50 protein-coding genes, 1 rRNA gene, 2 pseudogenes and 1 other annotated feature (1 of these 54 running past the window's edge) are annotated in these 57671 nt (G+C 40.8%); of the genes and pseudogenes, 4 read left to right on the top strand and 49 right to left on the bottom strand.

From position 1 onward, the window contains the following. The 12 genes and pseudogenes from ACSV5T_RS04760 to ACSV5T_RS04705 form a co-directional block, all read right to left on the bottom strand. A protein-coding gene (locus ACSV5T_RS04760; RefSeq protein WP_295805424.1) for an S-layer homology domain-containing protein crosses the window boundary here: on the bottom strand, positions 1–1000 show its 5' portion. It extends 962 nt beyond the left edge of the window; the window shows 1000 of its 1962 coding nt (coding positions 1–1000); it begins with the start codon at positions 998–1000; its stop codon lies beyond the left edge, outside the window. A gap of 683 nt (positions 1001–1683) precedes the next feature. Next, entirely contained in the window at positions 1684–2871 is a 1188-nt protein-coding gene (locus ACSV5T_RS04755; RefSeq protein ID WP_438320404.1) for an MBL fold metallo-hydrolase, read from the bottom strand. Positions 2872–3191: 320 nt separating this feature from the next. Beyond that, on the bottom strand, positions 3192–3731 hold the full coding sequence (locus ACSV5T_RS04750; RefSeq protein ID WP_105089576.1) for a hypothetical protein: 540 nt from the start codon (positions 3729–3731) through the stop codon (positions 3192–3194). A gap of 23 nt (positions 3732–3754) precedes the next feature. Then, complete coding sequence (locus ACSV5T_RS04745) at positions 3755–4084, bottom strand: DMT family transporter (protein WP_005387443.1); 330 nt, start codon at positions 4082–4084, stop codon at positions 3755–3757. Positions 4085–4141: 57 nt separating this feature from the next. Next, positions 4142–5212, bottom strand: a complete 1071-nt coding sequence (gene leuB / locus ACSV5T_RS04740; RefSeq protein ID WP_105092464.1) for a 3-isopropylmalate dehydrogenase — start codon at positions 5210–5212, stop codon at positions 4142–4144. Positions 5213–5239: 27 nt separating this feature from the next. Then, a pseudogene (locus ACSV5T_RS04735) lies at positions 5240–5728 on the bottom strand (3-isopropylmalate dehydratase small subunit); the annotation flags it as partial. Between the two features lies 1 nt (position 5729). After that, positions 5730–6989 carry a 3-isopropylmalate dehydratase large subunit gene (gene leuC / locus ACSV5T_RS04730; protein WP_438320403.1) on the bottom strand — a complete coding sequence of 420 codons (1260 nt, stop codon included), beginning with the start codon at positions 6987–6989 and terminating at the stop codon, positions 5730–5732. 1 nt (position 6990) lies between these two features. Next, a complete protein-coding gene (locus ACSV5T_RS04725) occupies positions 6991–8529 on the bottom strand; it encodes a 2-isopropylmalate synthase (protein ID WP_105089572.1) in 1539 nt (512 codons plus the stop codon). A gap of 180 nt (positions 8530–8709) precedes the next feature. Further along, positions 8710–8913 (bottom strand) — a binding site (T-box leader). Between the two features lie 225 nt (positions 8914–9138). Then, on the bottom strand, positions 9139–9546 hold the full coding sequence (locus ACSV5T_RS04720; protein ID WP_438320402.1) for a hypothetical protein: 408 nt from the start codon (positions 9544–9546) through the stop codon (positions 9139–9141). Between the two features lie 270 nt (positions 9547–9816). Then, positions 9817–10449, bottom strand: a complete 633-nt coding sequence (locus ACSV5T_RS04715; RefSeq protein ID WP_295825153.1) for a hypothetical protein — start codon at positions 10447–10449, stop codon at positions 9817–9819. A gap of 138 nt (positions 10450–10587) precedes the next feature. Next, complete coding sequence (locus tag ACSV5T_RS04710; RefSeq protein WP_295825152.1) at positions 10588–11016, bottom strand: VOC family protein; 429 nt, start codon at positions 11014–11016, stop codon at positions 10588–10590. A gap of 49 nt (positions 11017–11065) precedes the next feature. Further along, positions 11066–11683, bottom strand: a complete 618-nt coding sequence (locus ACSV5T_RS04705) for a DNA alkylation repair protein (protein WP_295869729.1) — start codon at positions 11681–11683, stop codon at positions 11066–11068. Between the two features lie 320 nt (positions 11684–12003). On the opposite strand from ACSV5T_RS04705, the gene ACSV5T_RS04700 reads away from it, so the two are divergent. After that, on the top strand, positions 12004–12351 hold the full coding sequence (locus tag ACSV5T_RS04700) for a hypothetical protein (protein WP_295825148.1): 348 nt from the start codon (positions 12004–12006) through the stop codon (positions 12349–12351). Between the two features lie 387 nt (positions 12352–12738). Here the strand turns inward: ACSV5T_RS04700 and ACSV5T_RS04695 are convergent, their stop codons facing one another. The 14 genes from ACSV5T_RS04695 to ACSV5T_RS04630 all read right to left on the bottom strand — a co-directional run bounded on the left by ACSV5T_RS04695 (position 12739) and on the right by ACSV5T_RS04630 (position 26134). Next, a complete protein-coding gene (locus tag ACSV5T_RS04695; RefSeq protein ID WP_295825146.1) occupies positions 12739–13386 on the bottom strand; it encodes an RloB family protein in 648 nt (215 codons plus the stop codon). A gap of 2 nt (positions 13387–13388) precedes the next feature. Continuing rightward, positions 13389–14657 (bottom strand): AAA family ATPase, encoded by a 1269-nt coding sequence (locus ACSV5T_RS04690; protein ID WP_295825144.1) that lies wholly within the window; start codon positions 14655–14657, stop codon positions 13389–13391. A 130-nt stretch (positions 14658–14787) separates the two neighbouring features. Next, positions 14788–15528: an ABC transporter ATP-binding protein gene (locus ACSV5T_RS04685; protein ID WP_295869168.1), complete on the bottom strand. Its 741-nt coding sequence runs from the start codon at positions 15526–15528 to the stop codon at positions 14788–14790. Between the two features lies 1 nt (position 15529). Further along, positions 15530–16297, bottom strand: coding sequence for an ABC transporter ATP-binding protein (locus tag ACSV5T_RS04680; RefSeq protein WP_295869170.1), 768 nt, complete (start codon positions 16295–16297; stop codon positions 15530–15532). After that, positions 16290–17813, bottom strand: a complete 1524-nt coding sequence (locus tag ACSV5T_RS04675; RefSeq protein WP_438320401.1) for an ABC transporter substrate-binding protein — start codon at positions 17811–17813, stop codon at positions 16290–16292. Before ACSV5T_RS04675 ends, ACSV5T_RS04680 begins: the two co-directional genes overlap by 8 nt. 65 nt (positions 17814–17878) lie before the next feature. Next, entirely contained in the window at positions 17879–18688 is an 810-nt protein-coding gene (locus ACSV5T_RS04670; protein ID WP_295869173.1) for an ABC transporter permease, read from the bottom strand. Next, positions 18681–19631: an ABC transporter permease gene (locus ACSV5T_RS04665; RefSeq protein ID WP_438320400.1), complete on the bottom strand. Its 951-nt coding sequence runs from the start codon at positions 19629–19631 to the stop codon at positions 18681–18683. The genes ACSV5T_RS04670 and ACSV5T_RS04665 overlap by 8 nt, the downstream gene beginning before the upstream one ends. A 227-nt stretch (positions 19632–19858) precedes the next feature. Further along, complete coding sequence (locus tag ACSV5T_RS04660) at positions 19859–20443, bottom strand: hypothetical protein (protein ID WP_295869176.1); 585 nt, start codon at positions 20441–20443, stop codon at positions 19859–19861. Between the two features lie 46 nt (positions 20444–20489). Next, on the bottom strand, positions 20490–21089 hold the full coding sequence (locus tag ACSV5T_RS04655) for a hypothetical protein (RefSeq protein WP_295869177.1): 600 nt from the start codon (positions 21087–21089) through the stop codon (positions 20490–20492). A gap of 91 nt (positions 21090–21180) precedes the next feature. Continuing rightward, complete coding sequence (locus ACSV5T_RS04650) at positions 21181–21939, bottom strand: SDR family NAD(P)-dependent oxidoreductase (protein ID WP_438320399.1); 759 nt, start codon at positions 21937–21939, stop codon at positions 21181–21183. Between the two features lie 620 nt (positions 21940–22559). Next, positions 22560–23561, bottom strand: coding sequence for an electron transfer flavoprotein subunit alpha/FixB family protein (locus tag ACSV5T_RS04645; RefSeq protein WP_060924160.1), 1002 nt, complete (start codon positions 23559–23561; stop codon positions 22560–22562). Beyond that, positions 23561–24547, bottom strand: a complete 987-nt coding sequence (locus ACSV5T_RS04640) for an electron transfer flavoprotein subunit beta/FixA family protein (protein ID WP_119206636.1) — start codon at positions 24545–24547, stop codon at positions 23561–23563. The genes ACSV5T_RS04645 and ACSV5T_RS04640 overlap by 1 nt, the downstream gene beginning before the upstream one ends. 4 nt (positions 24548–24551) lie before the next feature. Beyond that, a complete protein-coding gene (locus ACSV5T_RS04635; protein WP_295794196.1) occupies positions 24552–24830 on the bottom strand; it encodes a ferredoxin family protein in 279 nt (92 codons plus the stop codon). Beyond that, entirely contained in the window at positions 24827–26134 is a 1308-nt protein-coding gene (locus ACSV5T_RS04630) for an FAD-dependent oxidoreductase (RefSeq protein ID WP_438320398.1), read from the bottom strand. The genes ACSV5T_RS04635 and ACSV5T_RS04630 overlap by 4 nt, the downstream gene beginning before the upstream one ends. A gap of 390 nt (positions 26135–26524) precedes the next feature. Here ACSV5T_RS04630 and ACSV5T_RS04625 point away from each other — a divergent pair, with 390 nt between their 5' ends. Next, on the top strand, positions 26525–26995 hold the full coding sequence (locus tag ACSV5T_RS04625) for an ArsR/SmtB family transcription factor (protein ID WP_438320397.1): 471 nt from the start codon (positions 26525–26527) through the stop codon (positions 26993–26995). Between the two features lie 102 nt (positions 26996–27097). On the opposite strand, the gene ACSV5T_RS04620 is transcribed toward ACSV5T_RS04625, so the two are convergent. From ACSV5T_RS04620 to ACSV5T_RS04515, 22 genes and pseudogenes are all read right to left on the bottom strand, one after another. Further along, positions 27098–27388, bottom strand: a complete 291-nt coding sequence (locus ACSV5T_RS04620) for a type II toxin-antitoxin system RelE/ParE family toxin (protein WP_438320396.1) — start codon at positions 27386–27388, stop codon at positions 27098–27100. After that, positions 27372–27650, bottom strand: coding sequence for a type II toxin-antitoxin system Phd/YefM family antitoxin (locus tag ACSV5T_RS04615; protein ID WP_005387370.1), 279 nt, complete (start codon positions 27648–27650; stop codon positions 27372–27374). The genes ACSV5T_RS04620 and ACSV5T_RS04615 overlap by 17 nt, the downstream gene beginning before the upstream one ends. 123 nt (positions 27651–27773) lie before the next feature. Next, positions 27774–29090: a pyridoxal phosphate-dependent aminotransferase gene (locus ACSV5T_RS04610; protein WP_438320395.1), complete on the bottom strand. Its 1317-nt coding sequence runs from the start codon at positions 29088–29090 to the stop codon at positions 27774–27776. Positions 29091–29414: 324 nt separating this feature from the next. Then, the gene (locus ACSV5T_RS04605; RefSeq protein WP_156719327.1) at positions 29415–31283 is read right to left on the bottom strand and encodes a TonB-dependent receptor plug domain-containing protein; all 1869 of its coding nucleotides are present in this window, start codon (positions 31281–31283) and stop codon (positions 29415–29417) included. A 22-nt stretch (positions 31284–31305) separates the two neighbouring features. Continuing rightward, on the bottom strand, positions 31306–32217 hold the full coding sequence (locus ACSV5T_RS04600) for an ABC transporter substrate-binding protein (protein ID WP_438320394.1): 912 nt from the start codon (positions 32215–32217) through the stop codon (positions 31306–31308). 1 nt (position 32218) lies between these two features. Further along, on the bottom strand, positions 32219–35842 hold the full coding sequence (gene cobN, locus ACSV5T_RS04595) for a cobaltochelatase subunit CobN (protein ID WP_438320393.1): 3624 nt from the start codon (positions 35840–35842) through the stop codon (positions 32219–32221). Between the two features lie 3 nt (positions 35843–35845). Beyond that, on the bottom strand, positions 35846–37918 hold the full coding sequence (locus tag ACSV5T_RS04590; protein ID WP_438320392.1) for a VWA domain-containing protein: 2073 nt from the start codon (positions 37916–37918) through the stop codon (positions 35846–35848). Between the two features lie 2 nt (positions 37919–37920). Then, positions 37921–38850, bottom strand: a complete 930-nt coding sequence (locus ACSV5T_RS04585) for an ATP-binding protein (protein WP_438320391.1) — start codon at positions 38848–38850, stop codon at positions 37921–37923. A 195-nt stretch (positions 38851–39045) separates the two neighbouring features. Beyond that, positions 39046–39831 (bottom strand): annotated as a pseudogene (locus ACSV5T_RS04580) (ABC transporter ATP-binding protein); the annotation flags it as partial. A gap of 59 nt (positions 39832–39890) precedes the next feature. Next, a complete protein-coding gene (locus ACSV5T_RS04575) occupies positions 39891–40928 on the bottom strand; it encodes a FecCD family ABC transporter permease (protein WP_024065065.1) in 1038 nt (345 codons plus the stop codon). Further along, positions 40921–41874 (bottom strand): ABC transporter substrate-binding protein, encoded by a 954-nt coding sequence (locus ACSV5T_RS04570; protein ID WP_024065064.1) that lies wholly within the window; start codon positions 41872–41874, stop codon positions 40921–40923. Before ACSV5T_RS04570 ends, ACSV5T_RS04575 begins: the two co-directional genes overlap by 8 nt. Positions 41875–41916: 42 nt before the next feature. Then, positions 41917–43902 carry a TonB-dependent receptor plug domain-containing protein gene (locus ACSV5T_RS04565; protein ID WP_438320390.1) on the bottom strand — a complete coding sequence of 662 codons (1986 nt, stop codon included), beginning with the start codon at positions 43900–43902 and terminating at the stop codon, positions 41917–41919. A 134-nt stretch (positions 43903–44036) separates the two neighbouring features. After that, complete coding sequence (locus ACSV5T_RS04560) at positions 44037–45980, bottom strand: TonB-dependent receptor plug domain-containing protein (protein ID WP_438320389.1); 1944 nt, start codon at positions 45978–45980, stop codon at positions 44037–44039. A gap of 19 nt (positions 45981–45999) precedes the next feature. Then, positions 46000–46761 (bottom strand): heme ABC transporter ATP-binding protein, encoded by a 762-nt coding sequence (locus ACSV5T_RS04555; RefSeq protein ID WP_024065112.1) that lies wholly within the window; start codon positions 46759–46761, stop codon positions 46000–46002. Then, the gene (locus ACSV5T_RS04550) at positions 46761–47807 is read right to left on the bottom strand and encodes a FecCD family ABC transporter permease (RefSeq protein WP_303884112.1); all 1047 of its coding nucleotides are present in this window, start codon (positions 47805–47807) and stop codon (positions 46761–46763) included. The genes ACSV5T_RS04555 and ACSV5T_RS04550 overlap by 1 nt, the downstream gene beginning before the upstream one ends. A 12-nt stretch (positions 47808–47819) precedes the next feature. Then, the gene (locus tag ACSV5T_RS04545) at positions 47820–48842 is read right to left on the bottom strand and encodes an ABC transporter substrate-binding protein (RefSeq protein WP_024065115.1); all 1023 of its coding nucleotides are present in this window, start codon (positions 48840–48842) and stop codon (positions 47820–47822) included. Beyond that, positions 48842–51292 carry a TonB-dependent receptor plug domain-containing protein gene (locus ACSV5T_RS04540; protein WP_438320388.1) on the bottom strand — a complete coding sequence of 817 codons (2451 nt, stop codon included), beginning with the start codon at positions 51290–51292 and terminating at the stop codon, positions 48842–48844. The genes ACSV5T_RS04545 and ACSV5T_RS04540 overlap by 1 nt, the downstream gene beginning before the upstream one ends. Positions 51293–51408: 116 nt before the next feature. Then, positions 51409–52158 (bottom strand): TonB family protein, encoded by a 750-nt coding sequence (locus ACSV5T_RS04535; protein ID WP_438320387.1) that lies wholly within the window; start codon positions 52156–52158, stop codon positions 51409–51411. 4 nt (positions 52159–52162) lie between these two features. After that, on the bottom strand, positions 52163–52567 hold the full coding sequence (locus ACSV5T_RS04530; RefSeq protein WP_129823490.1) for an ExbD/TolR family protein: 405 nt from the start codon (positions 52565–52567) through the stop codon (positions 52163–52165). Further along, entirely contained in the window at positions 52564–53175 is a 612-nt protein-coding gene (locus ACSV5T_RS04525) for a MotA/TolQ/ExbB proton channel family protein (RefSeq protein ID WP_129823664.1), read from the bottom strand. The genes ACSV5T_RS04530 and ACSV5T_RS04525 overlap by 4 nt, the downstream gene beginning before the upstream one ends. 818 nt (positions 53176–53993) lie before the next feature. Beyond that, complete coding sequence (locus tag ACSV5T_RS04520) at positions 53994–55283, bottom strand: M48 family metallopeptidase (RefSeq protein ID WP_227283735.1); 1290 nt, start codon at positions 55281–55283, stop codon at positions 53994–53996. A gap of 153 nt (positions 55284–55436) precedes the next feature. Continuing rightward, on the bottom strand, positions 55437–55808 hold the full coding sequence (locus ACSV5T_RS04515; protein ID WP_287514636.1) for a CGGC domain-containing protein: 372 nt from the start codon (positions 55806–55808) through the stop codon (positions 55437–55439). Positions 55809–56242: 434 nt separating this feature from the next. On the opposite strand from ACSV5T_RS04515, the gene ACSV5T_RS04510 reads away from it, so the two are divergent. Both ACSV5T_RS04510 and ACSV5T_RS04505 read left to right on the top strand, forming a co-directional pair. Beyond that, positions 56243–56617: a type II toxin-antitoxin system RelE/ParE family toxin gene (locus tag ACSV5T_RS04510; RefSeq protein ID WP_438320386.1), complete on the top strand. Its 375-nt coding sequence runs from the start codon at positions 56243–56245 to the stop codon at positions 56615–56617. Next, entirely contained in the window at positions 56595–56870 is a 276-nt protein-coding gene (locus tag ACSV5T_RS04505; protein ID WP_129823486.1) for a helix-turn-helix domain-containing protein, read from the top strand. The genes ACSV5T_RS04510 and ACSV5T_RS04505 overlap by 23 nt, the downstream gene beginning before the upstream one ends. Positions 56871–57296: 426 nt before the next feature. Here ACSV5T_RS04505 and rrf read toward each other — a convergent pair. Beyond that, positions 57297–57413 (bottom strand): 5S ribosomal RNA (rrf, locus tag ACSV5T_RS04500). Positions 57414–57671 lie beyond the last annotated feature (258 nt).

The following is a 57671-nucleotide window of genomic DNA, read 5'->3' as shown; positions in this document are numbered from 1 at the left end:
CACCATATGTATGACCAGCTACTGTTGCGTTAGTTACGTTAGTAGCAGAACGAGTAGTAGAGTTAGCACCTAATGCAATGGAGTTTGCAGTGGATGCATTAGCTTTGTTACCGATTGCAATACTGTAGTCAGCAGTTGCAGCTGCATCAGAACCGAATACGTTAGTACGTACGCCTGTTGCTTGTGCACCAGCACCGAATGCTTGTGCATGATCGCCAGTTGCTGTTGCAGAGGAACCAATTGCATTAGCATGGTTGCCATTTGCTGTAGCATCAGCACCGATTGCATTAGCTTTGTAACCAGTAGATTTTGCTTGGTGACCAAGAGCTAAAGAACGTACATCGGAAGCAGTTGCACGAGTACCGATTGCAATACCCCAAGTTTTGTCAGCTTGAGCTTCATGACCGATAGCAATGGATTCGCTCATACTCGCTTGAGCCTTATTGCCGACTGCTAATGCAGAGCTACCTAATGCAGTATTTTCAGAACCGATTGCTACGGAATTACTATTCCAAGAGCCGTTCAAAAGTGTAGCAGAATCTGGTTCATTATCGAAAGTACGATCACGGTAGTTTGTAGTTGTACCAGCTACAGTATTGTTATAACCATAACCAATCGCATTTGTACCACTAATTACATTGCTATCACCAAATGCTTGTGCGAATGCACCAGTTACGCTATTACCATCACCGAATGCATTAGCTTGGTTACCATTAATAGTATTTTGGTTACCATAGGCACTGCTAGAACCATTAGCGCTTGTAATTAAATTACCTTGACCTACAGCAATGCTTGTAGCTGTACCATCAGCAACGGTACCATAAGCAACACTATTATGTGTAGTGTCAGGAGATGCTGTAGCATTACCAGCAGCAAAGATAAAACCTTGTGCTGTTTGAATTTCTGCCGCATTAACTGGTGCAGTTGCAGATAGACCTACAGCAGCTGTTGCAGCCAATACAGCAAACGCTAATTTTTTGGAATGTTTGTTTTCTCTCATCTTACACCCTCGCTAAATTAAAATTCTTAACCAAACACAATACAATTTTTCAGTCTCTCTAAATTCCGCCTCTCTCCTCGGGCTAATTAAATATACTTCTTATTTTGAGCTAAGAAATATATTCAATTCATTTTAAGAAAAATTTATATTGTTGATTACCCGCCTAGCATATCAAAGTTTTACGATATAAACAAGCCTTTTTCCCATATAAAGTTCATTAATAACTCTTCATAATGTCAAAAAATAGCGTGATTGCTGGTATTCTTCGTTGTATTAATATACTCATCGATTTTGCTTATGAGTAAAAAAAATCACACCTTTTTCAGGATTCTACAGAATATATATTGTGTAGCTTATAAATAATTATTACTTTAATAAGCCAAACAGATATTTAGACTTTCCAGTTATTCATTATTCACATTAATTTCATGAACACTTTCTGAATTTTTATAGAATAGAATATTTAATCATTTTTCTGAATTTTATACTATTTTTATTTTTATACTTAATAGCATAACACATCTACGTAAATACTTAAGATTAGTATACACATATCGCCACACATATTCGTATAAGCTTACAAAAATAAGACTTAATCTATATATAATACTCATATAATTCCAAATAGATCATAAAAACCAAAAAGCTCCTACGTTATATGAACGTTAGGAGCTTTTTATATATTAAGCCAATAAGGCTTTTACAAGTTCTTCTGCTTTGCCAAAATCATCTGCATCTGGGTTCCAGTTACATTTGATTTCTGGTTCAACAACAGAGAATCCATATTTAGTTAATTCTTCACGAAGTACCTTTGTAGATTCACCAGACCAACCGTAGGTACCGAATACAGCAGCCTTTTTGTTTTTAAACTTCAACTCACGTAAGAAGTCGAGCCATCCAGCTACGGCAGATAATACACTATTCCCTACAGTTGGGGAACCAACAGCAATGGCTTTAGACTTGAATACTTCTGTCATGATGTCATTTTTATTGGTTTTACTGATATTAAAGATCTTAACTCGTGTATCAGGAGATTGTTTTGCAATTTCATCAGCAATTTTATGAGCCAATTTCTTCGTACCATCCCACATGGTGTCATATACGACTGTAATTTGGTCTTCTTGGTATGCTTGAGACCATTCATAGTATTTTTCTACGATTTGCAATGGGTTTTCACGCCAAATAGCACCATGACTTGTAGCAATGATATCGATTGGCAAGTTAAGCTTTTGAATCTCTTCAACCTTTGCTTTTACCAATGGAGAGAATGGGTTCAAAATATTAGCGTAATATTTCATCGCCTCTGCCCATAGACGGCATTGATCAGCCTTATCAGCCCACAATTCTTCTACCGCAAAATGTTGACCAAAGGCATCGTTGGAGAACAAGATATTGTCGCCAGTCATATACGTCGCCATGGAATCAGGCCAGTGAAGCATGCGCATTTCAACGAATACCAAAGATTTACCGTTGCCGATATCTACGGAATCCCCTGTTTTCACAGTTTTAAAATTCCATTCTGGATGATGGTATTGACCAACCAAGGACTTAACAGCGTTTTCTGTACAGTAAATCGGAGTATTAGGAATTTTCTCCATCAATGCTGGCAAAGAACCACTGTGATCGACTTCGCCGTGGTTACATACGATGAAATCAATCTTGTTTAAATCAATTTCAGATTCCAAGTTATCAATAAATTCTGTGGAATGAGGTTTCCACACAGTATCGATGAGGACTGTCTTTTCCTCTTCAATCAAATACGCATTTTGGCTAGAGCCATTGTTAATGCTGTAATCTGAACCGTGGAACTCTTGTAATTCCCAGTCAATTTTACCAACCCAAGATACGTTATTTTTTATATGCTTTCTCATAATAACCTCCATAATTCTTGTGAAAGTCTTTCACAATCAACAATATTTATGGCCTATGTGGTATCTATGTATAGAACTATCTATACTGCTATGCATATATCACAACTCGGTCATTAACTATGGCTTTATTATACCCATATCGCATTATTAAGTCTGTATCTGTAGGTACAGATTTGAGAATTATTATAAAAAACCACTCATAGGAAATCATATGCTGTACATTAGCGTACAATGGATTTCCCATGAGTGGTTACGACTATATACAGTTTTAATAGTGGATTGTTTATTATCTAGCTTAGATAATCTAGGATAACGTCCGACTATTGATTTCCATTCTTAGATAATCCAGGGATGGCTTTATAGATATATAACGCAATATATCCATCGACCATGCTATGAATGATGGTACCGCCACCTACAAGAACGAATACGACGTAGATAAGATCGATATTCGGCATTGTAGTCGTAGTATAGAACAAGAGGCATGCAAGTACTTCACCGATGGCGTGAATGATGGCACATACAAGGTTGAAAGCAGCAAAGGATAACGCCCCAGTCAATACGCCTGGATGATGTTTAATATAGTAAGCCCCCATCAAGGCAAAGATGATATGAGAGGCCGCGCGCATAACAATGACAAGCGGGAAGCCGGCTACAAAGAAACCAAGTGTAGAACCTATGACTACACAAGCGGCCATCTTGCGAGACAAGAACATAGCTAGGAATATAGGTACATGGCTAGCCAACGTATACGACGCCGGTGGAATGACAACTTTCAGAGGCATCATAATAGGAATCATGATGGCTAATGCCATCAACAAAGCAGTAATGGTTAGATTTCGATACATCGAAGAATTCATAAAGGCCTCCTTAGTTAATATATCTAGTGTCCTACATTTCCCCACAAATTAAGGATCACTACGCCTACTACGATTAAAGCAATACCTAGCACAGTGTAAATATTAATGCCTTCGTGAAAGATAAAGACAGAAATCAAAGTTGTCACAACAAGCCCCACGCCAGACCATGTAGCATAGGTAACGCTCAGCGGAATATATTTCAACACATGGGTTAACGTATAAAACGACCCTATGTACCCAAGCGCACACGCAATGGTCTGCAACGGTCTCGTAAATCCGTCAGATGCTTTTAGCATGGTCGTTGCAAACAACTCTAGCCCTATAGATAAGGCTAGAAGAACATATGGTAACATAACCCCTCCCGCTCGAAAAAAGAGAGGGACCTTCTCCCTCTCTCTTATTTTTTAGTATTAAAGACGTTCGATAACAGCTTGTGCCATTTCTGTGGTACCAACGCGCTTCAAACCTTCACGGTAGATGTCACCTGTGCGGTAACCATCAACGAGTACTTGTTCAACAGCTTTTTCAATAGCGTCAGCCACTTGTGGTAAATCAAGGGAATGACGGCACATCATAGCTGCGGACAAGATTGTGCCCAATGGGTTCGCCAAGTTTTGGCCCATGATGTCTGGTGCGGAACCGTGGATTGGCTCGTACAATGCTGTGCCTGTGCCCATGGATGCAGATGGTAAAAGCCCGATGGAACCGGAGATAACAGCGCCTTCGTCAGACAAGATGTCGCCGAACAAGTTTGTTGTCACGATAACGTCGAATTGTGCAGGATTTACAACGAGTTGCATCGCTGTATTATCCACATAGAAGTAATCTGTTGCGATATCTGGATTAGCTGCCGCTTTCTCTTGAGCGATTTTACGCCACAAACGAGAAGATGCCAATACATTTGCTTTATCTACAGATACAACCTTTTTGTTACGTTTGCGAGCTGTTTCCATAGCAATGTCCATGATGCGCTCTACTTCGTAACGGCTGTAAGTTTCTTTATCCCATGCGAACTCGTTAGCACCTTCACCTTGTGCCTCTTCACGTTCACCGAAGTAAATACCGCCAGTCAACTCACGAACGATAACGAAATCTACATCTTGTACGAGTTCCTTTTTAAGTGGGGAATACTCTTGCAAGGAAGGATAGATTTTTACAGGACGCAAGTTACAGAACAAACCAAGCTCCTTACGAAGACCAAGAATTGCTTTCTCAGGACGGATAGAAGGATCTACATTATCCCATTTAGGACCGCCTACAGCACCAAGCAATACAGCATCAGCTGCTTTACAAGCCTCGATAGTATCCTCAGTCAAAGGCACGCCGTATGCATCAATAGACGCACCACCCGCTTTTTTATCAATCCAATTAACCTTTACACCGGCTTTCTCAAAAGCCACATCACATACAGCCTTCGCTGCAGCAATAATCTCAGTACCGATACCATCACCAGGAATCAATACGATATTCTTTTCGCTCATATTACCTCTCCATATAGTAAATGCTTGCTTGCGGTTTTTCGCAAAGTTCACAAGACCGCCTGCTGCCGCAATGTCTTGAATAAATTGTGGCAATTCAGTGCCTTGGTATTGTTCATTTTTAGTCAAGTTGTACACGATACCTTTAGACAAGTCTACGCCGATAGCATCGCCTGCATCGATACGATCAACTTGTTCACCGATTTCAATTACAGGTAAACCGATGTTGATGGCATTACGGAAGAAAATACGTGCAAAGGAGTGTGCAATGATAACAGGCACGCCTTTTGCTTTGATAACGCCTGGTGCGTGTTCACGAGAGGAACCACAACCAAAGTTTTTACCTGCTACCATGATTTCGCCAGCTTTCACATTAGGTGCAAAAGTTGTATCAATATCTTCCATCGCATGTTCTGCCAATTCGTTCCAATCAGCAATTGCCAAGTAACGAGCTGGAATGATTACGTCTGTATCTACATCATCGCCGTAGCGCCAGATTTTTTTGCTTTCAAAATCCATTTTAAACCTCCTCAGGGCCTGCAATGCGGCCTAATACAGCACTTGCTGCCGCCACGTAAGGGCTTGCCAAATATACTTCAGAATCAACGTGACCCATACGACCACGGAAGTTACGGTTTGTAGTGGAAACTGTACGTTCCCCTTCAGCCATGATACCCATATAACCGCCAAGGCATGGACCACATGTTGGTGTGGACACAGCGCAGTCAGCTTGAATGAAGATGTCTAACAAGCCATCTTTCATAGCTTGATCGTATACATCTTGGGAACCAGGGATTACGATACAACGAACAAATGGAGCTACTTTGCGACCTTTGAAGATCTCTGCAGCTGCCACCAAGTCTTCGTAACGGCCATTTGTACAAGAACCGATGATAACTTGGTCAATTTTAATATCTTTATCGATTTCGTTGATGTAATGTGTATTGGATGGCAAGTGAGGGAATGCTACCACCGGTTGCAATTTGGACAAGTCAATTGTAATTGTTTGGGCATATACTGCATCAGGGTCAGCATTAATAGGTTCTACAGAACGATTTACGCGACCTTTGATGTATTCTTCAGTCACTGCATCGTAAGGGAATACGCCACATTTACCGCCTGCTTCGATAGCCATGTTACAGATTGTAAGGCGATCAGCCATAGTCATGTGTTGTACGCCTTCACCAGCAAATTCAAGGGCCATGTAACGAGCGCCATCTACGCCGATTTGACCAATCAAATCAAGAATTACGTCTTTACCAGTTACCCATTTATTAGGTTTGCCGATAAGCTCAACCTTAATTGTTTCAGGTACTTTGAACCAAGTTTTACCTTCTGCCATAGCAACGCCCGCATCAGTGGAGCCTACGCCTGTGGAGAATGCATTTACCGCACCATATGTACAAGTGTGGGAGTCAGCGCCAATCATCATTTCGCCAGGACCGATAAGACCTTTTTCTGGCAAAATAACGTGCTCGATACCCATTCTACCGACTTCAAAGTAGTTTGTAATGCCATGTTCGCGTACGAAATTACGCATTACTTTCGCTTGTGTAGCGGATTGAATATCTTTGTTTGGTGTGAAATGGTCAGGCACCAAGTAGATTTTATGACGGTCAAATACAGGTTTGCCGATTTTCAAGAACTCTTTACGGGCTGGTGGGAATGTGATGTCGTTCATCAATACCGCGTCCAAATGACATTCGATGATTTGGCCTGGTTTTACAACATCAAGACCCGCGTGGCGAGCCATATTCTTTTCAGTAATGGTCATACCCATATTATTTTTCCTCCTCTTGTTCTAGCTCCATAGCTAGGAATACTGAGTTTACTGCATTAATATATGCATTTACACTTGATTTAACGATATCGGTGCTGATACCACGACCATGGTACAAACGACCGTTATATTCTACCTTAAGGGTTGCTTCCCCAAGGGCATCTTTACCTGCTGTAATCGCGCGGATTTGGTAATCTTTCAAACTAATTGGCAAACCAACCACACGTTCAACCGCTTTAAGGGATGCGTCTACTGGACCGTCACCAACGGCAGCATCGGCTTTTTCACCTTCTGGAGTCATGAGACGAACGTCTGCATAAGCGTAGCCTTTTTCACCCAATTTGTAATATTGAGCCACAAGCTCGAATGCTTTTTTATGATGTAAGTTGTCTACTACAAGAGCGATGATGTCATCATCGTATACTTGTTTTTTGCGGTCTGCCAATTCTTTGAATTTAGCAAAGAGGTCGTTGATTTTCTCTTCTGTGAAAGATTGGAAACCAAGTTTTGCCAAATGATCCGCAAAGGCATGACGGCCAGAGTGTTTGCCCAATACGAGGTCTGTTTTTTCAGCCCCTACGGACTCAGGAGTCATGATTTCGTATGTTTCAGGGTTGCTCATCATACCATGTTGGTGAATACCAGACTCATGAGCAAAGGCGTTGGAACCTACGATTGGTTTATTTGGAGGTACTACGACACCTGTCAAACGGCTTACGAGTTTAGAAACTTTTGTAAATTGTTTTGTATCAATGTTCACTTGTAGATCGCCGAAGTAATCATGGCGTGTTTTTAGAGCCATTACAACTTCTTCAATCGCTACGTTACCAGCACGTTCGCCTAGACCATTAATTGTGCCTTCTACTTGGCGTGCACCTGCTTTAATAGCAGCTAGCGTATTTGCATTAGCAAGACCTAAGTCATCATGACAGTGAACGGAGATGATGGCATTTTCAATGCCTGGTGTATGTTCTTTGATGTAACGGATTTTGTCACCAAACTCATTAGGGTTCATGTAACCCACTGTATCTGGTACGTTAATAATCGTTGCACCACCAGCAATGGCAACTCCAAATACTTGGCATGCAAAATCTAAATCAGAGCGTGCTGCATCTTCACCGGAAAACTCGATTTCATCAACTTTACCTTTTGCATACGCCAATACAGATTTAACCTTATCCAAAACCTCTTGGCGAGTCATTTTTAATTTATATTCCATATGAAGTTCGGAAATAGCAATGAACACATGTAAACGGCTGCGTTCCGCATCTTTCAACGCATCAATCGCTTTTTGTACGTCCTTTTCATTAGCACGTGCCAACGCACAAATTGTTGCACCTTTCACTTCGCGTGCAATCGTTTGTACTGCTTCAAAATCCCCAGGGGATGCTGCTGGGAAGCCAGCCTCGATTACGTCGATGCCGAGGCGTACTAGGCCTTTCGCAATTTCAATTTTTTCAGGAGTTTGTAAAGACACACCTGGTGTTTGTTCCCCATCACGAAGGGTTGTATCGAAGAAATATACGCGATTTTGATCCATAATCTTCACCTTTTCTATACTAATAAAACATAACACTGTATTATATCTATCTATTGTGAAAGTTTAGTAAAATCGCCGATTTCAACGCTATTTCGACTGAATCCAACGTAGATACATTAAATCAGTAATTTTACTAGACTTTTACAATAAAAAAAGCCCCTCAGAACAACTGTCGTTGCTCAAAGGGGCGTTATATTCATAACACGGTACCACCCTAATTGGGACTCATTGCGGGTATAACGGAACCACCGTCGATGACTACTGCTGCATTCGCCACCAAAGCTCACGGGAGAGTGTCAGCGTACAACCTCTATTGCCTCGCACCAACCGGCAACTCTCTGAAAGCAGGATTTGTAAACCTTTATACCCATTCATAGCTCGTATTTAGATATAAAGGTATTGTACTGTATTCTATAGAGTTATGTCAATTAAAATAAAATGAATATTATGCATCTAGCATTCTTCTTACTAACTAGCACAATAAAAATAGCAGGGTGGCCGCCCTGCTATTTTTCGTTCATATGAGACTATGTCACATATTGACATCCCTTGTCATATAAAATAACACTTCACGATAGTATAGTCAATGCGCCCTCTATGCAATCAATCTTAAAAGCTTATCCACTCTAAATTCTCAAAATCATTGAGAATTCGTTTATCCATTTTTACCACTTGATTAGTTAACTCTATTCGATTATTAATAAATGAAATATCTGTATACCAGTCCTTTAAACTAGCATATACTTCATTCTCTAAATCAATAATCATAGTTTCTATGGGATCCCAGGTTTTACATCTTACAGACTCGACCATAACCATACTAGTCCCTATGAAAGTAACATTCCTACCATAAATCCAAAATGGCAATGTCTGTCCCTTTATAGTAATGGAGTATATGGCATCTCCATGAGGTGGTTCCGTTTCATATTGTGCTTTTATTTTGTACTTTTCCATTATCTTGTTGCTAGCATTTTCTATATATGGCAACTTGGAAACTTTGTACTTTTCTGCGTTCATAAGAGCTCCATTATTTTTAATATCAAACACAACAAAGGTTACCTATGTAATCATCATAGTTCTCTTAGCAGTAGTCACTATCATTGCACTAATTAAATAGTACAACGATAAACACCTAACGTATAGAGGAGTGCAGCCCTCTAACACGTTAGGCGCCATCATAATTTTGTTCAGTTTTAGATCAGCCTAACGCCCTAATCACGTTAATGGGCTCTCTTTATATGTATATTATAAGCTAATCATAATTAAAGAAATAGTACAATAAATAACTCAATTTATACCTACACTCTTAATAATTTCCCTAGCCCGGTTAACAGAAATAGGCTCATTAAATAAGAATACATGGTTCTGCCCCTCTTGTTCCCATGATGCTAGATATACGGAGTTATCCACCATTCGATAGGTTACGGTCACGCCATTTACAACCTCTATTTTCTGAGGCACGTAATCCTTATAGTCACCTGCGATATTACCAGATAAAGTTGATACTCGATACTTAATATACTTTGGCATATCATCTACACGGTCAAAGTATTTTCCTTTTAAAAGCTCATGATAGGCATACACGACTTGTAGTACATCATGATCCACAATAGATACATGTACAGGGCGGAGTCCCTCTACCCCAACTGGCAACTGCGGCTTAAAGTTCAAATGTTGCTTAGCCTCATATACAGTATCAAATACCTCTAAAGCTTGCCCCTTCCGAATACTTCTATAATCCTTATCAGTCATACTGCAACTACCAAATCCATCTGGACAAGGAAACTCATTTCGATCACCATAAGGCTGGTCATAAATAGAATTACCATTGAGACGAAAGCGCATCAAGTCATCTGCGGAAGCGACATTGATAGAACCTATAAAAGCTAACACAGCCAATGCACATATAACCTTTTTCATGATATATTCCCCTATAAACAACATGTATTAAGTAAATTATATCACTAAAAGAACAAATGCCTATATAATACTAGTTACAGCATGATTCTAAGTCTATAATAAGCTGATGCCGAAGACACGCCTAAGCAAGATTAACTACTAAAATTCCAATAATCCCTTTTCATCAAACTTAAAGTTTGGCCCCCATGCAACTTCCCAGTAATATCCATCTGGATCAGTAAAATATGCATGATAACCACCCCAAAAAATATCTTGTGGTTCTTTTACAATTCTTCCCCCAGCATTTCGCACTAATTCAATGACACTATCAACATCTTCTTTATGCTCAACATTGTAAGCTAATGTAATTCCTGCAAATCCATCTCCCATTGGAGGATTGCTTTCATCAATATCTTTTGCTAATTGTTCCAAAGGAAATAGTTCAAATTTTGTCCCTGCTGTATCGAAAAATATTACTGGCGGATTATTTTCTTTACAGTCAGTCTTATATCCCAAACCATCTCTATAAAACTTTATTGATCGTTCCATGTCTCTAACGCCTAAGCATATGCAAGTGATCTTATTCATTACTACCTCCATAGTTTACAATTACATTAATCAGATAAACTTGAATTTGTCAGCTAATAAATTTACTCGCCAATTTGTACACTTGATTTATTTCTTTGCTGTCTAATTTCCAATTATTAAGTTCAGCTTTAATTAATTCAGGAAATTTTTTGCTAATATCTCTTAAAGCATTGCCTACCGATTTTCTGACATATTCGCTGGTATCTTCTTTTAGTGCAGCAATACGCTTAATAGCTTCCTTCGGATTATCTTTAAAATATGGTCTACTCATCCATATTCTTAATCCCTCTATAACGGCTCTCCTCGTATTTGGATTATGATTATCTAACCATTCATCAATAATTGGAAGAGCTTTTTCATACCCGGTCTTTCTGCAAAATTCATCAAATGCCTTTGCTAATACTTCCTGAACTCTCCAATTATCATCTTCAGACACTTCATCTCTCATAAATACCAAAATATCTTTTTTATCTGATAAATATCCAAAAAGAAATACACCGTACATTCTTACTTGATAGATATCAGATTTATAGGCTAAAAATGCCAATTCCTTGATATATTCAGTATCATTAGATTTATAATCGGCCAAGGCTCGTCTTTCTTCCTCTTTGAAGCCATTTTCTATCAAGGAAAACTCTGTTTCTAAACTCCTAATATACGCTTTCAAAGAAACTCACCTCACTTACAAATTCTAATTTGTTTATAACGCTCTGATTCTAGCCTTTACAAAATCAATAAAACTATGTTTTCAATACAGCTACATTGCGCCAATTTTTGGTATTCAGCTTTTATTATTAAATTATATCAAAAAATTTTCTCAGTAATCATCACAAATCTATCACATTTGATAGTATCTATCGCAAATCATTCTACTATTCAAAATTATTGTAGGTGCTATAATGAACTCAACAAAAGGAACAGATGCTCATATGATACTAAATGCACTATTCCAAAACTATAGTTAGTAGTTATATAAAGGAGACTATCATGACACATACACAAGTAAAAGAACTCGTACAAGCTTTATTAGATGCACCTACAAGCAACCCTACAGTAAAAGAATTCGCGCAATCTTGGATCAATGCAGAAGGTAAACCTGAACAAAAAGCACTTACAAAACAGCTAGTATCTGTAGCAGAGCAAAACATTGCTCTTATCGATGAAACAATTGGCTTTGCAGGCTCTGAACTAGCTACACAAATCCTTGGTGCAGAAGGCGCAGCTAACCTATTACAACACGCTAAATCTATCAAAGCACAAGGTGCAGAATTCTGCGACTGCCCTGGATGTGTTGCATGTAAACACGTTATCGATTTGAAAGCGGAAATTGTGTAAAGAAATTAATAAAAACAACAAACGGCTCCTTTTTAAGGAGCCGTTTTCTATATTTTAACTAAATCATATCATTTCATAGTCTTCTGAATCTCTACTATTTAAAAAAAAGTCTTTCATTCAACTTTTACTCTATTTTACTTAATAAGTAAACTTAAACACTATTTATATTTAAAGTCACTATCTATTCTAGACAAATAGCTAACTTATCTTCATTTTTTATAATACTTTCACTACTCTAGTAAGGCTTTACTTATATAATAACAAAATTATTCTAATTACTTCTAGGTTGGTAAAAATTATATATAATTTATTATTATATAAGAAAATGATCTTTAAAGTTGCAATTTCATAACTACGGCTAATACAAACCCCTTTTTAATAAGATTCTTATAGCTTAGACCGAATTTCTTCTACCAATTTATATACTGTAGTACATGGATTCATTTCAGAAGGAACAGTAATGCCATCTCGGACTAATGATATATACCGATTTTTAGCAGTCTTAATAGCACCTTCTTCGCTCCCTACGGTATAAAAACGCTGATATAAATCACTATCAGTCTTATTATATTCATATCCATTCATTTTTTGTCGACAAATCCGCTTTAAACTTTCGCAACAACAAACTGATGTATCAAAAGTTTTCAGTCTTCCTAAATATGCATGAAGCCATATCTCAATACAAGGGTTTGACCAACCAACATGAATATTTAAACTCTCAGCCTTTTCTATAATTTTATCAAAAGTAGTTACTTGGTCTCTATCAAATATAATCCAAGTTTCTCTTAATTGTGGATCGTAACTACTGTCTCTACAAGCTTTACTTATTAATTCTCTAGTTTTAATACCATCTACAACTTTTATTTGCAACTTACTTCTAACTTCATCAGGTAATGACTTATGTAACCCTTCAAAATACGCCCTCTCGGTTCCTTCCGTATCAGTATATATTAAATAATAGCCTAACTCCAAATTACGTCTTTCAATCCGTTCGTGTCGAGGTCTTCTTTTACCTCTATGATCTTGTTTAGCCATAATTATTTCTCCGAAGAAAAGTCCATATCTTTTAATAACGGTATTGCGCCATAATTACCTAATAAATATTGCTTAATATAATTTACATCCTTACGAACTGCTTTTCCTGTTTCTCCCTTAAAATCAATTAAGGAATATAATTCCGAGGCTCCATCAATATCTTTTTCTGCGAACCAAATCTCATCACGTCGTAATAATCGATTAGACATAGGAAGCAAATCATGAGTTGTAAAAATTAACTGTGCATTATTTGTATTAATTTCGGGATTTAAAAATAATAGTAATATATTCCGCATCAACAAAGGATGTAGTCGCGCATTTAGCTCATCAACAAATAATACGGCGCCCTTAGTCAAGACAGATTGAAGCTCTGGATACAAAGCAAACATTTTTTGTGTCCCCGCAGACTCCTCGCCAAGCGATATTTCTACAGATTTATTACTACCTTTTTTTACATGTAGGGTATTAATAGAATATACCTTTCTTTTTTCTTTCTCTTCTTCTTTTTCGTGCTTTGTAATAGAAAACCCCTTTATGCTATCATCAAAAGCACCTAAAAAATTCACTACTTTATTTTGAACATTCTTATCCTCAACAAATCCTTTAGGCATCATCCTGTAGCGAAGTAAAGACTCTATAGGATCTGCGAAATTCGATAAAGAATTATATCCGAACCAGTCTCTTATTAATTTACATTTCTCAATTTTCAACTTAGCTCCAAGAGATACTATTAAAGTTTGTGGTTCTAAAGATATTTTAATATTTTCTTGACTTGCTTTAGGAATCCCAGATAAATCTAGCTCTTCATGAGCTGTGTTTCTATAAAATATAGGTCTATATTCTCTAACAGTTCTAGCTTTAATATTTAACCACTCTTCTTCAATGCCCTGACGGTTCATAGAGAAACCATAATTATAAACTTTTTGTTTATCATCTCCAGGGATTGTAAAATATACCTCAAAAACAGATACCTTATCAACAGATTCTATATCAAATAAAAATGGGTCCTGTTTAATCTTAGCATCAGATTCAATATCTTCATCACCAAAAGAAAAGGAACGCAAGACATATTGAGTCATATACTCAAATGCGTTATATACATTCGACTTACCACTAGCATTAGCACCAAATATAGCCGCTACGGGTAATACTTTTTCACCACCAGATGCCCGTACATGTTCAGGAAATTCAGTGCAAGTTGTTGCTGTTAAATCTAAAATAGCTTCATCCTTAAAGGATCTAAAATTTTTAAAGGAAAACTGAATTAACATAATACTTCCTCCATTCTTACGTCAAGTATACAACGCACACAAAAAAAATACAACCAAATGAGCCAAATGCTCACATGATTGTATTTTTTTAATATTTCTATTATTCAATATACAAAATAAGGGCTTTCGTTTACTCACTTGCTTCTACAAGTGCTTTTGTATAAGGATGTACCGCTTCTTTAAGCCGTTTTGATTCGATGATTTCAACGATGTGTCCGTCTTTCATAACCATGATTCGATCTGTTACGGCTTGTAAAAGTCCTATATCATGGCTGACGAATACGTAGCCAAACGGTTGTTCCCGATGTAATTTTTGTAATAGATCTAATACTAGCTTTTGGTTCACCGCATCAAGGGCTGATGTAGGTTCATCAAAAAGTACTAGTTTTGGATGCATCAACATAATTCGGGCCAGTACAACGCGTTGCAACTGACCACCACTTACTTCATGAGGATACTTTTGAACAATCAATTCCGGTAGATCTACATGTTGAATCCATTTGCATATGTCTTCTTTTGCAGAAGCTACATCCATAAGACCATAGTTGATATACGGCTCCAACATAAATGCTTCTAAGTTCATCCGTGGCGGAATGATTGCCAAAGGATTTTGAAACATCATCTGCATGGATTGATAAATATCCCTATGGTTTTGGATAGATGTAACATCCTCACCGAATAGCCGTACAGTACCTGAAGACGGTTTTTCTAACATTGCAATGAGTCTGAGGAGTGTACTTTTACCTGAACCACTGCCGCCAGCAATGCCTACGCGTTCATTCGGCGCTACAGAGAAAGATACGTCATTTACGGCATGAACCGTATGATGGTGGTTCGTATATTGTTTACATACATGCTCAACTTGAATCATACTACACCACTTTCATTACGGAATCTAACAATACATGGGTATACTCAGCTTTTGGCTGGTTTATAACCGCTTCGGTAGGTCCTACCTCAACGAGCTGACCTTTATTCATGACGCCAATGCTATTTGCAATGCGTGCTGCAGCCTTGATGTTATGCGTTACGATGACTACTGTTGCACCAAGGGCTTGCGTCACTTCTCGCAATAGGTCCAACACAGAAGCTTGTACGAGTATATCTAAGGCGCTAGTCGGTTCATCGGCAAATACGATGTTTGGCTTTAGGATAAGGCTCAAAGCTATCGCTAATCGCTGCTGCATACCACCGCTCAACTGGAATGGATAAGACTGTAAGATACGGTCTCCTCCATCGAGATGAACGAGATCAAGCATATCGATAATGCGGCTAGCATCATAGCTTTCGCCATGAGCACGGAACAGATCCTTGAAGTGATTTTCTACGGTCCGATTCGGATTTAGATAGGCACTAGGATTTTGAAATATCATAGAAATTTCTGTACCACGCAATTGGCGCCAATCTCCATCACTCAAGGTAGAAATGTCGATGCCATTTAACAAGATTTGACCTGCTATAGTCGCTTGTTTCAACATGCCAAAGGCGGCACGGACCAGCGTAGATTTACCAGACCCACTTTCACCAACGATGGCAAAGACCTCACCATTAGGCACGGAGAAGGATACATCGCGTACCGCTTGCTCCGCACCGTATGAAATTGTAACCTTGTCAAATACGATACAATCAGATTTATTCAATAGTAGAATCCTTTGTTAACAAGTAGTAATCGATAGGATGTACTGGCACATTTTTAACCTTAGATGTGGATACTACAGTTGCACTTGGATACAACAAGTAAATATCTGCTACGTCATCAACCAAGATTTGTTGAGCCTGTTTAGCAATGTTAGAGCGTTCGTTTTGATCAAATGTTACGGACAATTGGTCGATCAACGCATCTACTTGAGGGTTAGAATAAGCGCCAACATTTGCTTTTGCACCGGATTTATAGAACAAGCTGAGGAACCAGTAAGGGTCGTTTGTAGACATGGTGATAACATTACGTTCTACCAAGTCAAAACCGTTGGTACCAAGTGTATCCACTTCGTCAGGGCTTTGTAGTTTTTTAAGCGTTACATTAATGCCTGCTTGTTTCAATTCTTGTTGAATTTCTTCGTACATGCTTGTGTCTTTACCCCATACAGCTAGTGTTAGAGATAACTCTTTACCATCTTTCGCATACACGCCGTTTGCATTTTTAGCATAACCAGCTTGCGTTAAGATTTGGTCAGCTTTAGCCACATCAGTTGTCGCTTTATTAGCAATTGTGTCATAGCCTAAGTTAGCAGATGGTGGGAATGGTGCCGCACCTGGTGTAGAACCGTTACCGATAATTTTTGCCATAGAATCATAATTAATAATATGAGCAACAGCATTACGTACAGCTTTGTCATGTAATGGAGATGCTGCAGTTTGGTTCATTTTTAACATAAAAACACGTACGCCAGCGATGTCTTGAATATTGAAACCATCTTTAAACAAGCTGCGGTTAGCAGAATCTACTTTTTGAATAACATCTACATCTTTAGATTGCAATGCCATTGCGCGTTTGTTATTGTCTTCGATGTCTTTCACTGTTACAGTATCAAGGCCTGGCTTGCCGTCCCAGTAATCTGCAAAGGCTTCTAGCTCAATAGTTTCACCCTTTGTGAAAGATTTAATTTTGTAAGGACCTGTAAGAATAGGTTTTGTCGCTACGTCTTTAAGATCTGCAGTGTCCATGATGACAAATGCAGGTTCAGTTAAGCTAGACAACAAGGAACCATTAGGTTCTGTCGTTTTGATAATCAAGTTTTGACCATCTACAGTGATAGACTCAATCTTAACAGCTTTTGCAGAACGAGCACTTTGTTTCATAGTGTACTCGATAGACTCTTTTACCTTTTGTGGTGTCATAGGTGTGCCATTTTGGAATTTAACATTTTCACGAATGTGGAACTTCCATGTAGTAGGGTCCACATTTTCCCAAGAATCCGCCAATTGTGGGGTGAATTTCATGTCTGGTGTTACAGTTGCCAATGTTTCACCGGCACCGATACGTGTCAACGTCCATGCATCCCACTCATGAGTTGGATCTAATGTTTCACCAAACCAATACAGGCCAACATTCATGTGTTTTCCTTGTTTGCCTTGTTGAGCGGTATTACTGCCACAACCTGTCAAGAGGGCTACCATAGACAACATGGCTAAACATACTAATAACCAACGTTTCATAATTTCTCCTTTAAAAATACAGCGCCTGCTAGGGCTTTCACAATAAAAATCTATACACAGCGCGGTTACTGAGAGACATCGAGTGCATCGCGTAACGCATCGCCAATATAGTTAAATAAGACAACGGTAATGAAAATGGCAAACCCTGGATATATGAGTAGCCACGGCGCCGTTTGTAAAAAATCTCGAGAACTTAATAAGATTGTGCCCCATTCTGGATCTGGTGGTTGCACGCCGATACCAATGAGTGAGAAACTTGCAACCAAGATGATAGCGTCTCCGAGATGTTGAATAATAACAATCAAGAGCGGTGGCAGTACATTTGGTAACATATAGCGCCACAGGATACGCAGATTAGATGCGCCCGACATACGAGCAAAGGTAATATACTCCGCATGACGCTCGATTTGTACGAGACCTCGCGTGATGCGCGCATACTCTGCCCATTTTGTAATACACAGCGAAATAATGACATTCGGAATGCTAGGCCCCATGATACCGATGAACGCAATAGCAATCACCATATTCGGGAATCCTAGGACCAAATCGATTAAGCGGGATAGCCAGCGGTCGATACGAGGCGTAGAAAATCCTGCAAGGCCACCGATGACGATGCCGATAGCGCCACTAATACCAATAATAGTGAAAGCAATCCCTAAAGATGCTTTACCACCATAGAGAATACGAGACCACACATCACGGCCCAATTGGTCAGTCCCCAATAAATGGGTACTACTGATATCTTGTAAACGGTCGGGGATACTAGTTGTTTCAGGGTCAAAGGGTGCTATATAGGGAGCGCATAAAAATAATACAATCCATAGAGTAGCTAAGCACAACATAAGATATAAGGTATACGGCTTTTGTCTATTCATAAGAGCCTCCTTGTATAGCGGCCCTGCGTTTTGGATTTAGCCAATAACTCAATGCATCAATGATGATATTGATAATAATAAACACCATCGTAATCCAAATGATATAGCCTTGCATCAATACAAAGTCGCGAGCCATAATACCTTGTACCATCATATAGCCAATGCCCTTAATGGCGAATACCGTCTCAATAACAGCAGATCCTCCAAGCATAGCGCCCATCGTTACGCCCATCATAGGGAGTAACATGAGCCCTACATGTGGGAAGATATATCGGATATATACCATCCACTCCGGCAAGCCCAGGGCACGTGCACCTTGTACAAAGGGGCGTCGAGACACCTCTAAAATAGCATTCCGTAAGCGACGGATATATAATCCACATAACCATAAAGCCAATGTCACAGCTGGCAAAATATACGCAGAGAAACCATTTGTATTCGTAACTGATACAAGCTGCAATTTAACGCCAAATAAGTACAACAATAATAGGCCAACCCAGAAACTAGGGATGGCCAAGGCTAAAAATGTCAATAGACGAACGCCATGATCCACCCAAGAATTTTGATACGTTGCAGACAGCATTCCTAGAGGAATAGTTACAATAATCCCCATAATAAGTGACAATGAGACGAGACCCAATGTATTAGGCAACGCCCCTGATAGCAAGGTTGCTACAGGCATCGAATATAGGATAGATTCCCCAAAATCACCACGTATAATTTGACTAAGCCAACGCATATATTGTTGCCACCACGGATCATTGAGACCTAACTGTTCCCGTAATTGAGCGACTAGTACAGGATCAGGCGTAGCTCCCACGAGGTTAAACTTCATCGACACAGGATCGATGGGCGATAATTTAATCAATACGAATGTACCGATGGTAACAACTAATAAAATACCAACTATACTCACCAAACGCTGTAGTAGTAATCGATACAATCCATCACCTGCCTTCTTAACATAAAATAACTATATTTCTATTCTATCAATGCTCTGTATATATATGTATACCCATAGAGGTATATTAGACTGATTATCATTATGAAAGTTTTGCATACCAACAAAAACGGCCCCTCATATGAGGAGCCGCTTCTTATATAACCCTTACAAAGTCCATGCGAGTGTTTCACTACATCCCGCATGCCTATCCCACTAGGCTGAACCTTTTATTTTGTATGTAGTTTAGGTGCTACTGTATTTGCGATAATTGCTTTAGCCATATCACGAGTTACAGGGCGTTCAAAATACATCGCATGAGTTTGGCCATCTTTCGTCCAACCTGTGAGATATACCATTTTTTCGCCACCTTTGAAAGTAACCTTTGTACCGTTTACTTTTTCTGTAGCTGTTACGCGATAATCCTTATGATCACCACTAATATCACCTTTTGTAGTTCCTACGCGATACACGATACGTTTACCTGCCGCTTGGTTACGAGTCGCATCCTCACCAGCTTGGTATACATAAACTACTTGTAATACATCTTTTTCGATAGTGCTGACAGACTCAATATTGTAGCCTACAGGCAATACCTTAGGCAATTGAGGTGTAATATTCATATATTTAGCAGCTTCATCAATAGTGCTAAACTCATGAATAGGATTTGGCATGCCAACCATAGGCGCTGACTGTTCTGCTACCATAGGTTTAGCTGGATCTGGTTTTACATCAAGAGTACCTTGTGCACCAGCAACAGTGTAAGAACCTACACAAGCACAAGCAACTGCCATTAATACAAATTTTTTAACCATGGGTATAATCTCCCTTCACGTAACATAAAAATTATTAAAAACACATTTATTTTGTATGTGATTTTTCTTCAACAATATTACGAATCATAGCCTTCGCCATATCTCGCGTAACGGGATGCTGAAACTCTAACGAGTGATTCTGCCCATCTTTCATCCACAATGCAAGATTGACCATTTTGTCACTGCCTTTGAAAGTAACTTTTGTTCCATCTACACGTTCAGTTTCTATCACCTTATGAATCTTACGGTCACCACTAATATCACCAGTTAACTTAGATGAACGATATATAATCAGTGCACCACCAGCTTTGTTGTAATATGGCTCCGCACCAGGTTCATAGACATAAACAACTTGTAATATATCTTTCTCTAAGGTTATGACAGATTGAATATTAAAGCCTACAGGTAACAGCTTTGGCATCTGTGGTGTTATATTCATATAGTCCGCTGCTTCTTTAACTGTGGTAAACACATGTACAGGACTTGGCATAATAAAATTGGGTTCTGCAGGTTCAACTGAGATTCCACCAGTCATAGGCATGGAATCGCCTCCATTGGATGGATTATGAGCATTAGTAATGCTATAGGAACCAATAGTTGCCCATGCTAAAGAAGCCACTAATAATATCTTTATCCTTGTTGTCATAACAACAATCTCCGAAAATAAGTTTTGTAAAATTATATTTATCAAAATTCACTCAACAAGTATACCCTAATTGATATAGGATTTCAAGTAACTATTTCTTATGCACCATAAATCCAGCTGCTTGTTGGTTCGCCATGATGGTTACATCAGAGATTTGCAAGCGTTTAGGTTGGTTTGTTACATACAATACTACATCGGCTACGTCTTCTGGTTGAACAGCCTCAATACCAGCATATACAGATTTTGCTCGTTCCGCATCACCGTGGAAGCGTACTTCACTAAATGGTGTTTCTACGATACCTGGTTGAATAGTTGTAACCTTAATATCTGTAGCAATCGTATCCATGCGAATACCATCGCTCAATGTCTTAACAGCGGCCTTTGTAGCGCAGTAAACAGCGCCGCCTGGATATGCATAAATACCAGCCGTAGAGCCCATATTTACAATATGACCTTCATTTTTATCAATCATGAAAGGCAATACCGCTTTTGTTACATATAAAAGGCCTTTCACATTGGTATCAATCATAGTCACCGCATCAGCAACAGAGCTATCTTGGAAAGGATCAAGCCCTTGAGCAAGACCGGCATTATTTACAAGTACATCAACGCCACCAAAAGCCTCGATAGCTGCAGGAACCTTGCTTTCAACATCCTCACGACTACGCACATCAAGAACCAAAGTCTCAACACGTACGCCATATTCCTTAGACAAACGAGCCTGTACCTCACCCAATAACTCAGCACGACGGCCAGAAATCAACACATTATCGCCATGCTTGGCATACGCCTCTGCAATACAAAGACCAATACCAGACGTTGCACCAGTGACAAAAACATTACGAGCCATAAAAGCCTCCTCATCATCAATCCGTTCTATTCTAATAAGTTCATTATACCATTATAAAAAACAAAAAACGCTACCCTACCACCTATAAACAACAAAAATAGTGTATACATAGGCGCAGAATGTATTTAAAAGCCCCCATAAAGTGGCTTATGGATTTAGGGATATGATAGGATACCCTTTCTGAAAATGACATCCTATCTCCCATCTAAATAAATTTGTGTAGCAGCTTAAATTTAGAGTGTAAATATTTGAGCTCTACTACAGTAGGAAAGGCAAATAGGGATACCTATTCGAAGCCGCCTTGGGCGCTACGCGTACCACTCTTTCCATTCCCCCAAATGATATATTGACGCATCTGAAGGAAAAGCGCATAGAAATGAAAAAGGATTACCGTTCCGGAAGCGACTTAGGTCACTATGGAGCCTTTCACTAATCCCTAGAATGATATGCTGATGTATCTGTATGTAACGCTAAGATATTTGAGCTCTACTGTAGCTAGAAAATAAATAGGGATACCTATTCGAAGCCGCCTTGGGCGCTACGCGTACCCATGAAGGCTGAGGATAGGTATCCCTATGGTTTATTAGGTTTTACGAGGAGAGCTCAAATACTCTTGCTCTTTATTTCAGATGCGCCAACATATCATTTAACACTTCCATGCAATCCCCCACGATACCATAGTTAGCGTGTTGGAAGATTTCTGCGTTTGGATCGTTGTTAATAGCCACGATTGTGTCAGCACCGGAGATGCCGCTCACGTGTTGGATAGCACCAGAGATACCGAATGCCAAGTATAGTTTAGGGCTTACAGTTTTGCCTGTTTGACCTACTTGGTATGGCAATTCAATCCAGCCTTTTTCAACGAGTGGACGTGTAGCGCCTACAACGCCACCGATAGCATCGGCTAGTTCATAAAGTTTATCGAAGTTTTCTTTAGAGCCCATGCCACGGCCACCAGCTACGATGATATCTGCTTCTTGGATGTTGTAACCATCTTTGCTGAACGGAATGAAGTCGAGGCGTTTCATGCGAATGTCTTCAGGCTTGAGGTCAAATTGTTCAATTTGAATACGACCCCAGCTATCGGCAATACGTTCAGGCTTTTTGAACACGTTAGGACGTACGGAGCCCATTTGAGGACGATGGTTTGGAGAAATGATTTCCGCCAAGATATTGCCGCCCAAGGCAGGACGTGTCCATTCTACAAGGCCTTCATTCGTATCTACCGTTAAGATCGTACAGTCCGCTACAACGCCATTTTGCATGCGACCAGACATACGAGGCGCCAAGTCACGACCGTTATTAGTAGCACCAATCAAAAGGATATTAGGCTTATGGTCTTCAAAGAAGTCTGTTAACACCTTAGTATAACCATCAGTTGTATAGTATTTCAAAAGCGGGCTTTCAAAAACGTGAACGATATCGGCACCATGTGCTACGAGTTCCTCTGCTTCGGTTTGAACATTCTCGCCCAATAGCATAACTTGAACGAGTTGGCCCAATTCCTTAGCGATACGGCGAGCTTGGCCAATCAGTTCATACGTAACCGGATGTACCACATCATCGATAGTATCAGCTACGACAAAGACGTCTCTATATTCATCAAAATTTGTCACGGCCATTACCGGTCACCTCCTTTAGAACCTTCATCACCTTTAGCAGCTGCTACCGCCTTAAACTCACTAGGGGATACGCTTTCAACAGACGCAGCCCGTTGCACAGGGTCTTTTACATCTACACCCTCATCATTGTCCTCAGCCACCTCAACAGGCGCATCATTTGGCACTAGTAGATGAGCAAATTTTTCTGGCTTAATATGGTAAGCCAATTCGAGAACCTTTTTAGCCCCTTCCTCTATGGATGGCAACATTTCTACTTTACCGCGGAGAGGTGGTTGGTACACCTTACGCACACGCGTAGGAGAGCCATTAAGGCCGATACGGCTTTCATCAATATGAGGCATATCTCGCAATGTTACGTGAGTGATAGTATACCGTTTCGCATAAATAGAGCTCCAAAGGCCTGGTTGGCGTGGCTCGTTGAGCTCAGCTGTGGCTGTAACCAATAACGGCAATGGAACCTCTACGATTTCATAGCCATTTTCATGTTGTCGTTTCACAACTGCTTTTTGAGCTGCTTGATCTACGGATAGTTCACAAGCATAGGTAGCTTGCGCCATACCGAGTTCCTCTGCAATTTGAGGCCCTACTTGTGCAGTATCGCCATCGATTGCCTGCTTACCACAGAAGATAATTTGGAACTGACGGTTCATAGTCCGTTGAATATGACGGATTGCAGACGCAATGGTATAGCTTGTAGCCAATGTATCGGCACCACCGAACGCACGGTCTGTAACGAGTACCGCATCATCAGCGCCGAGAGCTAAACATTGACGAAGTGCTTCTTCCGCCTGTGGAGGCCCCATGCTGACAACTGTTACACGACTACCTTCATATTGGTCTTTTACCGCCAATGCCGCCTCTAACGCATGCATATCGTCAGGGTTTACAATGCTAGGCAAGCCTGTGCGGATGAGATTATTTGTTTCCGGATCCAGCTTAATCTCAGAGGTATCTGGAACCTGTTTGATACATACTAATAACTCCATACACTCACCCCTGTCTAAATTCTACGCCCTTAGCGTTACGCGGATATTTCCAAGTTTTTACGATTGTTTCACCACAAAGAACACGGCATGTGCCGCATTCTAAACAGCCGGCAAAATCAAAGGCTAAATCGCCATTATCTTGTAATGTATATAGACCAGCCGGACAGCCATTGACGAGTTTCATTTTCTCTTCAAGGCTAAAACCAGCGCCATCCACAAGGATATGAGGAGACGTTTCATCTACATAATATTTATTGGCGCCCAAACGCTCTTCTAGTTTCATAGGGAACGCACCCCTTTCCAAGCATCACGAATCAAGGTAAATAGGCCAATGTCTCCGACACGGCGCATAATTTTTTTCATCATTGGTACTGCACCATCACCATTTACAGTGAATACGTCGCGCATCAAATTATTAACAAATGCTGGGTATTCATTGAAAATACGCGGATGGGTAGCGAGGAATTTAGGCATATTTTTGTAACGCTTCAAGTCCTTCAGTAACCAAGAACTCTTGATTTGACGTTCATACAATTTAGCTACGCGATCCATATTTTCATCGCGCAAGGCTACGTTAACTGCATCTGCTGCGCACATACCGGACTCGATAGCAAGGTCCATACCACGAATAGTATACCCAAGATTCATACACATGCGCGCCGCATCGCCAACGATAATATAACCATTACCACCCAATGTAGGCATCGATTTATAGCCCCCTTCAGGTACGAGGTGGGCACTATGTTCTTTCAACTGACCATTTTTCAACAATGGCGCAATTCTTGGATGGCTTGTGAAAGCTGAAAGCATATCGTCTACAGAACGATCGGCTTTACCGATGTCTTCAAGGCCCACAACCATACCCACAGAAAGGCTATCTTTATTTGTATAAATAAAGCCGCCTCCCAATAAGCCAGAGGTCATATCACCTAGAGTAAGCCACGCCATACCGTCATCTCCAGACAGCATAAGGCGATTTTCAAGGTCCTCTTTTTTAAGTTTGTATACCTCTTTTACCCCTACTGCCATAGTGCTTGGATCGGTAGGAGCTGTAAGACCTGCTTTTTCTAATAATACTGTATTAGAGCCTTCTGCGATGATAACAAGTTTTGCATATACTTCATCATCGTGGCAACGAACGCCAACAACGCGTTGCTTTTTGCCTTCACCTTCAGTAATGAGGTCTGTTACCTGTACATTGGATACGAGAAGAGCACCCTTTTTCTCAGCCTCTTCAGCGAGCCATTTATCGAATTTAGCGCGTAATACTACGTAGGATTCTTCATTCGGTTGTCCATCTTCGTAGCTGTATTCAATAGTCGTCATTTCATTGCCAGAGCCAATAGAAATGCGTTCTTTTGTTACCTTACGTTCCAATGGGGCACGGTCTCTAAAGTCCGGTACTAACCGTTCTAAAGAATGCGTATAGATACGTCCACCCATCATATTTTTAGCGCCTGGTGCGGTACCGCGTTCAATGAGTAAAACCTTTACCCGTTGCTCCGCGAGGCGTAACGCCGCCGCAGAGCCTGCTGGGCCTGCACCAACAACGATAACGTCAAATGTTTCATTGCGATCAATTGCCATATACTCAGCTCCTTTAAATCAAAGCTTAGACTTACATAAGTTCATATAGTATATATATTTCTCTATTAAGAACCAAAATACCTCTAAAAATTACCACAGAAAAATGAATATATTCTATATTTTTTAACATTATGTTGTAAATAGCTCTATAGGATGTATATATACTCATTATATACTTATACTATTGCATACTATTCATTACCAACAGGTGCAACAAAATTCATCAATTCGTGAAATTTATAAGTTTATCTAGCTTTCACAGTGAAAGTAGCGTATGATAAAAGTAGGAAAAACCCTATACGGAGCAACACGCGTATAATACGACCGCATAATGCAAGACCACGGTCAAGGTTAGGCACTCATTATTTTGGAATTACCAGAGGAGGCCATATGGACCCGTTAAGAATCTTGAAAGCATTATCAAATCCACATCGGTTAGATATTATATTGTGGCTAAAGCACCCAGAGAAAGAATTCGGTGTACAAGTACACACTAAAACTCTTATCGATTTCCCTAACAGTGTAAGCGTTAAGAGTATTCAAAAGCGCTGTGGTGTATCTCAATCTTCCATCTCTACATTTATGAGCATCTTAGAAAATGCAGAACTTGTAGAGTCTCGTAAGATTGATCAGTATACCTATTTCCGTCGTAACGAAAAGGTAATCCTTGAGTTCGGCGAATGGTATAACAAAGAGGTATCCATCCAATCGGACGATATCGACAAATTATTAGAAACGGTAAACTTAGAAGATACTTCGTATCCTACGACAGAACTAACAGAGGAAACTTCTGTGCTTAGCGAACAACTCGCTGTCGAAATCAATACTAAGGGATCCGATCATGATGAAAACAGGAAATAAAATACTCCCTTACTCACCATACTTAGGGATAAAAGGAAAAGAGCTATAATACATGCGATTATAGCTCTTTTTGTTTTTTATGATTCAATATATTTTTAAATTTCACCGATTATAATAAATATGACGAACCTCCATTACATCTTCAATTACTACATAAAAGATATAAAAGTTACGTACTATAATTTTATAATATGGATACTCACGTTGTTTCTTACTCGGATATACGGCAAAAGATTCTGGACAACTTAATCTTGTGTATATAGCAGCCTCAATATCTGTAATTAGTTGATGAGCGGCTTCTCTATTATGCAGAACATAAGTTATATAATCAACAATATGATTAAGCTCCTCTTCAAATAATGGTAAAATCGTAAGTTTATATTTCCGCTCCATCGATTCTCTCCCTTACGCGACGAAATACATCGGCACCAGAGTATCGAATTTTACTTTCTTTTGCTGCAGAATCAGCTTCATCCAAGGCGTACTCAATAGGATCTGTTAATGCTGAATATTGTTCAATACTCATTAACACCATAGTTCCATATCCATTCTTAGTTAAAAATACAGGCGAATTTGTTGTAATAACGGTTTCTTCAACTTCAGGAAATTTATTACGCAAGTCTGATACAGGTCTAATATTAATCAATATATACACCTCCTTATATCATAATTCTATCATTATTTTATTAATTTTACTAACAATATTATGGCAATCAATAGTTCAACTAAAAATGCCCTCCAAAAGGAGGGCATCTATTATATTAGAATTATACTTCTTCTATCGTTGTGCTTCATAGGCTCTGAATAGTTTAGATAATAATTCAGGTGCCAAGCGCAATAGGTCTGGATTTTCACAGAAGGATACGCGTAATTGTGTTCTGCCTGGATTATCTTCACCTTTTTTACCGCTATAGAAACCATTGAGTGGAGCCATGAGGAGTGTGTATTCTTTACCATCATCAAGACTAATAGCACCGTATTCAGCACACCAAGAGGCAAATTCTACACCATCAAAGCCCGGTTTCGCTACCTTCCGTACGTCGATAACAAAGTAAATAGACGCTTCTGGACGAGATACGATGAAATCAGGTTCGACCGCTTTGAAACCTTCGTGAAGTTCAAAGATCATCTTACGGTAGTAATCGCGTTGTTGTTCATACCAGTTATGAAGCTCTGCATGGCTTTCATGAGCCAAAGCACCAAAGATATATTGACCTAATGTATTAGCACTAAGGTTCGCTGTATATTCGGCTACAGATTTTTCATAGCACAATTTGTTATCCGTAATGATGGCGCCAATGCGTAGGCCACAAGCGTTCCATACCTTACTAGCTGTTTCAAGGCTAATACGACGACCTTCAATACCAGGCACATCCTTATCTGTTAACGCCCAAATACTAGATGTTTCCTTACCTTTTTCGTAAGCCAATTCGCGATAGGCTTCGTCAGAGATAATCCACAAATTATGTTTAACACATAATTTTGTATATTCGATCAATGTTTCTTTACTGAATAATTGACCTGTAGGGTTATCGTAAGGAATGATGAGCAACGCACCTGGTTTTGTATCGATAATACGTTGTTCTACGGTTTCAACGGATGGCAATTCAAATTCGCCGTTTTCATTAAGTTGACGTTCCACAGTAACTGTTTTACGGCCGATTCGAAGACCTACCGCATCATAGTTTGTATAAGATGGGTTGAACATTAAAAGAGGGCGTTCCTCTTCCCCAGCACCGCCACATACGCCAAGCATGATAATTTCCATCGCCATAGATGCACCATCAGTTACGAGTACATTAAGGCCTGTTGTATCAAAACCTTGGCTGCGCAAAATGTGAAGGAATGCTTCGCGGCATTCATCGGTACCTGTCGTTGGTACATACGGTACAATGCCTGTATGGAACGGGCTATCCACACCGCCCAAATCGAACAACCGACGCTGCATGGCGGGATGCATAGGACGCATTACATTACCAATAGAACCATTCACCAAAATTGGTGGGTTCTTACGTTCCAAGAATTTAATTTGTCCTAGGCGAATGCCAGATGGCTTTCGAGCCATCATATACGGCGACAATTCTGGTTGTTTCATTGAGATCCAACTCCTCTAAAAAAGAAACTGCCTCAACAGGGAGGCTATATTAACTGTAAAAGTAACAAAACCACTACATACAGCCGCAGTTCTGTTCTTTACAAAGATAAAGTACTAATATATTGATATATATAGATACTTAATATTATAGTGCTTTTACTATAGAAAATCTATAGTTTTATAATACAGACTTATGTACATATGACTGACTTATCAATTAGTGAAAACCAGTCTCATAATATAACAAATATACCATGCATTATTAATGCAAAAATGAAAGAGCCCCTAAAGGCTCTTTCATAAGGTTTATTAAATTTAGAACTATTAGATAGTCACTTCAAGGCCTAAGCGGAAGTTACGACCTTGACCTGGCCACCAGTCACCAGGGTTACCCCAGCGAACGCTAGATTGTTCTGCATAGTATGTATCAAAGATATTGTTGATACGGCCAAATACAGTTACATTTTCGCGTACTCGGTAGTTAGCGCTGATGTCAGCCAACCAGTATGTTTTGCGAGGGAATACATTAGCAGCAGTACCAGGACGATCGATGACGCCGCGAATATCCAAGTGAGCATCCCATTTAGCATCGTTGTAGTCAAGACCAGCATTAACAGCATGTTTAGGCACATAACCATCGCGGTTAGCCTTGCGCGTTGGTGTTGCATCGATATGAGTATATGTATAGCCAAGACGGGCAGATAAATGATTAGTCAATTGTTTGCGTACGTCTGCATTGATGCCATACGCTTTTTCAGTATCGAAATTGCGATATTGGCCTGTGAAAGCTGCAGGATTTGTCATAACCCAACCGATTCTATCCTTCGTATGACGGCTGAAGAAGCTAAGGTTACTGTTCCAAGTTTTACCGAATTTATGGTGTACACCAAGGTCAAACTCACGACCTGTTTCAGGTTTCAAATCGCGGTTCCCGTTAAAACCATCGAACAATTGGTATGGTGTAGGAGCCAAGAAGTACTCTTTATACGCAGCATACACATTTGTTTTTGCATTTACATCATAGCCAAGGCTGATAGATGGAGATGTATGTGTACCGAAGGAAGAGTGATGGTCAATGCGGATACCAGGTGTTACAGTCCATTTAGGCGCAAATTTCCATTCATCTTGGATATAGTAAGATGCGTTTGTTAGTTTTACACCGCCCATGTTAACCACTTTATCTTGACGCCAATCGAAACCACCTACTACCGTATGGTCTTTAGCTTTGTATGTTACTTGATCACCGATACCGCGAGTTTTTACATCTGTTGGGTAATGATCATATTCTGTTTTATAGTGATTATTCATCACATAGAATTGATGGCTCCAACGATTGCTAATTTTGTTATTCCAAATAGCACGTAAGGAATCATTTGCTTCATGACCATAACGGATGTGGTTTAAAGCACCTAAATGGTCAGAGTACATTACATGTCCACGGTATGTATCGTAGGAAATTTTTACATCGTTTTTATCATTGATTTTATTACCTACCATGAAGGATGCATTATGGCTGTTACCATGTTGAGGAATACGTACACCATGGCCGTCTTTATAGGAACCGATGATATCTTTTTGTGCGCCTACACGCCAGTACCAATTATTTTTGCTACCTTCGTTGGTAATTGCGTATTGCTCTAAATCATTGCTACCGCCCATCACGCGTAACTTAGTTTGAACGCCTGGCTCAGGTTTTGCAGTGATCACGTTAACCACACCACCGATGGCACCGGAACCATACAATGTAGAACCTGCACCACGTTGTACTTCTACGCGGTCAATGCCAGACATATCTTTCAATATTGTCATTGGCGGATTCACACCAGCGGCCCCCATATTGATACCGTCTACCAAGTACAATACTTGGTCAGAACCATTGATACGAAATGCATTAGAATTTGTGTAACCTACGCCACCACCGTATGTATTGATATCTACGCCTGGTACGATATTCAAGGCTTCGTTCATTGTTGTAGCATGACGTTCACGGATATCGTCCCCTGTTACTACGCCTACGCTAGCTGGTACCTCTGAAAGTTGTTGTTCACTACGTGTTGCAGTAACAACAATGGTATGCGTTTCCTTCGCATCACCTGCATCAGCCGCTAATACTTGGGTTACACTCAATGTACTACCAAATACCAGGGCTAACCCTACATACATGGATAATCGTTTCATTTTGGATACTTTCATAAAAAACCTCCACACACATAAATCACATACTATATATATATTGTGTCATAGATACCATTGCACGGGTCATAAATTGGGAATAACTCATGATCTGTGCAGAATCTACGAGAAACACACGATGGTTAGCGATAGCTTTGACACCTTGAAGAGCAGGATCTGAATAAAGCTGATCTGCCGATGCAGGCTTATAGCCATCAGAAGTATAGGACGCTGATGGGATGATAATCACGTCGGGGTTCATGCGAATCAAATCCTCACGCGTCCCATTGTCATAGGCACCAAGACCCAATTCAGCAGCCGCATTAGTCACCTTCATATACTTACACATATCATCAAAGGTTGACCCCTTGCCACCATTTAGGCCAAATTGCGAGTAAAAAGCCACCACAGGACGAGGTCCTGTATGCTTATTGGCTAAATCCTCAACGGTTTTCAAGTCTGCATCCATGCTAGCAATCATGGATTCATCAGAGGCATGTAGGAGCTCTGCAATCTCATGAATAGTAGCTTTTGCTTCTTCAACCGTAGTTGGCGTCTTGTACACATACACTGGAATTTGCATATTTGGCATTTCTCCAATCGCGTCAGGAGACATCCAGTTTGGAATTAATACCAGATCAGGTTGTACAGATAATAAGGACTCTGCAGAGGCTTTCACATGTTTTTCTACCTTGCTAGCCGCATCAGGCACATTATTTGGCAATGTACCAATCGCTGCCACTCGACTTGGGTCCACCAAGGATAACACAATATCCTCCGTACTCGTTCCAATAGGCACGATACGCTTTGGCTCATTAGCCACCGTAACAACTGTGCCTGTCCCATCTGTAACTTGATGTGTGGTCCCCGTCGTGCCCGTCTGTGTAGGTCCACAACCGACCACTAGTAGTACCATCATGACGATGGTACAAATAATAGAAATTCTTTGCTTCATACTAACGACCTTCTATAACACCTTCTATGGAAATATATAACGACTGTAACTCTTGAATCATTTCTTGTGATGCATCCCAGTAACCACGTTGAGAGGCTTCTAGCAAGATTTCTGTAATACGTTGCAAAGCCCAAGGGTTTACTTGGCGCATCCAATCTTGTACTACTTTGTCTAAGGCGTACTTATTAGCATACCCTTCGTAGATCCAATCTGGTATAACATCACTCGTAGCATCCCATCCAAAGGTGTGGGAAACCACATTTGACATATCTGAAGCCCCTTTATATCCATGCTTCATCATGGCTTCGATAAATTTAGGATTCTGCGTTTCCCCTTGTACAACGCGACGAATTTCGTCACCTAAGGAGCGCATCACTACACGGCTGCGATCCGAGCTATCACCCACATAAGCCCGTGGTGCACTACCCTTTGCGGTACGCACCGCTGCAATGAGACCACCGTGATAGCTATAATAATCGTCGGCGCTCATAATGTGCGTTTCCCGATTATCTTCATTCTTAATAGTCACATCCATCGTAGTTAATCGGCGCTGGAACAGCCTCATATCCTGAGGAATGTCCTTATGTAAGTGAAAGCTACTCCACTGGCTGTACACTTGGGCAATGTCTTTGAAAGACTCCCAGTTTTTTCCTTCAATCAAGGCACCTACACCCGTGCCATAAGCTTGGGGCGGATCGCCAAAGATGCGGAGTCTAGCCTTTTTAGTAGCCAATAGAGGGTCCTCACCTTGTCCAACGAGCCAATCTACATCATCATGAATATGCTTTTTAACGTAGTTGTCTTCCAACGACTCATCTAATTCTGCCACCATTTCAACGGCTTTGTCGAGCCAGCCGATAGCAGTAGGCATCATATCTCGAATGAGGCCACTGATGCGGCCCATCACATCGATGCGAGGGCGCTGCAATTCCTCTAAAGGAATCACTTCTAAACCTGACACGCGACCGCCCGATTGCCATTTAGGCCGAATCCCTAGCAAGTATAGAAACTCACCTAAACATTGACCATGACTTCTAGAGTTACTTGTAGCCCATAGAATGATACCCACTGTCTCAGGATAGCGTTGCTCATTTAGAATATAATCAGCAATGACTTGATCTGCTAGCTCTATGCCTAATTGATAGGCGACCTTTGTAGGTAAAGCCCGTTCATCTAAACTATAGAAGTTACGTCCTGTAGACAGTACATCAACTTGACCACTCGAAGGTGCACCCCCAGGTCCAGGCTCTACATACTGCCCTTGTAGGGCTCTAGAAATAGAAACAAGCTCGTTCTTCGTAGCTCCTAACTTAGGAATATACTCTTGAACGATAGCCTTTGCCAACGGTTCTAACCGTTCAGATACGGAGTAATCTGGCGTATTGACTACATAGCTTACAAAGCTACGCAACTCATCCCATATGCGGTCGATAATAACACTGTATCGTGTACCATCCTTATCAGTTTCTCCAGTATGTTCCTCAACATAGGACCAATCGTAGCCCAGTTCCTCTGCTATAACAGCAAGGCCCGATGCCATCTCACCTTGAGGGTTTCGGATAATAGCTGTAATAAATTCTTCTAAGTCTATCCCCTCAGGTCCTTGGCCTAAGATATGCAAACCATTGCGCATCTGCATATGCTTTAAGTCACTCAGCTTTTCGTGAACCTCTGTAATCATATCACCTACTGCCATGGTGGCACTCCGGTCTTCTTCAATAAGATGACAGGAGATGGCTTTCTCCCTGATTACGTCCTCTATATCTGATACACTTTCACGGTGTTCTTGCTCAAAATGACTATGTTCATCGAGCAAGGCTTCTAGTTCTTCAAACTCATCGTAGAGACCCGCCGTCGTCATCGGCGGCGACAAGTGCCCCACTAAGCAGGCTGAACTACGCCGCTTCGCTTGAATACCTTCCCCTATAATGGTTGTCCAATAAGGATAAATATTAGGCAAGCTAGAAATACCAATTTCTGGATAGCAACTAGCACTGAGGCCAGCCCCCTTACCAGGTAACCATTCTAGAGACCCATGGGTACCGACATGAATGACCGCATCTGCTTCAAAGACAGTTCGTACCCAATGGTAAAAGGCTAGATATTGATGCGGAGGTGGTAAACAGGGATCATGGTAAATAGCAGATACATTTTCCCCAAAGCCACGAGGCGGCTGTACCGTAATCCATAAATTGCCATTGGAAAACCCAGGGATGATAACTTCATCATCATAAACGAATACATCCCCTGGAGCCTCGCCCCAAGACTTGACCATCGCCGCCTGCGTATCCTCTGGCAGTGTAGCAAAGTATGCTTTGTAATCATCGCTACTCATGCGGCCTTCTGCAGAGCCTAGTAATTCATCGGTGAGCATGGAACGGTCATTCGTCATATGAGAGGTCACCATATCCATCAAAGCTGCACTCGTTTCCGGTACACTATCGATTGAATATCCTTCCTCTTGCATTTGACGCAACAATCGTAGCACCGACTCAGGCGTATCAAGACCTGCAGCGGACCCAATGTTGGAATTCTTCGGCGGATAGTTATGCAATATAATGGCTACCCTTCGTTCCGATACTGGAATGTGACGCAGCTTAGACCACTTAATAGCACGCTGCACCACAGCACCGATGCGTTCTTTCACAGGCAAGTACATATAGTGGCCCTGCTCATCAAAGGTCTGACAAGCAACGACCCCACCGTGGATAACGCCATCTAGCTCAGGTTGTGAAATAGATAGGTTCACATCTAAAGGCGTCACACCTTGTGGATCTGCCGCCCAGGACTGTTCATCCATGTATATGGTGTAGCCTTGAACGATAGGAACACCCTGTAACTTTAACTCCTCCAAGGTTTGAGCCCCTAAGGACTGGAAGGAGAATTTACATGTGTTGATGAGCACATCAAAGGGAAATACATCCTTTCCAAAGAGATGGTTCATGGACAGCTTCATATTCGGAATACCTACGCGAGGATTCGAGCCATACTGTCCGTAAAAAATAATTGGGTTGTACTGATGTTTATAAATCTCTTCAAACAGGGCTTGCTGATACTCAATATCCCCCATGACCCACTCGTCACGGTAAAAATATACCGCTATGGATGGCCATTCGCGATGCCCTTCGGCCTCCATGAACTCATCATAGGTTTCGTAGATATTGCCTGCTCGTCCCATGATGGCCTGCCACGGAATATGATCTGGCTCCTCCCATTCAGAGACAGGTTTCGTGCTGAAAGCACCATTGATCAAGCGCACATAGTTCATGACACCACTAGTGCGGCGGTAACTTTCAAGACGAACTCGCTGTTCCTCATCTAAGTTACGATAGAGAATATCTGTTTTCTTAGGCTCTACCACATCGATCCAGTATTTAGGATGATGCGCATATAGCCACCGCTCCAGACGTTCCAAGAATGGTGAATCTAAGCCCACCCCCATATTCGTCACGAGAACTACATCAGCAGCGCGAAGGCGGCTTTCAAAATCCCCATCCCAGAGAGGCGGTTTTTTCATGTTGCAAACGTCTACCTCCCCTTGTAAAAGCTCTGGATAGGTAGCGACAGCCTTTTCTATATATTGGATTTGTTTTCCTAAATTAGAAATATACATGAGACGACTCATGATTTACCTCCGCGATACCCGCAAAATACGTTCTGCCGAAATAGTATCCATGGCATAATAACTGCCATTCATCAATTGACATAATTTCTTAGCTAATCCTAGCTTGATAAAGCCCGTTTCTGTGTCGATAACGATACAGTCTACCGGCAAGGTGCCTAAAATACGAGCCCATTGTTTGGCCTCTGCTACAGGTTCCTCTGAATCCCCCGACGTAGCACGACCATCGGTAATACAAATTATCTGTATACGCTCCGCTGAATGCTTGCGTAAGAGTCTATCACACATGGTATAGGCCGTACGTAAACCTTGCGCCAATGGCGTTTTACCTCCTGTTGGCAATGTTGCCAATAATCTCTCGGCCCGCTCTACACTGCGCGTGAAGGGTAATAATACCTCTGCAGATTCCTTGCGAAATGCAATGAGCCCCACTGAATCACGATGAATATAAGAATCTCGTAACAAGCTTAAAACAGCAGCCTTTGTGGCCTCCATACGATGGCGAGCTGACATGGAGCCACTAGCATCGACTACAAAAAGCTGGTAGGCACCGATCCGTTTTTCCCGTGCTTTTCGGCGGTAATCCTGGGGCTTCACCAGAATTGATAATCCCTTATCGTCTTGACGGCTCTCCTGCTGTAGCTGAGCAGATTGTTGTAGTTGTTTTACTTTAACAGCAATCCGCAACCGTTGATACGGCGCCGCTGCTCGTAATGTGTCTACTAAGGCCAAGTCCTCTAGAGCATGCTCGTCCTGATAAGCTCGAATCATGCGCCCCCTCGTATCCTTCGTTTTTGTCATGAGGCGGCGCCCTGAACCCTTGCGGTATTGTCTGTCCACCGTCTTAGATGATTCCAATTTCCACTGAAACATCTTATTTGCAATTTTAGCCACCATATCTGGCAATCCTAAAGCGGATATCCCGTCAGCCTCATTGCTATCAGCATTCAACGGATGATTCGGCCCCTGGGATATGGAGTCAGAGTCATTAGTATCACTTGATTCCTCTTGATCAGACCTACCAGAGTCTTCTTGGTCAGAGCTACTAGAATCTTCTTGATCAGACAGTTCATCCTCTGTCCCGTCCATATCGTTATTGCAATCTGCCGATTCACGTTGTTCCGATTGCACATCATCGGCGTCACTATCATTAGAATCCTTAGCGCTATCCGAATCAGCTGCCGTTATAGCATCATTGGAGTCATTCTGTTCTTGTTTATTATTATCAGCCATACAATCCCCTTGTGAGGATTCCGACTCAGAGTCATCATTACGCTTCATACGATGTGGTAGTACGTAGAGCACTGCCTGTTCAGCATGAAATGGTTTACAGTACGAACTGCCCTCAAGAACAGCGAGCGACTTCATGACTTGTAACAATATATATTCAGCCCCATGACCTACAGTTCTTGCTTGTAATGCGTAGGATATAGCCAGTGAAAGCATGGCATCAGGAACAGCTACAGCTTGAACACTCTTATTTGCTATGAGAGAACCTATATCCTCAGATGAAGGAATGTCTATTGACTTAGATTCCACCTCAGATGGCCCATCATCTAGGTTTGTTTGATTACCACCAAATGTGGATATATCAATACATTGAATTTCTTCTCTATGTTGTTGCAATACTACGATACGAGACTCTAGAGAAGGCGTCTCCATCGATACATGCACATCTACGAGTTCCCACTCCGCATCATCTAGGGTTTGATCCTCATGATTGATGGTCATGATCAGCAAGATTTGGCGACGCTTGGCCTCGACCAGTAGTGCATGTCGCACCTCTGGTGATAACACATGTCCATCATCGACAACCCAACAACGCGTGCTAGTGTCATCTAATAAACCGGAGGACATTACCATCTTGCCCTGTTCTAGAGAAGCCTCAAAATCGATAGACTCTTGTAACTGTGAGTTATCTACATAAACAGGTATTAAACGATAGGGAATTTGCCATTTCTCGAGGTACTGGCGAAGGATATAACTTTTACCAACACCAGTACCACCAGAAATAACAATGGTATGAATCTGGTCATTTACAAGGCCGATTTTGAGGGCCTCTTGTACAGATGTATCCATGGTTAGCCCTCGAGCACTGCAGTTACCACTGCATCAATGCGATCTTCATCATGACCTTGCTCTTCAAAGGGCAATCGACGCAAACGGTGTTTCAAGGCTAAGCGGGCAGCTACCTTGAGGTCTTCATCTATAATTTGATTGCGCCCCTGAAAGGCGGCATGAGCTCGAGCGGTGTGCATCATCGTAATATCTGGGCGATGACCATCAACGCCGACACCGATGCTGATGCTCGCAATCTTTAGCAATACATCATCTGAAGGGATGACGCTTGGCAATAATTGGCGGGCTTGTAACAAGCGTTCGTGTAATGCTAGTTCCAAATCTTTATAGGATGCGATAAAGCCTTTTGGGTCATCTCCAAAAGCAAGGCGACGCTTGATAACCTCCATACGCTGTGCTGGGTCATGCTCCCCATAAACCATAACGGATAAGCCGAAACGGTCTAACAATTGAGGTCTAAGATCTCCCTCTTCTGGATTCATCGTTCCTACAAGGATGAAACGAGATGGATGGGAATGACTCACCCCTTCACGCTCAACTGTATTGACGCCCATGGCTGCTACGTCGAGCAAAATATCTACAATATGATCATCTAATAGATTTACCTCATCTACATAGAGAATATTTTGATGTGCAGCATGTAAAATGCCTGGTTCAAAGGCTTTTACCCCCTCTTGTAAAGCCTTTTCCAAGTTAATAGATCCCACCACTCGGTCTTCCGTGGCATTGATAGGCAGTTCTACAACGGTCATGGCAGATGAGCCTATTTCCATAGGAGGTAACAGATTTGCCAACGCTCGTACAGCCGTCGATTTAGCAGTGCCCTTTTCACCTTCGATCAACACACCGCCAATGGATGGATTGATGGCATTGAGCAAAAGGGCCGATTTCATTTCATCTTGACCAACAATCGCAGTAAATGGATATAACATAAGGCTAACCTCACTCAGAATTGCAATGTAAACTGCCGACAGACATAATAAATTAGTAATTCATAGTAAATCAGTAATTCATAATAAGTTAGTAACTAAATTAGTAACTCATGAAAAATAAGTAATTCACAATCAGTTAGTAACACATGATGAGATGCTACGAACCAGCTGCTAAGTATCCATAATCCTATTTAACTATTTTAGATTAGGATCAAAAGATATGTCCGTACTCGCATTGGTTTGCTTGAACTCATCAATGCTTGTAGTGCCCTTAGGGAATACAAAGATACGCTGTTGTTTGAAGTACGGATCATCGTAAACCGCTGCAGATAGATGGAATGCAGCACGCAAGTTTTCTGCCGTCAGCACCTCTCTCGGCGTACCTACGTCAATGATATGACCATCGCTAACTAGGACGAGCTTGGTACAATATTTAGCAGCCAATTCTAAATCGTGAACAACGATTAGAATCGTTTTACCTTCGTCGCATAATCTACGACCTTCATGGAAGATATCATCGGCGTAAACTAAATCGAGAGCCGCTGTTGGTTCATCTAATAAGAGCACCTCTGTTTGTTGTGCCAACGCCTTTGCTAGGAATACCCGTTGACGCTCACCACCACTAAGGTTTTGTACAGATCGATTGCGCAGGTGATACACACCTACCTCTTTCATGGCCTTTTCTACGATAGCCTTATCGTCTGGGCCTTCTTGTTGCCACCATTTCAAATAAGGATAACGAGCTGTCATTACAATATCGATGGCTTCATAGTCAAAGGACACATTGACAGATTGCTGCATGTACGCCACATGATGAGCAATTTCCTTGTCGCTCAAAGAGGCGATACTTTTACCATCCCACAAAACCTGTCCCTCAGATATAGGATAAAGGCCACGCAAGGTTTTTAATAACGTCGTTTTACCAGAACCATTAGGCCCGATAATACCGACGAATTCACCACTATCAATAGAGAAGGACGCATCCTTTAGAATCGGGTTTTCCCCTAATGTAACGGATAAAGATTGAACATCTAATTTCATTAGGCCCCTCCTTTACTGCGCAAGCGATGAAGTAAATATAAGAAATACGGTGCCCCTAAGAGAGCCGTCATAATACCTACGCGAATTTCTACTGGTTGTGCTACGACACGTCCTAAGGTATCGCAGAATACGAGGAATAGCGCACCACCAATGGCGGCCATAGGCAATAATATGCGATGATCTGGTCCTACTAAGAGACGTACAATATGTGGCACCACAAGCCCTACGAATCCGATAGAACCGCTGACGCATACAGCGGTAGCAGTAATGACGGATGATAAGAATAGGAATAACATGCGATACACCATTACAGGCACACCTAGAGCGCGCGCCTCTGTGTCGCCGAGAACGAGTACATTTAAATGGCGCCCAAGCATCATTAAAATAACACTGCCTGTCATGATAGGTCCAACCGCCAATAGAACATGGTCCCAACGACGGAAATCGAGGCCCCCTACCATCCAGAATAGGAATTCGCGCAAACGATATTCATTGATCATCGTCAAGATACCGGAGGTAAAAGCCCCTAATAACATGCTCACAGCTACGCCTGCTAACAATAAGGTTGTCGTATCTAGCTTGTTATTACGCAAAGTCAAAAGAATGGTAATACCAACTGATACAAAGGCCCCTACGAAAGCAAAGGCAGGCATATAAAACATCCCTAGGGATGTAAAGCCGAGCGCAATAGCAATAACGGCACCAAGCGATGCACCTGCAGATACGCCCATAATACCTGGATCCGCTAGTGGGTTTGAGAACACCCCTTGCATAACCGCACCAGCGAGTGCCAAGGCACCACCTACGAGTAAACCTATGATAAGGCGTGGCATACGGATAAACCACAATACCGCCTCTTGTTCAGCTGTAATAGGCTCTGTGAAGTGTACAGGTATTCCCATACCATTTAAAATGCTTTGTATGCCCCCACCGATAGGAATCATAATCGTTCCTAGGTGTAGTGCCAATAGACTCACAATACACAGCAATACCCCAATTATGGCAATTGCCATGATACGTTGTTTCTGTTTAGTCATGAGAATTCCTTTCTAACTGAGGATACACAGTATGCATAATGGCTAGCATGGCTTCACCAATATGCTGATTCATTGTATATAGGTATGCTGCTGGCAAGGGTTTAACTCTGTTTTCCCGTACAGCTGACAAATTCTGAAATGCGGGATTATCTAAATATCGACTGGCTAATGTCTTATCCATTCCCTTATAGGAGGGAATAAAAATATAATCTGGTTCCATCGCTATGACCCGTTCATCCCCAAAGGGCGTCCGTGGCGGTAATCCTAAAAGATCAGGTGCATTGTAGATACTCATATACTTACACATATCATCAAACAAACTACCTGTTCCTGTATAACCATCCATGGAGGATACAAAGAGTACACTTTTACGCTGTTCTACAGGAATAGAGGCCCCTAGCCGTTTCATCTCATCTAATTCACGACGAATCTTCTGGGTATACAATTGACCCTTTTCATCCTCCCCAACCACATGCGCAATATCCGTTATATTATGAATGACTTCCTCTACCGTAGACGGTGTCGGTACTACAACAGTAGGTATACCCATGTGGCGCAAACCGTCAATAACATCTGCACTCGTGTAATCTGGAGCGATGACGAGATCTGGTTTCAAGGCTATAACTTTCTCCAATGGATAGGAACCCAACACCGGTTTTACGAGTTTAGCTCGCTTTGCTTCCAAGGAATACTCCTCATAGGTAGATAATTTATTAATACCCACCAGGCGATTGGGCTCTATAAGTCCTAATAAAATCGTATCTGCTGCGGAAGATAATGCTAAAACACGCTCTGGATGCTCAGGAACACCTACGCTGACACCATCATAGCTTTCAACATAACGCATAGGACTTGTGACGGATTCTCTAGGTTGAAAACCACAACCTGCTATACATATACAAAGAAGTATCATCAAGCATATGAGGAGATTGGTCTTCTTATTCATGGTGATACTCCTTGTATTGTTCTACGAAAAAGTAAATAACTACTAGAATTTTTGAGTGTAGCTTAATTGATAGTTGAATGGTTCATCCCAGTATTCCCAATCACCATTAGAGATAACATTGTGACGATTCAACAAGTTACGCGCATCGAGGCGTAAGGAAGAGTTTTCATTAAATTGATACCCTACATAGGCATTCCAAGCTACAAGATTTGGATTGGTACCGCCATCGCGGTTCTTCATCCGTTTTGTAACAAAGTTGATGCTAGTGCCGGCAGTCCAAGTCGAGCTGTTATAGTGAAGGCCCCCTGTAAACTGCAATTTAGGGTTAGCTTGTTTCCAATAGGTTTTATCGATTTCCCGTTGTTTAGGGTTGGAGTACGATGCACCAACAGTCATTTTCAAATGATCCGTTAATTTGCGGCCATACTGAGCTTCAATGCCCACATTTCTATAACGGCCACCATTTACACGGATTGTATTCTTACCGTTGCTATCTGGCTTCCAAGAGAAGAAGTTCTTAAAGTCCATATAGAATGCGGCTACCTTCCAACTATCCTTGTCGGTAATATGCTTGTAGCCCAATTCATAGTTCCAACCTTCTTCAGGTTTCAAGTTACGTCCACTAACAGAGGCATAGCCTTTGTTGATTTTCTTGAAAGTATCACTAAGGTTCGGCATTCTAAATGCTTTGCCAACATTCATATACATGGACGATTCCTTGTTGATGCGATGTTGCAATTGGAACTGCGGCGTCAATACCTTTTGATTTCTCACAGGATCCTTAATATCGGAATAACGCAAACCTAAAATACCAGTCCATTTTGGATTAAATTGACGGGAATAGGTACCATAAAAGGCCAAGCTATTGCGATGTGGGTTGCCATAGTACGGACCAGCAGTAGTCTTATAGGTTTCACGTTTACCAAGAATACCGGCAATTAAGTAATCTTTACCATCCCGGAAATCCCATTCATGTTGCACATCAAAACCATATTGGCGTGCAATATAGTTGTTATCGCTCACAGTATATACTTTTTTACTGTGTACGCGACTTTTACCATACAAATCTCTATCATTATAGAATAGTGTACCTGTCGTATTACGATCCTTATAGATTAAGGACACGTTATTTTTTGTATCATGATAAGCATATGTTGTAGAGTGGAGCTTTTGCTTGATAGGATTTGTTTCCGTACTCAACTGTGCAAAGGAGGAGTTACCTTCAAAACGGCTATAGTTCAAGGTCAACTTATCGTTCAATTTACCGCTCATAAATACACCTAAGGAGTTGCCCTTATCACGAGCTGTGTAATATTCATAGCCTCTAGCATAGCCGCCAATATCTGAGCGAATAGGTGTTTCTGGGTCTTGAGCACCAAAGAAGTTACGTTCCACACCAATTAAGAATCGCGGTGTACCATAGCTGAGTTTATAGGTTTGGCTCCCCATGTTACCAAAGCCTACCGTAGCTGAACCGCCTTCTTTAGTTGGGGTTTTCGTAATGACATTAATAACACCGCTCATCGCATCAGAGCCATATAGAGCAGATGCGGCGCCTTTAAGCACCTCAACGCGCTCAATGGATCCTGTTGGAATCGAGCTGAGGCCCCCCTTACCATTAAGGTTCATAGGCACACCATTTACGAGGACTAAAGAACCCCGTTCAAGGCCACGAATATTTACACGGCTATCCATAGCACCATACTCAAGGCCCGATGCACCATAGGAGAAGGAGGTCACACCAGGTACCATATTCACCGCATCAAAGGCATTTTTAGCACCGCTATTGACCAAGTCCTTTTGGGTAATAACATCCATCGCTGCTGGCGTATCCAAATCAAGCAATGCCATGCGATTCGCAGTTACGTTAATAGTATGGGTTTCAGTAGCTCCACTAGCTTCAGTAGCCGCCGTTACACCTGTGCGATCTGGTGTCGCAGAAACTTCTGCTGCATATCCATTCACGGATAAGCCCATCAATGCCACCCCAACAAGTATAGAAGTACGTCTCTTACTTTGTGTTTTCATAACCAATACCTCACTTATACACATATACTTTCATATAAACCACATAATTGTATTATTACACATTTATTTAGGCCACACAAAACCTATACCCCCTACCACTACTATGTTTCTAGCAGGTCTATCCTAAATAAATATTAGAATTTTTGTGTATAGCTTAATTCGTAGTTAAATGGTGCATCCCAGTATTCATAGTCACCATTGGATACTACATTATGACGGTTCAAGAGGTTGCGTGCATCAAGGCGCAATGTAGCGTCTTTGTTGAAGTGATACCCTACATAAGCATTCCATTGAACAATGTTAGGATTCAATCCACCATCGCGATTGCGCAAACGTTTTGTTACAAAGTTCAAGGATGTACCAGCATCCCATGTGGTGCTTTTATAATGGATGCCTGTTGTAAACTGCAACTTAGGAGCCGCTTGTTTCCAGTAATTTTGATTCATTTCCTTTTGTTTTGGATTAGAGTAAGAACCGCTAACACTCATTTTGATGCGATTAGATAAGCGTCTATTGTACTCTGCTTCAATACCAACATTGTGGAATTTACCGCCGTTTACGCGTACCGTTGGACGGCCATTGGCATCAGGCTGCCATTGGAAGAAATTCTTGAAGTCCATATAGAATACATCTACCTTCCAGCTATCCTTCTTATTCATACGTTTATAGCCTAGTTCATAGTTCCAACCCTCTTCAGGTTTAAGATTTTTGCCACTTACCGCTGTATATTGGCGGTTCACACTGCGAAATGCATCACTCAAGCTAGGCATTGTGTATGCTTTACCAATATTCAAATACATGGAAGAGTCTTTATTGATGGTATGCAACACTTGGAATTGAGGTGTTAGCACATGTTGGTCCTTAATAGGATCACTAATAGCGGTATAACGCAACCCTAAAATGGCAGTCCATTTTGGATTAATTTCCCGGGAATAGCTGCTATACACCGCATAGGTATTACGATGAGGACGTGTATACACAGGGGCCTGTGTAGCGCGATAGGTTTCTTGTTTACCTGTAATACCAGCAATCAAGTAATCCTTACCACCTCTAAAGTCCCATTCGTGCTGTACATCCATACCATATTGACGGGCTACATAACTAGTATCTGTCGGTTTGAACTGTTTGGCACTATGAACGCGGCTTTCACCACGCATAGTACGGTCATTATAGAACAAGATGCCTGTCGTATTATCATCCTTGTAAATCAAGGATACGTTGTTGCGGTCATCCTTGTAATTATAGGTCGTAGAATGACGGGCCTGTCTCATAGGATTTGTTTCTGTACTAATCAAGCCAAAGGATGAACGGCTTTCGGCGCGATTATAATTTAAGGTTACCTTATCTGAAAGCTTGCCACTCATAAACACACCTAAGGAGTTACCCTTATTGCGCGTAGTGTAGTAGTCGTAGCCCTTACGACCTGTATAGTCATATCGCACCGGTGTGGATGGATCTTGAGCCCCCCAATATTTTCTATCGATGCCAAAGAGGAATCGATCAGTACCATAGGAAAGGTCAAATCGCTTAGAGCCTCGATTTCCTACAGCTACCGTAGCAGAACCGCCTTCTTTGGAAGGCGTCTTTGTAATGATATTTATGACACCACCTAAAGCTTCTGCTCCATACAAGGTAGACGATGCGCCCTTAACGACCTCAATGCGCTCAATTGCACTCGTAGGAATAGCACCAATTCCACTTTTACCATTTAGATTCATAGGTATACCATTTACGAGAACTAGTGCACCACGATCTAGGCCACGAATATTCGTACGGCTATCCATACCGCCGAAATCTGCACCAGACGCACTAAAGGAGTTGATAGTTACACCTGGTACATTAGATACCGCATCAAAGGCTGTTTTAGCACCACTATTTTGTATATCCTCTTGGGTAATAACAGAAGTTGATACCGGTGTATCTAAATCTAAGAGAGCTGTGCGGTTGGCTGTAACATTAATGGTAACTTCTTCTTCATTATTGTTTGGTGTTACATCGGCAGCATACCCGTTACTTGACATAGCAGTTAATGCCATGAGCACTGCTACATATACTTGTTTATTTATTCGTTTCATCATCCACGCCTCTTTTTATCAGTTATTCCATATGATATATAATGTTCAATCGTCCATTCGGTAATGTTTGTACCGTGGCGGACACGCCGTATATATGGCGAATTGTATCCTCTGTTAACACTTCATGAGGAGTACCTGTACATACTACAGAACCGTCTTTAAGAGCAATGAGGCGGTCACAATAGATAGCTGCTAAGTTTAAATCATGAATAGCGGCCACCACTGTTGCATCAAGGCGTTTTACAATCGTCATCAGCTCGAGCTGATACTTAATATCTAGGTGGTTTGTAGGCTCATCTAGTACAAGGCATTCTGTGCGTTGTGCTAAAGCACGCGCCAAGATAACGCGCTGCTGCTCACCACCAGATAAGGTATTAAAATTGCGACTTTCAAAATCACTAAGGCCGACTTGAGCCAGCGCATGACGGGCAATTTCATAGTCATCAATTTGATCTCTATCGAGTAGCCCTTTATAAGGGGAACGGCCCATAAGGACCATTTCAAGAACGGAAAAATCAAAGTTAACCGTACTATGCTGGGCTACCACAGCCATTTTTAAAGCTGTGTCACGATGGCTTAAGGAACTCATTTCTGTACCATCAAAGAAAATTTTTCCATGATTAGGTTGCAGTACGCGGTATAAACATTTTAAAAATGTGCTTTTACCACTACCATTCGGCCCAATAATACCAACAAACTCCTTATCTCGTATATCTAAGGATATATCGTGGAGAATTTTTTTAGCTCCAAATGAAACTTGGATATTATCTGCTTGTATGTTCATTATTCCCCTCCAAATCCGTAGTTCTTACGTACCAACATGTACACAAAGGTTGGCGCACCGATGAGAGAAATGAGAATACCAATTGGTAATTCTGCATGAGGAATAATGCAACGACAGAGACCATCTGCAATAACGAGGAAGATACTACCTCCTAATGCACTGAATGGAATCAATGTCCAATGATTGGTCCCAATCGTCATGCGCACGAGGTGAGGAATTAAAAGGCCTACAAAGCCAATCATCCCCGCTGCGTACACTACAAAACCGATGATAAGAGAGCTAATAATCAAATACACTTGGCGATATCTATGCAAATCTCGACCTAAGGTAATAGCTACCTCATCACCGAGAAGCATCATGTTCAAAATTCTACTTTGAGACCAGAAGAATAGAATGCTCACAAGAACAACGATAGCAATGATAGGCAACATGTCCCATTTAGCACCTGCAAAGCTCCCCATCAACCAATAGGTAATAGTTTGGATGCCTTCCTTATCATCTGCTAAGTACACTACAAAGCTAGAGAAAGAACTACATACGGCACTTAATGCTAAGCCACCTAAGATTAATTTTACAGAATTAGGTCGGCCCCCCAGGTTGGAGATAAATAATACACCGAAGGAAATCGCCATAGCTCCAATAAAGGCCATAACACCTACGAAATTTTCTCCGAACATAACGCCTACACCAAACAGGATAGCTACCGTAGCACCGAGAGATGCACCAGACGAAATCCCCAAGATATATGGGTCCGCCAATGGATTTTTCACGATAGCTTGCATGATTACGCCAGACACGGCAAGGCCTGCGCCGATAATGGCAGCCATCAAGAGCCGCGGCATACGCAGTAACCATATAATAGTCTGATCTGGACTATTCATAGGATCATCAAGCGCTAAAGGACTAGAAAATTGATCTATTACAATATTGAAAATTTGAGAAAGTGAAAACTGTACTGTACCAACAGAAAGTCCCCATAGTATGGCTAATGCTAGCACCCCTATGAGGACAAATCCGCCAGCAGTATATCCAACACGTTTTAGCATACTGCTCCTTTATTAATGAATTAAATCGGGTACCCCTTGAGGGTAAAGATCTGGATATAACCCATGTGATACGATATCGATGCCATCGGATAATCGAATACCAGGACTATAGACGGCAAGGAGTGGCAAGAAATAAACTCGCTTATTACGCAATGCATTTACTCTTTGTAGGCCAGGATGTGTCAAAACATAGTTCATAATCGTATCCGCTTGGCTATATTCACCATCAGATACAATCAAGAATATAACGTCAGGATTTTCTTCCACCACATCCTCCATACTAATAGATGGCGTATCTGTATCAATTACATTGGCATGCAAGGAATCCCCTATATTACCAGCTAATGTCTTATGTCCATACAAGCGGAACTGCTTACCTTCAACCTCGACAAACAATGCTTTTGGTGTCTTTTCATGAGCCGTTTGAGCTACTGTATGTGCTACAGATTGCTCCATATCGTGAATCAGCTTTTCTGCCTCCATGTTGCGGTTAAAGATACGCCCTAAATCACGAATATATTGGTACTCCATATCCATGGTCAATGCAGATTGTGCCCCTAGAGAGGATTCTGCAATATACACATTTGCATTTCGTGCCTGCCAGAACGCAGGGGTTCGTAATCCTTTATTGGTGAAAGTAGATCGCCAACCAACTAGTAAATCGGGCTTCATCATCAATACGCTTTCTAAATTAGCATATTTCATATCCTTATAGGGAATTTTGTCATACGCTTCACGGTATTCTGATCGCACGTATTTACGATTTGGAATTCCCATACCCGCTACAATACGATCGCCTTCTCCAAGAGCAATGATAGTTTCAATGGAATTTTGCCACATCGCCACAACGCGCTCTGGTACTGCCGTATATGTACTTTCAAAAGGTTCCCCTCGGCGCACATAGGACTTGATTGTTACAGGCGGCTGTAGTTCGATATGCGTCGGTGTAGACTGATGGTCCTCAACAGTCACCTGCTGAGGACCACAGCCTACGCATAGTAATAGACATAGTATTAATGCGCTAAATCTAATCATTAGAATTTATATTTCGCCCCAATCATGATGGAACGTGCTGGCATAGCCGCACTACCACGACCATTATAAGCACTATAGCTTGTTTCATATGCGCGGTTAAGAACATTGTTCACTACAATGTACGCAGTTAAATCTTTTGTTACATCATAGTTGAGGTTCCAATCCACAATTAAGAAACGTCTATGAGTAAATGCATAATCGCTATTGCCAGTGTACCAGTTAATTAACAAGCCAGAGTATAGGCGTTTGTTATCATAGGAAATATTCAATGCATAGTGGTTTTGTGGACGCAAGCTGTTAATAGCCACGTTAATATCATCGCTATTGCTATAACCCCAGTTTGGATCGAGAACCCAGCCACCTTTAGACATCCATTTGTCCTTCATATGAGAGTAAGATGCACTCATTGTTACATGTTTATTCAATTTATGATCCACTGTAATGTTGAAAGATTGTTTGTTTTCTTTAGCATTAACTGCTGTTTTTTCAAAATCACCAGATGTGCTATTCCAGATTGGCAATGTAGCAATAGCGTTTTTCATGCGTGTGTAATCATAGTGAACAGCAACAGTTGTGTTGTTATCTTTACCAAATGTGTGTTGTACGCCCCAAGTGAAAGCATCGCCTTTTTCGTCATCTAATGGTGTATTGTATACGCCGTCAACTGCACTATAGTCACCTGTTTTAAGTGGTCTCATGATACGTGTCCAGCCAGCATACATGCTAGTTTTTTTGTTAAGTTTAAACTGGCCATGTAAGCTAGGTGTTAATGCACTTACACTACCTTTACCTTGGGAATCGCCACTACCACTACCTTCAATACTACTATAATGTACATAGCGCAATGCTGGTGTTAACTCCACATTGTTACCAATATAGATTTTATCTTGCAAATACGCATACAACGTATTACGGCGAATATCAGAAGATGTTACACTACCATTGCTTTTAATAGAACGAGAATTTAATTGAGAACGACTGTAATCGATATTGGCGATGATATCATGCTTATCAAGTTGACGTGTCCATTGAAGCTCAATCCCATTTTTAGTCTCTTTATACCAACTATTTGGACTACCAGCCATACCACCTGTATCAGCAATCCATTGACGCAATGCATCACGACGATCTGGGAATGGTGCTAGATTAGCATCTACCCAAGCATTAAATTGCTCAACAGTAGCACCATTAGGGAATGCTGCCGCATAAGCTGCACGAGCTTCAGCTTTAGTACCACGATACCAAGAGAATGTGTCACGACCCTCATAACGATGATCTAAACGATACAATCGCACAAAGCTTTCTAGTTGACCTTGTTTATCGAAGGTATATTTTAAATCAGTGTCCAAGTTTTTGAACTTACTATAAGAACCATAATTGCCGTCTAGGGCAAATAAGTTATGATACCCAGGATTTTTAGTGTCACCATATAAAGTTGGTGCGTAACCTTGAGGATTGTTAGCCGTTACATACTTAGGGTCTGTAATCAATTTGTTATTAGCATCAAATTGACCAATAGTTGCATTGGAAATGATACGGCGCCAATCTTCTTGGTTCCAATATTTACGGCTTGGCGTAGAAATTGGATACCCATCATGACCTTTTTTATAGTTCATGGAGAACTGTAAGCTTTGTTTCTTATTGAACTCATGGTCAATACGCGCATTAAAGCCTTCTTCGCGCCATTTAGAACCTGTAAGAGTTGCTACTTCACCAGTATCTCCATCTTTATATTTTGTATCTTGAGACATAGTACGTGTAGCTGTCACAAAATAACCAGTGGACGCATTTTTGCCTGCCGCACCTTGTACAGTCAAATTGTAGCTATGTTTATTCCAGCTGCCTGTTGCCAAATCAACGGAACCACTGAAATCGCCTTTACCACGGCGTGTAATGATGTTGATTACACCACCTGTAGCATCAGAACCATATTGAGAAGCACCTGGGCCTTTGATAACTTCAATTTTATCAACCGCATCCATATTAGTAACTTCATCAATATTTACACCTGTAGATTTAGAGCCTCTTTCAGAGCTATCGCCTAAACGACCAGATGTAATATTATCTACACGACGGCCATCAACCAATACAACTACGCGGGAATCGCCATTGATGGAAACGCCATTGTTGTAAAATTGGTAGCCGTACTCGCCACCACGGTAACCAGGGTTTTGGAATGTAACGCCTGGTACGCGTTTGATTGCTTCTGTTACATCGCGATAATGACGCTTTTCAATCTCTTCACGAGTGATAACCTTTACGTCACCACCCGTACGATAATAGGATTGTTCCGTAATGGTATTGCCATACTCATCCTTTGCCGCATCAGCTTTAACACTAATGTTATGAACCTCATATCCCTTAAAGTTCTCATCATACGCATATGCTTGATACGTACCAAGTACTAATGTTGCAACAATCGCTGCAGATAAAAGACGACGACTTTTCATATTCCCTCCACACACAATAAAATATAATAACCCTAACCTCTATATATGCCACTTATGTACTCTCAAGAATTATGCCTACACACACATACATAATTCATACACTATGGATCTGGAGATTAGTTATAACCATAATCTACATTAATCGTAATCGTAACTGGTCCACCTGTTGTATTTTCTATACCACCAGAACCTGCTACGAGGCTCGCAGCAGCATTATCAAGAATGCTAGAACCACTACTGCTAATCATATCAGCACCAGAAAAATTACCTTCGCTATCAAAGGTAACATTAAAGGAAACTGTACCACTAAGCCCTCGGCGCACCGCTTGTTGAGGCATTACTTTATTCGCATTGACACGGCCAATATAACCGGAGCTATCATAGGAGCCACCAGGGCTATTCTCTACACCTGGCCCAGGTGGCCCATCATTAGAGCCAGGGCCCTCAGTAGAATTTCCGTTATTACCAGTTGGTCCATTATTAAGACCTGGCACATTACTACTACCTGAATTACCTACAGAATCATTAGTATTGCCATTTAGGTTTACCGATGCAGTTTCATTGCCACCTAAGTAAGGGTTTAGATTTTTTAATCCCTCTGTAGGTTTTCCCGATAAATCAGGTAACACACTGCCGGCCTTACCTCCGCCAGCAACAGGCTTGTCATCAGGTTGAATCTTTAGTTTCTCGGGTTCCTTCTTCTCTTCAGGAGGTTCTTGTTGCCCCATGTCTAGGTTGATAACCAAGTCCTTTTTCGGGGTTTCCGGCGGCTTCAAATGGCCGAACCAATTTCCTACAACACCCCAATAGGCAAGGTTTAATACCAGTGCAGCTACGAAAGGGATTCCATATCGTTTATTTATCATAGAATCACTTCCGTTCTGTAGCTACGCTAACAAACCGAGCACCACTCATTTTAAGATTATCTAAAATATTGATAACGTCCTTATACGCAATATCCTCAGAGGCACGTACAATAAATGCCTGTTGTGGTTCCTTTGCAACAATACCTTGAATTTCAGAACCCAATTGATCTGGTACAATTTCACGGTCATTCAAATACATCTTATGTGTCGCCGTTAATGAAATTGTGATTGGCTCAATCGTCTTAGCGGAAGACGAAGAAGCCTTCGGTAAGTTGAGCGGAATTTGCTCTTCTGTATTCATGTACAACGTACTCATCATGAAAAATACAAGCAAGAAGAAAACGATATCAATCATAGGTATAATCATGATGGTAGGTTCTTTTTGTATGCCTACTGAACTACGTTTCATCGTTGACTCCTAATATATAAATCCATGATAGAACCTAATTTTTGTTCCAATTTTGCAATATCATAATTTACTTTACTTGTGCACCAGCTATGGAATGCTAATGCTACGATGGCTACTGAAAGCCCTGTTGCTGTAGCAATCAACGCTTCGGAGACACCGCCTGTAATAACAGTAGGCGCACCAATGTCGCCACCAACAGCTGCGAAGGAACGAATCATACCCACTACAGTACCCAATAGACCAAGTAATGGAGCCATAGTTACCATCATGCTAAGCCAGTTAAGACCGCGTTTTAAACGTTCGTCCATATAACCTACTACGTCATGTAAACGGTTTTCTAAGCCTTCCACATTGTAAACAGAATCAACGATAGGCAAAATAAATTGACTCAATGCGTCATTGCTATTCTTTACAGCACTTTCAAGAGTAGCCCAGTTATTACTATTGCGACCAGCATCAATATTGTCAGATAATTGTTGTAGCTCACGATCAATTCTTCTATACATACGAATGCGTTCAAACAAAATAGTACATGCTGCTAGCATGAATAATACGAGTGGGTACATAACGACGCCACCAGCATGAAATAGGTGAATTGTATACTCCATCATAGCCTCCATAACAAATGTATAATCTTACATATAAGTAATAAAAGTGGTCATCTGTATTATTCGATTAACCACTATAAATATCATTATTCCACAAAGATTTTGCAAGTACAATAACCCTATACCCCCTACCGTTACCAGATTCTATAGTCTCTTTTTTCTAGTCTACTTCCTGTTTACCAATTATATACATTTATCCATTGTTAGTAGACACTTTTATGAGGTGGTAATATAAATACATAACAACAAATAAATATAAAAAGACAGATTATGTATCTTTATCTACATAATCTGTCTTATTTAGTAATTATCTCTATTTTTCTTTATATATTATGAATATAATATACCAAGTCATACTTATAATCCGCATAACTCTAACCCTATATCAAATGAATATTTATATATCACCATAAAATTATGAATATCAATTATATCTCTATGAACAATAATTATATTCTTACACTTATCACTAAATTTTATTCATATTACTCATCATATCAAAGGCTATGCTACCTCATTTACGCATAATCTTATCATCTTTCATATACCATTTGTGCCATAAAGTAAATGCCTCGCCCAATGTGATAGGTTTTAGCCAAGATGGATTCGTTAGCTAAAATGGCAACCTTTTCTCATCTGCAACTTATGATTTAAAGAATATTTATATTTCAGGTATACAGTAGAAAATATGTTACGTATACAGTAGAAAGTCTACAAAAGACTATAAAATAAAGCTATCATGTACATAAAGAAAAGACCGAGCCCATTTGAACTCGGTCTTGTATGCTACATTAAAACCAAACGATTAAATAATTCAACTATCTGTCGATGGATTTGCGGCCATGATCATTTGTGTTCGTATTCTTTGTAGCTTTAGCTGTATGTTTTGTTGTAGAAGCCTTGGTAACAGGTTTTACTTCTTTACCTTTAGCCGGTTTAGCTTTTTCTGCTTTTACAGGTTTAGCCTTTTCTTGCTTTACCTTTTTGGGTTTCTCTTGTTTTACCTTTACAGGGTTCTTAGCGTTAACAGCTGCACCTGCTGGTTTAACAAAGGCATTATTAAGGTTTGTCGCCACTTGTAATGCTACGTCAGAGTTTGGCGTAGATACGATGGATTGGCCAGCCACAGTTACAGTGCCACCGCTATAGGATGCAGAGCCTGGCGTAATTTGGTTGTTATGGTATAATCGTGCCAATTTACCAGCCATGTAATACGCCCGTTCTTCCCCTGTATAGCGGCCGCTACCTGCTGGGCTATAGATATTATCGCCATTGACGTAAACTGCGCCATTGGACACATTTACGTGATTTCCAGAGTATGTGTACATGCGGGAAATATTGTTATTTACACGATCAGACAATTTAGGGTGGTTGTTAGGTGCCACTACTTGTGAAAGCCCTTCACGATAGTGTTCCCCAACCTTGTTGCGCAATACCGCCATAGAACCAGCTGCACCGCCCACATTATATGGAGATTCGCTTAAAATCTTGAAGCCTAATTCATCAGCTGCTTTTTCTTGGCTCATTGTAAATACTTGATTAGACAAATAGTTGCCCGCTACGTTAGATAATAACGCGGCCCCTTCGCTACCCCCTGCTGCAATACCTACAGCTGTAGAAAGGCCGATTTGCTTTTTAGCACCATTGATAATGTCTTTATGCTCACCATGAGCAATTTCATGGGCCATTACATAGGCCAATTGATCATCATCAAGGGTATCCAAAGCACCTTTATTAACAGACATAACGCGACCAAGCGTTGCAAAGGCATTAAACTCTGTATCAGGGTTTGCATAGACAACGTAAGAACGTTTTACGCTAGGAGATGCCTCTAATGTTTTCAAGATGCGTTGTACACGCGCTTGCGCTGCACTATCGTTCAAGTAACCAGTTTTCTCCTTAGTACGCGCCAAGCTTTCTTGTTGGCCTTGTTCGGAGTTATCCATTTTATTTAATGCAGTAGATACATACGCCATAGCAACAGCGCCACCAGCCAATGTTTGTACTGCACTAGATGCAGCATTCACAGGTGCTGTTTGCATAATAGCAGGCGCCATTGTCGCTGCCATAGCTACAGATAACGTAGCTGCTGTAAGTTTCTTGTTCATTCTCTCAACCTCTCGAATTGATTAACCATATAGTAATAAAACAAATTATCACACTAGATTTACACACTATGTATATAGTATTTCTTCATGGTAAATATAGAATGAATAATGGAACAATCATTCATCTATAACAAATGAGTCAAGTATTCCAAATTATTCATCAGATGGTACTGGTTTGGCTGAAAGTATAACCGCTTCTTTACCGTCTTTAGAAACGGCGCCGCCATGTGTATAGCCTACTACATCAAATCCCGCCTCTGCACACTGTTCAGCGATGCTTTCATAATTTTCATTCTTACCACGTGTACACGTAGAAAGATGAACCGTAGTAACACCTTTTTTCTTGAAAGACTCGATTTTCTTAGCTAGATCACCACCACTGTGCGTGAAACCTACTAACTCAATATCCTCATCAGCATAACGCTCAAAGGAATCAGCTTTATTCATAAATGCTTTTAAACAACCGCCGCAAGAACAGCGCTGCATAGTATCCTCATTGACGAGGACCGCAATCTTTTTAGACATAAGACCTCCTATTAAATATAGTATAAACCTTAGTATACCATAGCCATAAGGAAAAAACGTATCTTGAAGCACGTTGATTCATGCTAATTATATATAAGTTTAAGTAAAAAACTTAAAACGTATAAAGCTTATTACCCCCTTTATACCTCATAAATAAATCTAGTAAAGATAGTATTATTGAAATCCCAACGTTTAATTTATAACAATAAATGATACAACTTGATTTCTTCTTTTCATAGACCTTGAAAGATACTTAACGACCATGAGATTTGAATAGTGATTACAAGAGTAAAATAATCTACTCATTACATCTTTGAGCTACAAAATACAACATTTTTATCTATATAGTTAAGGTAAGAATTTACAGTATATAAAACTATTTAAAATTGAAGATTGATAGCATATATGCTATCATTAAAGAAAGAAGGATTGGGATGGAGAAACCTAAGTTTATATCTTATACTAGGCCAAATGGTCATAACGAATTTGAAGAGTTTTATAACTCACTCCCTACTAAAGATAGAAATAAGTTACGTGCCACTATTGATATGATTGAGGAAGCAGGTATACATCCAGCAATACAACTTGAATGGGTAAAAAAATTGGATTCTGAAATATACGAGATACGATCAAAAATATCTTCGAACATTCAAAGAGCCTTATATTTTCACATTAGAAATAATCAATATATAATTACACATGGATTTACTAAGAAAACCCAAAAAACACCGACGAAAGAAATAATAAAAGCTAAACAGATAAAACAAGAATTTGAGGAGGAATATTATGCCACTAAAAACTTTAGATAAGATATTTGAAAAAGATATAAATAATCCAGCCTTAACAGAAAGCTATTTAGAAGAGAAAGCTAAATTAGAAAATGCATTAGCCGTTCTAAAAGCACGAGAGGCTGCAGGACTAACACAACGTGATTTAGCGAAAAAATCTGGAGTTCCACAGTCTACAATCGCCCGTATAGAAAAAGGTGCCAATACAAGTTTAAGTACTATGTGTAAAATTGCATTTGCCTTAGATAAACAAGTGAAGATTAGTTTAGTATAAAAGAACCCCTATGAGTAACGATAATGTGGCTTATAGGGGGTTTATATTTAAAATAGGTTACATAATTTAAAGTAACTCAACGGCTTTACGGTTCGATACCATTGGTACTACGCACCGCGGTATCGGTTTGATATAGTTTATATCTACCACTAGCCGCAGCTTCCTATCAATCCTCACTGTGGATTTCCCTTCCCTGCTTCGCAGCTTGGTAAATCTTACGTTCGGAAGAAAGCGATGCAGTGAATCTGTCGTCGTTTCACTCCTCCATCTTCTACTGCCCTGCTTTTCCCAATGCCGTCCTATACGGACACGTACATAGATACAACCTCTACAACCTTGGCTGGAGGCGTCTCTAGCAGGGTTAGCTAGTCGAAGACTAGCAAAAAGAAAAAGGCCTACCTTTAGGTAGACCTTTTTCTTTTCGTTAATCAGCGGCTTCCTATCCTCCCAGGCCGTCTCCAGCCAAGTACTTTCGGCGTTTATGAGCTTAACTACTGTGTTCGAGATGGGAACAGGTGGATCCTCATAGCCATCGCCACTGAATCTGTCAGAGTTTGTACTCTGAAAACCACATAGAAGTATATATATTTGTTGCACTAGAAATTCTAGACTAATTTGTTTTCGTCGTCAGCTGTGGATTTTGTTTCACAAAATCTTACGCTGCGACATAAGCGATTACGCGCAATGTATGCGTCGCAATGCTCCTTTACATTGGCTACACTGCTTAAGTAAAGCCCTCGATCTATTAGTACCAGTCAGCTCCAAACCTCACGGCTCTTCCACACCTGGCCTATCAACCAT

Source organism: Veillonella sp. ZSJB6 (assembly GCF_051549505.1).
Classification (GTDB): Bacteria; Bacillota; Negativicutes; order Veillonellales; family Veillonellaceae; genus Veillonella.
The sequence above is the reverse complement of the archived record's forward strand: the minus strand, read 5'-3'. Positions and strand labels throughout refer to the sequence as shown.

Bases quoted from the DNA above. Each gene is read 5' to 3' on its own strand.
- ACSV5T_RS04565 (WP_438320390.1), bottom strand. From the start codon at position 43,902: ATGAAAACACAAAGTAAGAGACGTACTTCTATACTTGTTGGGGTGGCA.
- ACSV5T_RS04635 (WP_295794196.1), bottom strand. From the start codon at position 24,830: ATGAAACTAGAAGAGCGTTTGGGCGCCAATAAATATTATGTAGATGAA.
- ACSV5T_RS04550 (WP_303884112.1), bottom strand. From the start codon at position 47,807: ATGCTAAAACGTGTTGGATATACTGCTGGCGGATTTGTCCTCATAGGG.
- ACSV5T_RS04570 (WP_024065064.1), bottom strand. From the start codon at position 41,874: ATGAATAAGAAGACCAATCTCCTCATATGCTTGATGATACTTCTTTGT.
- ACSV5T_RS04560 (WP_438320389.1), bottom strand. From the start codon at position 45,980: ATGATGAAACGAATAAATAAACAAGTATATGTAGCAGTGCTCATGGCA.
- ACSV5T_RS04555 (WP_024065112.1), bottom strand. From the start codon at position 46,761: ATGAACATACAAGCAGATAATATCCAAGTTTCATTTGGAGCTAAAAAA.
- ACSV5T_RS04640 (WP_119206636.1), bottom strand. From the start codon at position 24,547: ATGGAGTTATTAGTATGTATCAAACAGGTTCCAGATACCTCTGAGATT.
- ACSV5T_RS04605 (WP_156719327.1), bottom strand. From the start codon at position 31,283: ATGAAAGTATCCAAAATGAAACGATTATCCATGTATGTAGGGTTAGCC.
- ACSV5T_RS04725 (WP_105089572.1), bottom strand. From the start codon at position 8,529: ATGGATCAAAATCGCGTATATTTCTTCGATACAACCCTTCGTGATGGG.
- ACSV5T_RS04540 (WP_438320388.1), bottom strand. From the start codon at position 51,292: ATGAAAAGTCGTCGTCTTTTATCTGCAGCGATTGTTGCAACATTAGTA.
- ACSV5T_RS04610 (WP_438320395.1), bottom strand. From the start codon at position 29,090: ATGAAACAACCAGAATTGTCGCCGTATATGATGGCTCGAAAGCCATCT.
- ACSV5T_RS04655 (WP_295869177.1), bottom strand. From the start codon at position 21,089: ATGACAACAAGGATAAAGATATTATTAGTGGCTTCTTTAGCATGGGCA.
- ACSV5T_RS04520 (WP_227283735.1), bottom strand. From the start codon at position 55,283: ATGAACAAGAAACTTACAGCAGCTACGTTATCTGTAGCTATGGCAGCG.
- ACSV5T_RS04650 (WP_438320399.1), bottom strand. From the start codon at position 21,939: ATGGCTCGTAATGTTTTTGTCACTGGTGCAACGTCTGGTATTGGTCTT.
- ACSV5T_RS04645 (WP_060924160.1), bottom strand. From the start codon at position 23,561: ATGGCCGTGACAAATTTTGATGAATATAGAGACGTCTTTGTCGTAGCT.
- ACSV5T_RS04715 (WP_295825153.1), bottom strand. From the start codon at position 10,449: ATGAAAAAGGTTATATGTGCATTGGCTGTGTTAGCTTTTATAGGTTCT.
- ACSV5T_RS04685 (WP_295869168.1), bottom strand. From the start codon at position 15,528: ATGATTCAAGTTGAGCATGTATGTAAACAATATACGAACCACCATCAT.
- ACSV5T_RS04545 (WP_024065115.1), bottom strand. From the start codon at position 48,842: ATGATTAGATTTAGCGCATTAATACTATGTCTATTACTATGCGTAGGC.
- ACSV5T_RS04720 (WP_438320402.1), bottom strand. From the start codon at position 9,546: ATGAACGCAGAAAAGTACAAAGTTTCCAAGTTGCCATATATAGAAAAT.
- ACSV5T_RS04600 (WP_438320394.1), bottom strand. From the start codon at position 32,217: ATGAAGCAAAGAATTTCTATTATTTGTACCATCGTCATGATGGTACTA.
- ACSV5T_RS04515 (WP_287514636.1), bottom strand. From the start codon at position 55,808: ATGTCTAAAAAGATTGCGGTCCTCGTCAATGAGGATACTATGCAGCGC.
- ACSV5T_RS04695 (WP_295825146.1), bottom strand. From the start codon at position 13,386: ATGGCTAAACAAGATCATAGAGGTAAAAGAAGACCTCGACACGAACGG.
- ACSV5T_RS04670 (WP_295869173.1), bottom strand. From the start codon at position 18,688: ATGAATAGACAAAAGCCGTATACCTTATATCTTATGTTGTGCTTAGCT.
- ACSV5T_RS04585 (WP_438320391.1), bottom strand. From the start codon at position 38,850: ATGTTATATCCATTTACTGCGATTGTTGGTCAAGATGAAATGAAATCG.
- ACSV5T_RS04510 (WP_438320386.1), top strand. From the start codon at position 56,243: ATGGAGAAACCTAAGTTTATATCTTATACTAGGCCAAATGGTCATAAC.
- ACSV5T_RS04630 (WP_438320398.1), bottom strand. From the start codon at position 26,134: ATGGCAATTGATCGCAATGAAACATTTGACGTTATCGTTGTTGGTGCA.
- ACSV5T_RS04745 (WP_005387443.1), bottom strand. From the start codon at position 4,084: ATGTTACCATATGTTCTTCTAGCCTTATCTATAGGGCTAGAGTTGTTT.
- ACSV5T_RS04690 (WP_295825144.1), bottom strand. From the start codon at position 14,657: ATGTTAATTCAGTTTTCCTTTAAAAATTTTAGATCCTTTAAGGATGAA.
- ACSV5T_RS04750 (WP_105089576.1), bottom strand. From the start codon at position 3,731: ATGAATTCTTCGATGTATCGAAATCTAACCATTACTGCTTTGTTGATG.
- ACSV5T_RS04660 (WP_295869176.1), bottom strand. From the start codon at position 20,443: ATGGTTAAAAAATTTGTATTAATGGCAGTTGCTTGTGCTTGTGTAGGT.
- ACSV5T_RS04675 (WP_438320401.1), bottom strand. From the start codon at position 17,813: ATGAAACGTTGGTTATTAGTATGTTTAGCCATGTTGTCTATGGTAGCC.
- ACSV5T_RS04710 (WP_295825152.1), bottom strand. From the start codon at position 11,016: ATGAATAAGATCACTTGCATATGCTTAGGCGTTAGAGACATGGAACGA.
- ACSV5T_RS04620 (WP_438320396.1), bottom strand. From the start codon at position 27,388: ATGGAGCGGAAATATAAACTTACGATTTTACCATTATTTGAAGAGGAG.
- cobN (WP_438320393.1), bottom strand. From the start codon at position 35,842: ATGAGTCGTCTCATGTATATTTCTAATTTAGGAAAACAAATCCAATAT.
- ACSV5T_RS04625 (WP_438320397.1), top strand. From the start codon at position 26,525: ATGGACCCGTTAAGAATCTTGAAAGCATTATCAAATCCACATCGGTTA.
- ACSV5T_RS04575 (WP_024065065.1), bottom strand. From the start codon at position 40,928: ATGACTAAACAGAAACAACGTATCATGGCAATTGCCATAATTGGGGTA.
- ACSV5T_RS04530 (WP_129823490.1), bottom strand. From the start codon at position 52,567: ATGAAACGTAGTTCAGTAGGCATACAAAAAGAACCTACCATCATGATT.
- leuB (WP_105092464.1), bottom strand. From the start codon at position 5,212: ATGAGCGAAAAGAATATCGTATTGATTCCTGGTGATGGTATCGGTACT.
- ACSV5T_RS04505 (WP_129823486.1), top strand. From the start codon at position 56,595: ATGCCACTAAAAACTTTAGATAAGATATTTGAAAAAGATATAAATAAT.
- ACSV5T_RS04590 (WP_438320392.1), bottom strand. From the start codon at position 37,918: ATGGATACATCTGTACAAGAGGCCCTCAAAATCGGCCTTGTAAATGAC.
- ACSV5T_RS04525 (WP_129823664.1), bottom strand. From the start codon at position 53,175: ATGGAGTATACAATTCACCTATTTCATGCTGGTGGCGTCGTTATGTAC.
- ACSV5T_RS04755 (WP_438320404.1), bottom strand. From the start codon at position 2,871: ATGAGAAAGCATATAAAAAATAACGTATCTTGGGTTGGTAAAATTGAC.
- ACSV5T_RS04535 (WP_438320387.1), bottom strand. From the start codon at position 52,158: ATGATAAATAAACGATATGGAATCCCTTTCGTAGCTGCACTGGTATTA.
- ACSV5T_RS04700 (WP_295825148.1), top strand. From the start codon at position 12,004: ATGACACATACACAAGTAAAAGAACTCGTACAAGCTTTATTAGATGCA.
- leuC (WP_438320403.1), bottom strand. From the start codon at position 6,989: ATGGGTATGACCATTACTGAAAAGAATATGGCTCGCCACGCGGGTCTT.